This is a genomic window from Paenibacillus sp. FSL R7-0297, from assembly GCF_038009025.1.
Classification (GTDB): Bacteria; Bacillota; Bacilli; order Paenibacillales; family Paenibacillaceae; genus Paenibacillus_AQ.
In genome coordinates this window covers 1-57671 of sequence record NZ_JBBPAQ010000001.1, presented here as the reverse complement: position 1 = coordinate 57671, position 57671 = coordinate 1, and the positions used below count along the sequence as shown (strand labels likewise).

The following is a 57671-nucleotide window of genomic DNA, read 5'->3' as shown; positions in this document are numbered from 1 at the left end:
GCTACGGCGGTGGAATCCAATATGAATATGCTGCGTGTGTGGGGCGGCGGATTCTATGAAGAGGAGGCGTTCTACCGGCTGTGTGATGAGTACGGGCTGCTGGTCTGGCAGGACTTCATGTTCGCCTGCAGCATGTACCCGGGAGATGAGCCGTTCCTGAACAATATCCGCGAGGAAGCGGTATATAATGTCCGCAGATTGCGGAATCACCCTTCTATTGCTGTATGGTGCGGGAACAATGAGATTGATTCGGCCTGGTCGCAATTCGAGGAGAATATGGGCTGGGGCTGGAAGGAGAAGCTGAGTGCTGAAATCCGCCAGACCTTGTGGGCCGCGTATGAAGAAATCTTCCACAAGATTCTGCCTGACGCTGTTGCCGCCAATCATCCGGGTGTGGATTACTGGCCTTCCTCACCGCTGCGTGAGCTTACCCGCGGTCAGGATCAGCATGCTACGCGGATTATGGGCGAAGGCGATATTCACTACTGGGGAGTATGGCACGGAATCGAGCCATTTGAGAACTATAACCTTAAGGTTGGCCGCTTCATGAGTGAATATGGCTTCCAGTCCTTCCCGGAGCTGAGGTCGGTGCTCAGCTATGCAGAAGAAGCGGATATGGAGCTGGAGTCGAAGGTGATGCTGGCCCATCAAAAGAACGGACGGGGCAATCAGCTGATCAAAGAATACATGGATATGTACCTGCCGCAGCCTAAAGATTTCAGAGGGTTCCTATACATGAGCCAGGTGCTTCAGGCAGAAGCGATCCGCATCGCGATTGAGAGTCACCGCCGGAACAAGCCTTACTGCATGGGCACGCTGTACTGGCAGATGAATGACTGCTGGCCGGTAGCTTCCTGGGCGGGTATGGATTATTACGGGCGCTGGAAGGCACTGCAATATACTGTGCGCAAATCCTTCAAGGATATACTGCTGTCCATTGACGGCACAGACGGAGAAACCTTAAAGATCCACGCTGTCTCCGACCGGCGCCAGGCGCTGGACGGTGAGCTGGTGATCCGTCTTCAGGACTTCAGCGGCGCGCTGCTGCGGGAATGGTCGCAGCCGGTAACTGTGGCTGCGGATTCGGCAGCGGTGGTCTTCACGCTGCCGGTTGCTGAACTGCTGGCAGGCCGCGAGCCGGCTCAAGTGCTGCTGACGGCTTCCCTGCTGGAAGGCGGACAGGTGCTGGAGCGTGGGGAGCATTACTTCGCGGCAGCCAAGGATATCCCGCTTAGCAAGCCGGTGATTACGGTGACGGAAGTTCCAGGCAGCGCCAAGAGCTTCACGCTCAGCAGTGATGTGCTGGCTAGAGGTGTGCATCTGACCGTAGAAGAAGAGGGCATCTTCTCCGACAACTTCTTCGATCTGCTTCCGGGCGAGCCGAAGACGGTAGAGTTTGCGCTTAGCGGCGGTGCGGAGTCTGACTTCACGCCGGCGGCCCCGACGGGGCTGGTGGTCCGCTCGATGGCGGACTATATCTAAATTAAGAATTAGTTGCGATTAGAATGATTCGCTATCGTGCATCCTTCTATTTCCCGCTGAAACGGATTTCGTCCCTTGATGGGCGGAATCCGTTTTTACGAGGAAAGCGGGCAGGCTTGCGGACTGACAAGACCTTATTGTCTGAAATAAAGCATTATTTCCACGCTTGCGGACTCAGGAGACCTTAATTCCCGCTCAGGAGGCCATTTGGACGATGAAGCGGTGCAATAGGGGCTTTTGAGTCCGCGTGGAAGGAAAAAGTGGTATTTTCAGCAAAATAACGGCTCTCCAGTCCGCTTGGACTTGTCTAGTAAAGATCTAGAATTAAACAGGTTAACTGTAAACAGGCTTAACTTCATTTCACGGAAGCCGGGGCAGAAATGGGCTAATCATCCGCTCATAGATTGACAAGCTATATAACTATGAGCTGCATCGTTCGGGTTTGGCGTCACTTTCATGTTATATTCAGCTTTTTTCTTGCCGGAAAAGCTAGAATTATGTATAATAGCAATTATTATCGATGTGAATGTACGATATTCTGTTTTCGAAGGTGGTTTCATGGCAGAACTGGAAAACAGCGAGCAGAAGAAGAAGATGTGCCAGATCTACAATGAGATCTCCAAGGAATTGTTTGGCTTCGGTACGACCCTGCTCCGCGTTACTGTCGATCAGCGGGTCATTACCTTTCACGCCAAGCACCGCAGGTCTCCACGGTCGACCGCCCTGGAAGGGGAGGCGCCGGAGCTTAAGCAGGAAGTGGACTTCCGGATGTCGCTGCTGTTTAAGAAGAGATTCAAAGAACGGCTTGAAGCAGAGATGGGCTTAACGATTGAGGTTCTGCTGAGGGATTATGATGCACCAACCGGATGGGCTTTTACCAATATGATATTGGCCGGGGAATGAACCACGCCTGTCCATGAATCATGAATATCACGGATTTTTGCTTTTGATCTATCTTAAGCGAAGACCGTCCTTCTATAACGGGGTAGCTCTTTCCTTTGTTTATACAAAGAAAGGTGTTCTTGTTCCTACAAGAATGCTTTTCTTTTTTTTGTGAAAAAATAAGGAAAACCAAGTTTTTATTACCAACAGGAGGTGCTGCTGATCCGTTGTCTGCTGCCGATTGCTTAATGGAAGACTGACAGAACATGCCGTATGTATAGGATGACCGCTGGAATTGTACCGCATATTTAATTACATTTGGGAGGTTATTTACTAATGAATAAACTAATGACTACAGGCCTTGCTCTTGCTTTGACTTCTCTGCTTGCCGCTTGCGGCAACAACAATACCGCTGCGACAAACGGCGCCGGTACGGACAATGCAGTTACACCGGAAGCAACATCTGCGGGTGCGCCAACGGAATTAGTGGTCTCAACCTGGGGATTCTCGGAGGACTTCTTCAAGGAAGCCGTCTACGCTCCGTTTGAGCAAGAGCATAATGTCAAAATCGTCGTCGAGATCGGCAACAACGCCGAGCGTCTGAACAAAATCCGCCAGGGCAGCTCCGATGTGGATGTAGTCTACCTGTCTGATTATTATGCGCAGCAGGCTATCAATGAGGGACTGTTCGAAACGATTGACCGTAGCAATATTCCAAACATCGATAAGATCTATGATATCGCCAAAGCGCCGCTCGGTGAAGAATATGGTCCGGCATATACCGTTGGCCGGCTGGGAATTGCCTATAACCCGGCACTTGTTGAAGGAGAAGTCGGTTCATGGGCAGATATGTGGAGTAAGTTCGACAAGAACCTGGCGCTGCCGGCGATTACTGCCACAGCGGGTCCAATGATTGTGGATGCGGCATCGCTCGTGTCGGGCGGTACCGAGTTCAATGAAGATGGAGCTTTCACGAAGCTGAAGGAGCTGGACAGCAATGTGGTCAAATATTACTCCCAGACTTCGGAGTATGTAAATATGTTCGGCCAGGAGGAAATTGCCGGCGGTCCGATTATGGAAATGTACTTCAAGGATCTCCAGGCAGCCGTGCCGGATGCCAAGTTCGTAGCACCGTCTGAAGGTGCTTATGCCGTAATGAATACGCTCAACGTGGTCAAAGGCAGTGACAACAAGGAGCTTGCTGAAGAGTTCATCAACTGGCAGCTGAGCCAGGAAGTGCAGGAGAAATCGGCCAAAGCCAAAGTCGATTCCCCGGTGAATACAGAAGTTGTGCTGACGGATGAAGAAGCGGTAGGCGTAACGTACGGTGCAGAGGTAATCAGCAAGCTGCGCAAGCTGGACATGTCCTTCGTGAACGAGCATATCTCCGTGTGGACTGACCGCTTCAACCGTGAGATTGGCGGCTAAGGATGACAGGGCGTAAAAAAGTCATTCTCGATGTAGACACAGGGGTGGATGACGCGCTGGCAATTATGCTGGCCGTCACGAGCGGACAGCTCGACATTCTGGGGATCACCACAGTCAGCGGCAATGTCTCGCTGGATCAGGCGACCCTGAATACCTGCAAAATTCTGGAGCTGCTCGGCGTATCCGGGCAGATTCCGGTCTTTCGCGGAGCGGACAAACCGCTTGTCCGTGATACCGTGTTCGAACACCGTGTGCACGGCTCGGACGGCATCGGCGGTGCACTGCGCGACATGACGGTAACGAAGCAGGCGGAAGCAGAGCGGGCGGAGGACTTCATCATCCGCCAGGTGCTGGCGCATTCCGGTGAGGTCACGCTGATTATGACCGCGCCGCTGACCAATCTGGCGCGCGCGCTGCACAAATGTCCGGAGCTTACGCAGCATGCCGCCGAAGTGATTGTGATGGGTGGTGTGGTGCAGGGCTTCGGCAACATCACGCCGACCGCGGAATACAACATGTATGTCGATCCGGAGGCGGCCAAGCTGGTGCTGGCTGCGGGCTTCCCGCAGCTGACGCTGGTCGGGCTGGATGTAACCCGCCGGGCGCTGCTTAGCGCGGAGGATATCGCGAAGCTGCGTATTCCGGCGGTTCGCGAATATGTGGAGCAGAGTACGGCGGACTACCGTACGCGCTATTTTGAACGTAACGGTGTGCAGGCCTGTGCGCTGCATGATCCGCTGGCGGTAGGTGTGGCGCTGAACCGGGAGTTTGTTAATGTGCAGAAGTATTACGTGGACGTGGAAACCCGCAGCGAGCTATGCGACGGGCAGACGGTCTGCGATTTCCAGAACAGGCTGAACAAGCCGGCCAATGCCGGTGTCTGTCTGGAGGTGGACGCGCCGGCTTTTCTGGAGTACTTCATTAATAGCTTGAATCAAGAACCGAAGAAGGACGGGAGTCATGAGAATGAATAAAAGAGTGCTGCTTCTCCTGCTGCCGGGCCTCTTATTCCTGGCGGCCTTCATGCTGGTCCCGATCACGCTGACCATTGCCTCCACCTTTGTGCAGGACGGAAAGCTGACGCTGGAAGGGTATTTGTATTTTTTCCGCGACGGGTACTTTAACCGCATCCTGCTGACTACGCTCCGGGTAAGTGTAGTGACTACGCTGGTCTGCATGGTGCTCGGGTATCCGGCGGCTTATTATATCTCGCGGGCCAGCGCGCGTAAGAAGAGCCTTCTGCTTGCGCTGTCGATTTTTCCGCTGCTGACCAGTCCCGTTGTGCGCTCGTTCAGCTGGATGATTATTCTCGGCAAAAAAGGGCTGATCAACTCGTTCCTGGTGAACACCGGATTGATCGCGAAGCCGCTCGACATTCTGTATACGCCGACCGCGATGATGATCGGGCTGGTGCATCTGTTCCTGCCGCTGATTATTATTACGCTGCTCGGCGTGATGGAGAATCTGGACCATGAGCTGGTCCGGGCGGCGCGCAGTCTGGGTGCTTCCCCGTTTGCCGCGTTCCGCAAAATCACCTTCCCGCTGACCGTGCCGGGACTGATCATCGGCGGGATTCTGGTCTTCGTCGGCAGTCTCACGGCGTATACCACGCCGGCGCTGCTCGGCGGTAAGGAACGGGTGGTCTCCACCTTCCTGTATCAGAACGCGATGACGCTGAATGACTGGCAGGCGGCTTCGGTGATCGCGGTAATTATGATCGTTATTACATTTGTGGTGGTTGGGCTGATGAATGCCTGGGCTAACCGCCTGAATCCGAAGGGGTGAGAATATGAAGGAAGGTAACCGCATGCTGTCCCTGTACACGCTGCTGGTCTTTATTTTTCTGCTGGGTCCGCTCGTGATCATCTCCATTACTTCCTTTGAGCCGGGCACGGTCCTGAAATTCCCCCCGGAGGGCTTTTCGCTGAAGTGGTACAAGAACATCTTTGAGGTCAGCGCCTTCATGGAGACCTTCAGGACTTCCATTGTCATCTCGCTGCTCGGCAATCTGCTGGCGCTCCTGCTGGGTGTGCCTGCGGCTTACGCGCTGAGCCGTTACCGGTTCCGCGGGCGGGACACGCTGAATGCGGTATTCCTGTCGCCGGTGCTGATTCCCGGGATTGTGCTGGGCTTCACACTGCTGCGTTATCTGATTGTGGTGTATAATCTGCCGATTGTGGCGGGGCTGCTGATCGGACATACGGTGATTATGCTGCCTTTTATTATCCGGGTGATTGCTTCGAGTCTGGAGAATTTCGATTTCGCGGTAGAAGAGGCGGCGCAGAGCCTGGGGGCGACCCGAGTATACACTTTCTTCAAAGTCGTGCTGCCCAACATCCGCTCAGGAATTCTGGCGGCTATTCTGATCGCATTCCTGGAGTCGTTCAATAATGTGGATATTTCCGTGTTCATGACAGGCCCGGGGATCAGTACCCTGCCGATTCAAATGCTGACCTATGTGCAAAATTACTTCGATCCCACGATTGCCGCGATTTCGGTCATTCTGATGGTGCTCACGGCAGCGCTGATGTTCATCATCGAGCGGCTGATGGGCTTCGCCTATTTCACCAAACGATAACCTATTCAATGATAATGGGGGCCTAGAGCAATGTCACTACTCAGTCTTGAACATGTATCGGTTGCTTATGACAACCGTTTGATCTTAGAGGATTTCAACCTGTCGCTGCAAAAAGGCCAGCTGCTCTCCCTGCTCGGACCCAGCGGCTGCGGCAAAACAACCACACTGCGGCTGATCGCCGGCTTCCTGAATGCCGAGGCAGGGAATTTCATGTTCTCCGGCAAGGATTATACCAAGGTTCCGGTGGAGAAACGGAATTTCGGCTTCGTGTTCCAGAGCTATGCGCTGTTCCCGCATCTGTCGGTGTTTGACAATGTGGCGTTCGGCCTGCGGCTGCGCAAGCTGAAGGAAGCGGAGGTTAAGAAGCGGGTGAACAGGATGCTGGAGACGGTCAGTTTGGGCGGTTTTGAGAAAAGACTGCCGGGCGCCCTGTCCGGCGGCCAGCGCCAGCGGGTAGCGATTGCCCGGGCGCTTGTCATCGAGCCGGATCTGCTGCTGTTCGATGAGCCGCTGAGCAATCTCGATGCCAACCTGCGGGTCAACATGCGGGTGGAGATCCGCCGTATCCAGCAGGAGCTGGGCATCACCACCGTCTACGTCTCCCATGACCAGGAGGAATGCTTCTCGATCTCCGATCAGGTCGCCGTTATGAATAACGGCAAGATCGAGCAGCTGGATCATCCGGCGAACATCTTCAAATATCCGGCCAGTGAATTTGTGGCCCGGTTTATCGGGTTCGGGAACTTTATTGCTTTTGACGGACGGAATGATGAAGGTTCGGATATTGAGCTGAGCCGTGGTGAGCTGAAATTCCAGGCGGCTAAGCGGCCGGGCGGCGAGGGAAATACCGGGCTGCTGGGTGCGATTCGCCCTGACGATCTGCAGTTGCTTGGCGGCGGCGTGGCGGATACGGGCACAGGCATGGAGGGGAATGTTTTGACCGGTAAAGTGCAGGTCAGCACGTATCTCGGCCGCAGCTACCAGTATCAGGTAGAGACTGAGCTTGGGGTATTCACGGTCAATCAGGAGATGGAGCAGCCGTTCATTCAGGGACAGCAGGTCACGGTTTATTTTCCAAAAGAGAAGCTGGTGCTGGTGCAGTAGCGCGTCATAAGGAGCATACACGATGAATACAGATCAACTTATACTGAACGCTAAGGTCTACAACAGTTACTATAAAAGATTCGAGACGGCGAATGTGGCCGTTAAGGAAGGACGTTTTCTCTACGTAGGTCCTCTTGGTGCAGAGACGTTTGTGGCTGCCGAGATCATTGATGCTAAGGGGCAGTATCTGGTGCCCGGCCTCATCGATATTCATCTGCATATTGAGAGCACGATGATTACACCGGAGACGTTCTCCTACGGTATTCTGCAGCACGGGGTAACCACGATTGTTCCCGAGCCGCATGAGATGGCCAATGTGTTCGGGGTAGAGGGCGTCCATGAGATGATCCGGGCCAGCCGGGATTGCCAGGTGGACATGTTCTATGCGATTCCGAGCTCGGTGCCGGCAACTCCGCTGGAGACTACGGGAGGCTCCATTGAGATCTCTGATATCGACGAGCTGATGGAGACGCAGCGGATGATCTGCCTGGGCGAGGTCATGAACTTTGTGGATGTGATCCGTGATCCTGAGGGGAAAAGCAACCGCATCCTCCAGCATGTCCGCAGCCGCTATCCGGGCCTGGTCATTGAAGGGCATACGCCGAAGCTGCTGGACCTCGATCTGCACCGCCTGATCTATGCGGGGATTGATTCCGATCATACCCACCAGAGTATCGAGGGGCTGACCGCACGGATCGCAGCCGGAATGTTCATCGAGATCCAGGAGAAATCGATGACACCTGAAGTCGTGGAGTATCTGATCGGTCATCCGGTCAGTGAGCATTTCTGCTTCGTGACGGATGATGTCATGACCGATTCGCTGGTGCAGACCGGCCATCTGGATCACCTGGTCCGCAAAGCCATCGCCATGGGCATGACGCCGGAGGACGCAGTCTATGCGGCTACGTTCACCCCGGCGCGGCGGATGAAGCTGGATGACCGCGGCGTAATCGCACCGAACAAAACCGCCGATTACCTCCTGCTGTCCGATCTGGACAGCTTCGCGATTGAGGCGGTGTACAAGCGGGGCTTGCAGGTCTTTGACCGCAAGCGCCCGCAGGCACAGGTCATGAGTGAGCCGCAGTTCCCGGCTCACTTCTATAAGAGTGTGCAGCTGGAGCCGCTGGCGGAGGCTGACTTCACGGTGCCTGCTGCGCTACCGGACGGCCGCTATGGCGCCCGCGTCATGATGGTCAACAACGTGTCCACGTTTACCGAGGAGAAGCATGTGGAGGCCGGAGTGAAGGACGGCCTCCTGCAGTGGGAGGAGACCGGCTGCGGTCTCATCGCGACCTTTGAGCGGTACGGCAAGAACGGCAACCGTGCCTATGGCCTGATCGGCGGAGACACGATCAAGCGCGGCGCGATCGCGACTACGTATTCGCACGATAACCACAATCTGCTGGTTGTCGGACATAACGCGGAGGACATGGTATTGGCCGCCAATACAGTGATTGCCGAGCAGGGCGGCTTCTGCGTCGCCTGCGGCGGCGAGGTGCTCGCGCTGCTGGCGCTGCCGGTCGGCGGCATCCTGACCGAAGCGCCGCTGGCCGAGACTGCGGAGCAGGTGCTGGCGCTGCGCACGGCGATGGAATCGCTGGGCTACAATCACTACAACCCGATTATGTCCATCAGCACCCATTCGCTGCCGGTCAGCCCGGCGCTGAAGATCACGGACCACGGCCTGATTGATGTCGGAGCCGGCAAGGTCGTGCCGCTGCTATTCCCGCTTGGGGACGAGTAAGGGGAGCTGGGGATTGCAGCGGGATTAGGCGTAAGAGTTGGCAGAGGGGCTAGCGGGGGAGCTGGCGGAAGAGCTGGAGGAGAAGGGTGTCCCGATGGGATGCCCTTCTTTGTTATTCAGCAGTACCTCTGTATTCACCGCCTGAAGTGGGCTGTATGGAAGAATGGAAGGGATAAATCCCACTAAATCTGCTAGAAGTGGGCTGTATGGAAGAATGAAAGGGATAAATCCCACTAAATCTGCTAGAAGTGGGCTGTATGGAGGAATGAAAGGGATAAATCCCACTAAATCCGCTAGAAGTGGGCTGTATGGAGGAATGAAAGGGATAAATCCCACTAAATCCGCTAGAAGTGGGTTGTATGGAAGAATGAAAGGGATAAATCCCACTAAATCCGCTAGAAGTGGGTTGTATGGAAGAATGAAAGGGATAAATCCCTTTGAATCCGCGGGAAGTGGGCTGGAGAGAGGAATGAAGTTCGCCGGAAGTGGGCGTCAGGCGGGAACGAGGTGGATTAGTGCCCCTGAATCCGCCAAAAGTGGGCCTTAGTGGGATCATTAGTAGAGTGAAGCGGACTGAGATTCCGTTAACTTGTGACTTCGAGCTCAAAACGTGGCATATGCGGACGCATAGCGGAATCTCAGTCCGATTGGCCAGTGATTTCGCCTGATCTGACCAAATAACGGAATCTCATTCCTCTTACTAGTCAAGGAGTGGAAAAGCCTTAGCAAGTCCCGCCAAATCCCGCCAAGGCCCCGCTCTCGCAAGTCGCAAGTCCCGCCAAACCCCGCCGTCCCGCCAAGCCCCAGCCAACTCCGCTAAGCACCGCCGTCCCGCCAAGCCCCAGCCAACTCCGCTAAGCACCGCCAACTCTGCCAAGCCCCAGCCAACTCCGCTAAGCACCGCCAACTCCGCCAAGCCCCAGCCAACTCCGCTAAGCACCGCCAACTCCGCCAAGCCCCAGCCAACTCCGCTAAGCATCATCAACTCCGCCAAGCACTGCCAACTCCCGCCAAGCCCCTGCCAAGTCCCAGCTCCAGCCAACTCCCGCCAAGCCCCAACCTTATTGTTCGGCGAAAGGTGTTGTCCCTAAACACACATAGCAGGAGCAAGTTTAAGCGCCCATTCGTAGCAAGCGAGGTTTTTACTGTAACCAATATTGTATATAATGGAAGCAATGTTTGATTTCGGAGGAGGTGCTTGGAGTGACGGAGACGGAACGGTTGAACGGGCCGGAGAATGTGGAGCAGCCGGGAGAGCGGGGAGGGCCTGGAAGGCGGGGGAAGCCGGAAAAGCGGAAGAAGCTTACGCTGGGCCGGGTCTTCCTGATTATTTTCCTATTGGGGCTTGCGGTTTATCACGTAGGTACGATTGTACAGATGTTCACCTCTTTCGAGGCAAGGGTGTCCAGCCGCATCAGCCTGCAGGATATCACCTCGATAGAAATTACCCGGTCTTTGCCGGAAACGGCTGATGACGTCGTGGTCACGGTGACCGATCCGGCAGAAATCGCGGGGATCATGAATGCTTTTGCCGGCGTGAAGTTAAGAAGCTCTTATGCTTCCCATGATTTCACCAGAAGCTACTGGATTCATATCGATGTGAACAAATACTACCGATTCTCGATTAGAGTGGATGACGCCAAGTATATCTCAATCGGTGACTCCTCCCGGCGAGACAAGTACAGCAGCGGATCTTTTAAAATCATCAACGATTATGACATCGGGTCGATCGACCGCCTGTTTCCGTGAGAATCCGCCGCTTCCGGTTGACTTGCGTAGGACCCGCCCCTATGATGATAAATAATATGTAACATTAGGCTCGTACACAGAGGAGAGAAACAGCATGGCTATGGAGATTGAACGCAAATTCCTGCTGCCGGAATACCCGGAGCGGCTTATTGAAGAAGGACAGCTGAAGGTGCTCACCCGGCACAGCATTGACCAGACGTATTTAGCGATTGAGGACGGGCAGGAGCTGCGGGTACGCAAAATTACCGACCTGGATACGGGCGAAGTTTCTTACACACATACGTTCAAGGATGGCAAAGGCATCAGCCGCCAGGAGATCGAATATTCCATTTCGGCAGGCTTATATAATCAGATGATCGAGGCTGTGAAAGCTGTAGCACTGGTCAAAACCCGCATCACAGGCGTATGGAACGGCACGACGGTGGAGATTGATCTCTACACTCAGCTGGAGCTTACGGTGCTGGAGGTTGAATTCGATTCGCTGGAGGAAGCGGAGAGCTTCATCGCCCCGGAATGGTTCGGCCAGGATGTCAGCACAGAGAAGAAGTACAGCAACAAAACCGTCTGGAAGCAGCTGCAGAACAAATAGTGTCCATAGGCATAATGCGGTGAATAGGATACGGGCGAAACTTCGCTTTATTTTAAAAAATAACGCCAATAATTAACGGACTTTAACGCGTAAACGTGTTACTATGTAAAGTAAAATTAAGCACCATATAAGCTGAACTTAAGAATGATGGCGAGTATTGTTATATGGTCAGTTAATATCAGCAGGTTAAATAAAGAGGGGTTCAGGAGGATGAGGCGGATATGGAGTATGTAAGTACAAGAGGCAAGGTGGAAGCAAGAGGCTTTATTGACACGGTTCTGATGGGGCTGGCGGATGATGGCGGGTTGATGGTGCCTTTTCAGATTCCTACGGTTTCCCCTGAAAAGCTTGAAGAATGGAGAAGCCTCAGCTTCCAGGAGCTGTTCCTTGAGATTTTCTCCTACTATACCAATGACGAAATTCCCTATGATGACTTGAAAGAAATGGTCTACACCAGCTACGGCAATTTCCGCGCTCCGGAAGTCACGCCGCTGCACAAAGTAAACGACTCCCTGTATGTGCTGGAGCTGTTCCACGGGCCTACGTTTGCCTTCAAGGATGTGGCGCTGCAGTTCATGGGTGAGCTGTATTCCTATATTGCCAAGGTACGGGGCGAAATTATTCATATTCTCGGCGCAACCTCGGGCGATACCGGAGCGGCTGCAATCCAGGGCGTACGCGGTAAAGAAGGCATCAAAATCTGTATTCTTCATCCGCACGGCAAGGTCAGCAAGGTACAGGAGCTGCAAATGACGACCGTGGATGACAGCAACGTGCTGAACCTGTCCGTGGAGGGTAACTTCGACGATTGCCAGAAGATCATCAAGGAGCTGTTCGCCGACCTCGACTTCAAGGGACGGTATCACCTGCGGGCGATCAACTCGATCAACTTCGTGCGTATTCTGGCGCAGACGGTCTATTATTTCTATGCCTATCTGCAGCTTCCGGAGAGTGACAAGAAGAAGGTGAATATCAGCGTGCCTTCGGGGAACTTCGGCAATATTTTCTCAGGCTTCCTGGCGCAGAAAATGGGGCTGCCGATCAACAAGCTGATTATCGCCACCAATGAGAACAACATTCTCGAACGGTTCGTGTTAACCGGCGAATACAAACCGGGCAGCTTCACGGGCACCTACAGCCCGTCAATGGATATCCAGGTAGCAAGCAACTTCGAGCGTTATCTGTATTATTTGCTCGGTGAGGATACAGTGAAGCTGTCCGGATATATGGCTGCGTTGCAGAGTGAGGGGGCCATCACGGTTGACGGCGAACTGTTTGCCCGGGTGCAGGCCGACTTCTCGGCGCTGGGTGTCAAGAATGCGGAATGCCTTGCGACGATCAGCAAATACGAGCAGGAATCCGGCTATCTGCTGGACCCTCATACGGCCTGCGGGGTTGCGGCTTACGAGAAATTCAGCGCCCCTGGTGAGACAAGCATCGCCTTCGCGACAGCGCATCCGGCCAAGTTCGACGAGGCGATTGCCCTGACCGGCATCAAGCAGGAATTCCCGGCACAGATTGCTGCCCTGTTCGAGCTACCGCAGCATCAGGTTGTGGTCGATCATGATAAGGCGGAGATTGTGCGCCAGCTGCAGGCTTTTTACGGTTAAAAAGGTTCGGGGGTCTATACAGGTCCCCGCTCTCTGAATAGGAATAGTACAGCCCCCGCTCTCCTTCTGGAGCGGGGGCTGTTTATGTTCTGTGCTTAGTGTCTTGTAACGAATAGTGCTAGCCGCCGCGCTGCATCAATGCTGCGGCTAGTCTCGGGGAGACTCTATATAGTTATGAAATCCGGCCAGGCAGCTTCCTGGCTGAGTAAGAGCGTGGGCGTGTGTATGAGTAAGAGGAGGGGGATGGGTAAGAGTGTGCGTGTGTATGAGTAAGGGTAAGCGCATCGCCCATCAAGCCAGAGTTAGCAGCAGCTCCTCGCCACCCGGCCAATATACCGGGCCTTCCCTTACCGCAAAGGCAGCGCCTCCTGCTGCGCTTGCTGCTCCCGGGCCTTCTCGCAGAAATCGGCGATTTTGTAGGAAACGTAGTAGGCGAGCATTTTCTCAGAATCGCTGAAGCCGGTCTCCAGCAGTCTGCTGATCTGGTCGAGCTTGTACCGGAGGGTATTCCGGTGAATGTACAGCTCTTCGGAAGCGAGCTGCATATTGCGGTTATGCTTGAGATAGATGTAGAAGGTGTGGTACAGGCTGGACTGATGGGCGGCATCGTATTCCTTCAGCTTCCGGAGCTCCGGATGGCGGTAGCGCTGCTCCCCGCCTGACAGCACCTCTGCAGGCAGCAGCTCGTAGAGCTGGACATCGGCATAATAGGTCAATTGGCGTTCCGGGCAGAGAATCCGGCCGATCCGGATAGCGCTCTGCGCCTGAAGATAGTGCAGTCTGCACTGATTGAGACTGGAGAATATGCTGCTGATTCCCAGACTGACTCCGGTCTGGCCGAGGAATTCCTGCAGCGGCCCGAAGGCGAGCTCCCGGGAGAGGCTGCCGTTATGAATCAGCACAATCCGTCCCTCATAATAGGCGCAGGGACTGCCGGGAAATAAAAGTTGCAAGCGCTCTCTTAAATAGTCATCATAACGCCCCGAATCGACGTATCCGGTCAGATCGAACAGCAGCACAAGCAGGTCCTTCCCGAGCCTTAAGTCAGCTGACTGCAGCCGCTCCTGAAGGGTATTGCTGTCCTGCAGCTGCAGCTCCAGCAGCCCGCAGATGATATCCTCTACTTTTATATTCTTGGCGTTCCGGTAGTAGCTGCTCTTGCCCATTTCTTCGGCAAGCACGGTGGCGGTGAGGGACAGCAGTTCACTGTCTATGGGCCGAAAGGGATGTTTGCAGCCCAGGAGCAGCACATTGCCGATTGGTTTGCCGCCTACTTTTATTTTGGAGATCAGCTTGGTGTTGGAGGTTTCTTCACAGGCCACTTCGTAGGAAGCATCGCTCTGCTTGCCCCGCCGGACACTCTCCATTCTGTTCACAGCCGCAATGAAATCATAAGAGCAGTACCCCTTGCGGATGTTCTCGCTCCAGATGTAATCATCGATATCCTCACGCCCGGAATGGGCGACAATTCTGAAGCTTGCGTCAAAAACAATCACGGGATTGTGCAGCAGTCCTGCAGCTGTCTGTACAATGCCGGCAAGGCCGGCCCCAGAGATGTATGCCGTGAATAAGGCTGCGGTGAAATGCTCGGTTTCGAGTCTGTCACGCTGCGGTTCATTTAAGGAAATATCCATTGGTATCGCCCCCTTATTATCATAGTGCACTGTGCACTATAAAGAAGTGATTTTTGGCGCTTGTAAATATATTCACAAAGTCTCGGCGGACTTACACTAAGGGTGGAGGTGCTGAGCAGATGAAATACGAGAAACTGTTTGCAGCAGGAAGAATAGGACGCCTTGAGCTTAGAAACCGGATTGTGATGCCTGCTATGGGCACATCACTGGCTGCGGCCAGCGGCGAAGCCTCGGATGAGATGATTGCTTACTATGAAGAACGTGCTGCAGGGGGCTGCGGTCTGATTATTACGGAGATTACCCGCGTGGACAATGAGACGGGAGTGGGCACACCCAATCAGCTGAACGCAAGCGACCTGCTGTATGTTCCCCGCCTGGAAAAGCTGGCCCGGGCTGTACACCGCCATGACAGCCGGATATTCCTACAACTCCAGCATCCGGGCCGGCAGAATCATGGCCGACTAATCGGCGGCAAGCAGATTGTCGCCCCGAGTGCAGTCATGTCCTCAGCCATCGGTGAAATGCCCCGGGAGCTGGCGACAGAGGAAGTGGAAGTGCTGGTGGGCAAATTCGTCTTCGGGGCGTACATTGCCCAGCTGGCAGGAATCGACGGGGTTGAAATTCACGGCGCCCACGGCTATCTGATCGGTCAATTTCTCAGCCCGCTGACCAATCTGCGGACCGACAAATACGGCGGAGCACTGGAAGGCCGGATGCGGTTCCTGTGCGAGATTGTGCAGGGGATCAAGAAGACCTGCGGAGCAGGCTTCCCGGTCTCTGTGCGGATTGACGGGGATGAATTCGTGCCGGGCGGGATTACGCTCGAAGAAGCGCTGCTTACCGCGCAGCAGCTGGAGAAGCTCGGTGTGGACTGCATTAATGTAAGTGCTGGCACTTATGAGTCGTCGAATACGATTATCGAGCCGATCTCCTATCCGCAGGGCTGGAAGAAGCATCTTGCCGCCGCAATGAAGCAGGCCGTGCAGATTCCGGTCATCGCCTGTGATGTGATCCGCAAACCGGATTTTGCCGAGAGTCTGCTGGAAGAAGGCAATACCGATTTCGTGGCGCTTGGCAGAGCATTGCTGGCTGATCCGCAGTGGGGCAATAAGGCGGCGGAAGGCCGGGAAGCAGAGATCAGAACCTGTATCTCCTGTCTGTATTGCATCCAGGAAGTGATGGAGTGCAAGGTGATCAAGTGTGCGGTCAATGCCAGGGCAGGCCGGGAGCTGGAATTCCCTGAGCCGCAGCAGAACGGAGACGGCAGAGTCGTGGCCGTGGTCGGCGGCGGACCGGCAGGCATGGAGGCAGCGCGGGTTCTGGCGCAGCGGAAGTTCAAGCCTGTGCTGTTCGAGGCGCGCGATGTGCTGGGCGGCAGTGTGGAGCTGGGCAGCCGTCCGCCGCTGAAGGAGAAGCTGAACTGGTTCCTGGACAGCATGGAGCATCAGCTGGAACAGCTGCATGTGGATGTGCGGCTGTCAGAGAAGCCAACGCTGGAGGAGCTGCAGGCGCTTGACCCGTACGCGGTATTCGTAGCTGCCGGGGCCCGGCCAATTGTTCCGGCAATCCCCGGAGTGACTGGTGAGCATGTCAGCACAGTGGTGGATGTGCTCAGCGGGGCGGCAGTAATCAGGGATAAGCGGGCTGTGGTAATTGGATCAGGAATGACAGGTCTGGAGACGGCGGAATATCTGGCTGAACAGGGGAATCAGGTCACTGTGGTGGAGATGCAGCCAAGGGTCGGACCCGATGCCTATCTGCCGAACCTGATCGATATCGTCACCCGGCTGAAGAAGAACGGTGTACAGCTGCTGGCCTCAACGAAGCTGGTGGAGGTGCGGGAGGGTGCTGTAGTGCTGGAGAATGTATCAACGGGTGATATTTCCGTTCAGGATACCGATGCCGTAGTTCTGTCCATCGGTGTTAAGCCGGAACGCGGTTTCGTGGATGAGCTTAAGCGGGCGATGCCGCAGGTGAAGGTGCTTGGCGACGCCGCGAAGCCGGGCAGAATTGGCCAGGCCATTCAGTCCGGCTTCGAGACCGCTTATGTGCTGAAGTAATACCAATTCGAGGAGGGATCATGTATGGGGAGTTTTGTGAAAAGCCTGGCCGATATCCGGCAGTACGGAGGCAAGCCGACGACCTTTTATGATGCGGAGATGCTGACGGTCTACTGGGAGACGAAGAAGGAGATTATTGAACGGCTGCTGCCGAAGCCGCTGAAGCCTGCGGGCCGGCCGCTGGTGAATGCCTTTATAGCCGATTACCCGGCAACGAATTTCTGTCCGCCTTACCGTGAAGCCGGATTGTTCGTGCTGGCCGATTACAACGGGGAGCTGGGCAACTATTGCCTGTCGATGCCGATCACCAGCGACATTGGCATGGCGATGGGCCGTGAGGTGTGCGGGCTGCCGAAGAAGATGGCGGATGTCCGCATGCAGGTAGAAGGTGACTCCATCAGCGGCTCGATCGGCCGGCAGGGGATTGATTTTTTCAGCATACACGCTCAAATGGGTGAAGTCTTCAATGATCCTGAAGCTGAAGGGATTCTGGAGCAATTCTACGGCAAGGACATCCCGCTGTACAATATCAAATATTCCAATGCGGTGGACGGAAACGGGTTCGACCTTATGCCAATCCTCGTGACCCAGCGTCTGGTCAGCGACGTCAAGGTGTATAAAGCTGCGGAAGCATCGGTTATGTTCCAGGAATCCCCGCATGATCCGTGGAGTGAGCTTGAAGTCGTTAAGATGCTGGGAGCCGTCTATACCGTCAGTACCAATGTGCTGGAGAAGGGTAAGGTGCTGGAACCGCTCCATCCGATGGAGTTCCTGCCCTACTGCTATCTCCGCTGGGACTGGTGGGAGAACAAGCTGCAGCCTGAGACTGCGGAGAGCTCTTTATAAAAGGAAACATTGGTGCAGGTACAAAGACGGAGACATTCATGGTTATAGCCTAATCTGACAAATTTGAGGAGGATTATGATGATCAACCTTTTTGATTTAACAGGCAAGACAGCCATTATTGCCGGTGCGTCCAGCGGAATCGGTGTGCAGTTCGCTGACATGCTGGCTGATCAGGGTGCGGATGTGGCCATACTGGCCAGACGATACGACAAGCTGTCAGCAGTGGCCGAAGAGCTTCGCGCCAAATATCCGGAGCGGCGGATTATCCCTGTTGAATGTGATGTTAGAAAAGAAGATGAGATTATCGCCGCAGTCTCTAAGGTGATGGAGACTTTTGGCCAAATTGATATTCTGGTGAACAACGCCGGTGTGGTGGACTCTGTGCCGATTGATGCGCTGGAGGAAGAAGCCTGGGACCGCGTTCTCGATACGGATCTGAAGGGTGTCTTCCTGATGTCGAAGCATGTCATCCGCCACATGAAGGAACGCAAATACGGCAAAATCATCAATACCGCCTCCATGCTGGGCCTCACGGCATCGGCTTCGATTCCTACCCATTCCTACAATGCGGCCAAAGGCGGAGTGATCCACCTGACCCGGGGTGTGGCGGCTACGTATGCCAAGCACGGCATTACTGTGAATGCGATCGGCCCCAGCCTGTTCCATAGCGAGATGACGGAGAACACATTGTTCACCGAGCAGGCGCTGCGGATGTACAACGCGGTCTGTCCGATGGGCCGGCCCGGCAATCCGGGGGAGCTGAACGGGGCGGTGCTGTATTTTGCCTCGGATGCCTCCAGCTACACTACCGGTCAGACTCTGTTTGTAGACGGCGGCTGGACGATTGTATAGAAGCTGCATCGTATAGAAGCTGTATAAAAGATTGCATAAACACTGCATAAACATTGCATATTAGACGAAGCGCCTGCATTTATGCAGGTGCTTTTTTTCACAAGCGGAATCTAGCGGAATTTGTCGGAAATTACGGCTGAAAAGTGGACATACCTACCACGGAATGAGAAAATAGCAGTTATAGATCAGTATGACATGCTGAAACCCTTCTGCTGTCCTGAGTAAGGATGGGATAGGCTCGGTGGTAAATAGAAGGATATTTAATTGTGTTCGGATATATAGTCTTATATTTATAAAAAAGGACGGGATCATTCATGACAATTCGTTTCGGGGTCGTAGGCACTAACTGGATTACTGACCGCTTCGTTCAAGCCGGACTGGAGAATGAGGAATTTATCCTCACAGCCGTGTATTCCCGTACAGAGGAGAAGGGACGGGCTTTTGCCGCAAAATATGCAGGAGCTTCGATCTATACGGATCTGGAGGAGATGGTATCCGGCGCAGAGGTGGACGCGGTCTATATCGCCAGCCCCAATTCGATGCATGCGGAGCAGTCCTTAATCTGTCTGAACCATGGCAAGCATGTCATTTGCGAGAAGCCGGCTGCCTCTAACAGCACAGAGCTGAAGGCAATGATTAACGCGGCGCGCAGCAATGATGTGCTGCTGATGGAAGCGATGAAATCAACCTTTATGCCGAATTTTGGCGTAATCCGGGATAATTTATATAAGCTGGGTCAAGTGCGGCGATATTTCGCCGGTTATTGTCAATACTCATCGAGATACGATGCTTACCGCCAGGGCACGGTGCTGAACGCCTTCAATCCGGAATATTCGAACGGCTCGCTGATGGACCTGGGCATCTATTGCCTGTATCCCATGGTGGCGTTGTTCGGCAAGCCGGACTCGGTGAAGGCAGTGGGCATGATGCTCTCCTCCGGAGTGGACGGCGAAGGCAGTATGGTAATGCGTTATCCGGATATGGATGCCGTGGTCATGCATTCCAAGATCGCCGACTCTTATCTGCCGGCTGAGATTCAGGGTGAGAACGGGACGATGGTCATCGACAAGATCAACCAGCCCTATCAGGTCAAAATCCATTACCGTGACGGCACCATCGAAGAGCTTACGCTGCCGCAGGTGTTCGAGCCGATGTATTATGAGATTCAGGAGTTCATTCATCTCTTGAAGAGCGGCCAGCGGGAGAGCGGAACTAACAGTCATGCCAATTCATTGGCGGTTGCCGAGCTGATGGAGGAAGCAAGAAGCCAGATCGGCCTGCGCTACGCCTCGGATCTATAGCTGTACGGGCATGTACGGCCTGAATTAGGATGTACGACTGGAAAAGGGGAGCGGAACTTGAAGACTTTCAAAAAGGTATACATCGAGATTACAAGCGTCTGCAACCTGGCCTGCAGCTTCTGTCCGCCAACCGAGCGGCAGAAGAATTTCATGAAGCTGGAGACGTTCAATACCATACTCGATGAGATTAAACCGCATAGCAATCATATCTACCTGCATGTCAAAGGCGAGCCGCTGCTCCATCCGAAGCTCGGCGAGCTGCTGGATGCAGCGCATGCCAAAGGCTTCAAGGTCAACATCACGACCAACGGCACGCTGATCCATAAGGCGGGGCCGAAGCTGCTGGGCAAGCCGGCATTGCGGCAGATGAACTTCTCGCTGCACAGCTTCGACGGCCATGCGGGCTCCGAGAACCGCGAAGGTTATGTGTCGGAGATTATCAGTTTCGTCCGGGAGATCTCTGCCCAGGGCGTCATTGTCTCGTTCCGGCTGTGGAACCTGACGGAGGACAACCGGACGAATCTGGAGAAAAGCCGCAACCGCGAGACGCTCGCTCTGCTGGAGGAGGCCTTCGGGCTCGACTTCCGGATCGAAGAGAAGGTTGTCCCCGGCAGCGGGGTGAAGATTGCCCCGCGTGTCTATCTGAACCAGGACCACGAGTTCAGATGGCCGGCTCTGCACGAGCCGGAGGACGACGGCAAGGGCTTCTGCCATGCGCTGCGCAGCCAGGCGGCGGTGCTGGTGGACGGCACGGTTGTGCCGTGCTGCCTCGATGGCGAAGGGGTAATCAACCTTGGCAACATTCACGAGAAGCCGTTCTCCGAGATTGTTGAGGGTGAGCGGGCGAACAACCTGTTCTATGGCTTCTCCCGCCGGGAGGCAGTCGAGGAGCTGTGCCGCAAATGCGGGTACCGGCAGCGGTTCGGAACTTAGCGGGTTAGCGGGTGCTGGTGAATACAGGAAGCTGCCGCAGGGGAAGTTAAGCTTATTTCTGAATATCATTACAGGCCGGACAATGCGAAAAGAGGGAACGGATGCCTACTATACTTGTTGCAGACGACGATGCGAACATCCGCGAACTCGTCTGCCTATTTCTGCGTAATGATGGATACACAACAGCTGAAGCCGCGGACGGCAAGGAAGCACTGGAGGTCTATGCCAGAGAGCATGTCGATCTTGTCGTGCTCGATATTATGATGCCGGTGATGGACGGCTGGACGTTATGCAAGGAGCTTAGAAAAGCCGATCCCGATCTTCCGCTGCTGATGCTGACGGCCAGAGGCGAGACATGGGAGAAGGTGAAGGGGTTCGAGCTGGGCACGGATGATTATCTGACCAAGCCGTTCGATCCGCTGGAGCTGACGGTCCGCGTCAGGGCGCTGCTCAAACGGTACCGGATTGGCAGCGCACAGATGATCCGGATCGGCAACACTACCCTTGACCGACAGACTTACAAGGTGATCAGCGGGACGGAATCGCTGTCGCTGCCGCTCAAGGAGTTCGAACTGCTGTACAAGCTTGCCGGGACACCCGGACAAGTCTATACGCGTGAGCAGCTGATCGATCAGATCTGGGGAATAGATTATCCCGGGGATGACCGGACGGTAGATGTGCATATCAAGCGGCTGCGGGAGCGGTTTGCGGCTACACCTGATTTTCGCATAGAGACTGTGCGCGGGCTGGGCTACCGGCTTGAGGTTACCGAATGATCAAATCCTTATATACCCGGGTTGTCCTTACCTTCCTGGTCTCCGTAATCGGAGGGACGGTTATTTCCTTTTTTGTGGCTACATGGCTGTTCAGAGATAAATTAAACGAGAATCTGCAGCTCCCCCTGCTGCGCTTCGGACAGGATATTGTCCGGATCTATGACGCCTTCCCGCTGAGTGAGGCAGATGCGTTCGTACACGGAATGCAACAACTTGAATCCTACCATATCCGGATTTATGAACAGACGGGCCAGTTTCAGTCTTTCGGGGAGCTTAACGGAAATAAGCCGGCTAGAGTGACTATGGAGCAAGTGAGGCAAGTATTGGCCGGGGACATTGTTCAAGTCAATCCGAGCAGGGTATCCACTATTCTTCTGGGGCTGCCGCTCCCAACGGATGCAGGAACGAAAGCGCTGTTTGTAGAATCCACCGGTCCCCCGTCCACCCCTTTTTTGCTGAAATGGCTTCTGAACTTTTCGCTCTATTCGCTAGGATCAGGAAGTCTTGTGATTCTGGTGGCTGCTATGTTCCTCGTCCGGCCGATCAAAAAGCTGACCACTGCAACCCGCCGGATCGCAGCCGGAGATTTCAATGTGAAGCTGAATATTAAGCAGAAGGGTGAGCTTGGTGCTTTGGCGCGCAGCTTCGAAGAGATGATGCGTGATCTGCAGCAGCTGGAGCAGATGCGCAGGGAATTCGTCACCAATGTATCGCATGAAGTTCAGTCACCGCTGACCTCCATATCCGGGTATGCGCTGGCGCTTAAGCAGATGAATATCCCGGAGGGCGAGCGGAACCGTTATCTGGATATTATCATCAGCGAAGCGGAGCGGATGTCCAAGATGAGCGACAGTCTGCTGAAGCTCAGTCTGCTTGAATCGCAGTCACAGCAGCTCCAGCTCACCACGTTCAGCCTGGATGAACAAATCAGACGGGTAATCGTGGCACTCCAGCCGCAATGGTCGGCCCGCAGTATTAGCTTCGAGCTTCATCTGAAGGCCGTCCGGTTGACGGCTGACCATGATCAATTCAATCAGGTGTGGACGAATCTGCTGGGGAACAGCATCAAATTCTCCAGGGATGGCGGCGTGATCAGCGTCAGCCTCAGACAAGACAGCAAGAATGTAACGATAAGGATTTCAGACACGGGCATTGGGATCTCGCCAGAGGATCAGAAGCGGATCTTCGAACGATTCTTCAAGGCCGACCGTTCCCGCAGCCGTCAGTATAACGGAAGCGGTATGGGACTGGCCATCGTTAAGCAAATCGTCTTGCTCCATCAAGGCGATATCCGGGTGGAGAGTGAGCCGGGGCGGGGTGCGAGCTTCATTGTCACCCTGCCGGTCGCTGCACCGGCGGATTAGTCTCTTCTGCTGCGGCATACAGCTCAAGGCTCCTGCTTGGGCAGAGAGCCGCAGCATTTTTCCAATTGCAGCTGTTCATATTCCGTTCATATTGCCGTCACGGGGAGTACATCTTCATTGTGTAAGCTTACCTTATTGGTTCGTAAGGATCTTATCAAACGATGAGGACAGGTGCATGTATAATGAAAAAATGGCTTAGGGTTACGCTTAAATCTATTGCGGCAATAATGATCGCCATAGTGCTTTTCTTAGCCGTTGTGTTTGTAGTGAATATCATCAGCAGCAAATCGGAGCTGGGGAAAATTGAGTCTTACGGCCAGCTGGTGCCTGTAGACGGCAAAAAGATGAATGTACTGATTCAAGGGACGGGCGAGGAAACTGTGGTGTTGCTGCCTGGTTATGGCACGGGCGCTCCGGCACTGGATTTCAAACCGCTGATCGATGAGTTGTCTCCGTTCTACACGGTGGTGGCGGTTGAGCCGTTCGGCTATGGATTAAGTGATAGAACCGATAAGGAACGGACTAACGATAATATTGCAAGTGAAATTCATGAGGCATTGCAGCAGCTGGGTATTAACCGTTATACGCTGATGGGGCATTCCATTGCCGGTATATACGGGCTGGATTATGTGAACAAGTATACAGATGAAGTGACTGCTTTTGTAGGAATCGACAGCAGTGTGCCGACACAAGGGGGCATGGATGCTGAAATGCCAGTCGGAATGTTCAAATTCCTCGACAAATCAGGTCTGATGAGATTGCTCAAGAAAGTAGGCGGTGATCCCTATGCCGGCCTGCCGTTTGATGATCATATCAAGCAGCAGATGAACATGATCTCGAATAAAAACTCCAGCAACGACACTACCATGAATGAAATGAAACATTTCAATGATAACTTTACAGCGGCTCAGGCTTTGACATTCCCTAAAGAGCTCCCGCTGCTCCTCTTCATACAAGCCAATAATACTGATGTTGAGGGCTGGCAGACGCTGCATGAAGGGCAGTTGAAGGATTCTGCGCATGGCAAACTGATCCCGCTTGAAGGGGAGCATTACTTACACCATACCCTGTCTAAAGAGATCGTTCAGGATTACAAAGCGTTCATGGAACAGGTTAAATAATAGAAGCTTTGCGCTATATTCTGGTAAACAGAAACAGCGGCAGCCCGGGACAAGGGGTCCTGGGTTGCCGCTTTTTTGTGGCTTCAATATCATGAAAAGTCTGAAGCCCATGCTCCTGTAACAATTGGTGTAATTCCACCAGCTTATTAATCAATCCCTCTGCAACACGTACGATATTGCCCCTTGAGAAAATATACTTGGTGAAAGTAGCTTGTTCTGTACCCCAAATGACTGTTTCTTTCTTATACAAAACATCAATATAAAATCCTCCGCAACCAAAAATACCACACGAGCAGGTATACATAGGGATTCTCCCTTGACGGGTAAGGGATTCGAAGAACTCAGTGACTACAAATACTTCACCCTCGTCTTCATTTAGCCTTAGTCCATTTACATATAGAGATATAGTTGAAGTAACTACCGGAGCTAATACCCGTTTCTGCTTAGAGATATTCGTATATTTCTTGGATATATCAACCAACATTTCAAAATTCAGGGTGTCTAGACTGTTATCCTCAGAAGCAGCCATATATCATTACCACCTTTAGTTGGAGGTCTGAGCGGACTGAGATTCCCTTATTTCACCAAAAAAACTCATAATAAGGCTGAAACGGACTCAGTCCGAATTACCCGCAATTTGCCGAGATCTTCCTCAATAGGGGAATCTCAGTCCGCTCCAGAGCTGGATGAGCCATGAGGACCCGCCGAAGTTCCAGTTGAGGAATGGTAAGCTCCATACGCAGCCGCTAAGCAGCAACCGTGGACGGGGGGAATCATGTCCTGGTTTGCTGCTGTTATTTTTGAACCCATAACTGCATGATTAATGTTCGCTGGTGTTCATTAGACTTTGCAGACGCGCAGCTGTTTCGGCAGTAGCTGTATAAATCATGATCTTCAGATCCGGATGGCCCTGAGGCTGCAGGGTCACATGTTCAAACTCCAGCTCTCCGATGCCCGGCGCATTCCACTGTTTGTGGCAGTCCGTTACAACCTGAACATCATGCAGCGGCCATTTCTCGCGGAACAGCGGGCTGCTCTGCATAAATTCTCCGATAAGCTCCTTGAGCCTCGGGTCATTAGGGAAATGTGCGTAATCGGCACGAAAGCGTGCAACGAGGACCTCTGCTTTACTCTCCCAGTCCTCCAGATTCAATCTCCGCTTCCCGGTCGTCAACAGCAGTCTCATCCAGTTGGGACGCTCCTGCTTACCCTCTGAGAATGAAGGGAAGCCGAACACTAACTCCGCTGCCTGATTCCATAACAGCAAATCCCAGCTTCTCCCGATTACGAAGGCCGGATTGGGCTCCAGGGCCTTGATCATCCGTTCCAGGCCTGTATTCAGTTGCTGATCTTCTACGGCCTGCTGCTGCACCGGTCTGGCAAGAAGATGAAGATGGTGACGTTCGTCTTCAGTTAGTCGCAGCGCCTCTGCTATGTTATTCAGTACATCCTCTGAAGGATTGATACTTCTTCCCTGCTCCAGAGAGGTGTACCATGAGGTTCCGATGTGGGCAAGCTGGGCCACTTCTTCCCGGCGGAGCCCCGGAGTCCGCCGTCTTCCATAAGAGACTAACCCGGCTTCTTCAAGAGTCAGACGTTCCCGGCGCGAACGCAGAAATTCACCTAACGGCAGTCTGGAAGAAATCTCTTCCATGCTGAACTCCTCCTTATCCTGACAGTGGTAGTCCTACGATAAACGCAGGAAGGATGCTACTGCCGCATTCTATTATACTGCCAGTATAGCATCTATACACTTAGGAGGATTTGAACAATGAACATCTTTGTCACAGGAGCCACCGGTAAAGTAGGAAGCCGTTTTGTTCCGCGTCTGCTGCAGCGCGGTCATCACGTTAAGCTGTTGATTAGGGATGCTGCCAAGGCAGATTGGCTTAAGCAGCTGGGGGCTGAGATTGTAGAAGGCGAGCTTCTGCAGCCGGACCATTATGTGGAGGCTCTCCGGGGGATTGATGTTGTGTTTCATCTGGCAGCTCAGTTCCGCGGGGTAGACGAGAACACCACCTGGATATCCAATTTCGATGGCAGCATCGCTCTGGCCAAGGCAGTACTGGAGGCAGGGGTGCCAAGGTTTGTTTTTGCGAGCACCAATAATGTCTATGGCTCCGGAAGTAACGCGGGACCCAGTCAGGAGGATGACGAGCTGAAGCCGGCGTTTGCTTATCCGCAGTCCAAAGCCAAGGCTGAGGCAGCGCTGCTGCAGCTTCATCATGAACATGGATTAGGCTTGCGCATTGTAAGGCTGCCTTTTGTCTATGGTGAGCGGGACCCGCATATCACAGAATTTCTCCCGCTCGTAGGCAACTGGAATCCGGCGAAAAGAATGCATATGGCGCACCATGCAGATGTGGGTCAGGCCCTGCTGCTCGCAGCCTCCGCAGATGGGATAGATGGCCGGATCTACAACGTCGGCGACGATGCACCGATCTCCATTGCGGAGCTGCTGAAGCTGCATCATTTGGAAATTCCCCCGGCAGCCCAGCAGCAGGAATTCAATCCATGGGAGGGAGTCATCGATACCACCCGGATCAGGGATGAACTACATTACCGGCCGATTTTCCCGTCCTTCTATACGGCGAGGGATGCAGGTGCACTTTAAATTGGATTTATCTTCTCCCGGCAATCTGGTATACAATATACAATAGTAATGCATTTTCTTGACCGCAGGCTTCTCTTCAGAAGCTTGCGGTTTGTTGTATGAACAGTTTTTCATGATTCAACCGCAGCCAGCAGGGCTATTGTATAGAGATCGTTATTACATAGGGAGGCAGGCAAATGCTGAAATCATTGCAGGCTATTGAAACATACCGTGAAGAAGGAAGACTCCCCGGTGAAGGATGTCTGTGGCTGGAATATATCGCTCAGGCCGAGCAGACGATTGTGAACCTCGAACGGGTGGAATCGCTGGGGGAACTGGAGCAGCAGAGTCCGGTGCTGGATTATGTAGAGCGGAGCCTGCGTGTACTGGACAGTCTGCCGCTATCCTACTGGATCAGGGAATTGGCTGAAGAGACGCTGATCTGGTCGGAGACTGCCAAGGGGGGTACGATCCGGCAGCGCAGGAGCTGGCAGAAGGACGGCATTAATATATTTGTGCATAATATCGGTTCGGCACAGCTGTACTGGCGTTGTGGAGAGGATGACCGGGAGGACGCTGCCTCTGCGGATAAGCGGCTGATCGTGCACCGGCTGATCGAAACCCACGGGCTGATCGGGCAGCAGATCCGCGGCGAGGTTCCGCCTTCGGTCAATCTTCCATTATCCGGACTGGTGGAGCAGGGGCTGCTGACCGCAGATGAGCTGGAGCGGCTGCTGTTCGCGCTGAATCACTGCATAATCTCAGCTGTAGCCCCGGAGCTGTGGCAGGAGGTTCGTCCTCAGGTGATGGAGCTGATTGCCGTAATCTCCTCGGGTAATCTGCATGCTGAAGTGCCGATGAAGGAGCGTCTGCGGAGAATGCGCTCCGGATCTATCGCGCAGGGTGAGGATTATGAGACGGAGTGGAGCAGTCTTGTGCAGGAGGGCTTCAATCCTGCTGTACTGGAGCCGCTGCAGCCTGTCACCTTCTGGTATGTGGAATCTGCACTGCAGACCTTCTCGCTGGAGCAGTTCCTCAAAGTAGTAAGCCTCTCGGCTAGCAGTGATTTGTCCGCTCTCCACCATATCAGCTTCGAAGCGGTGATGAACAGCATTTATTATGACTACAAGGGCAGCAAGAAGATCAACGTGTACAAGAAAAGGATCATTGAGAAATACTTGTCTGAGCTGGATTGGACAGAGATCTATAGCGGGGAGCAGCCTTCGGTCAATCCGCATCTGTTGCACCGGCTGCTGCGGAAGGAGCATTTGCCTGATACGCTGTTCTTCCATTTCGAATTCTCCCCGGCGGCTGAGAAGCTGATTGAATTCTGCACCGAGGCCGAGAAGTCGGCGCTGTATGAACGGGCGGTGCTGCTGCTGTTCGACCTGTTCGATCTGCGCCGGGATGCGTTCGACCGCTTCCATAACGAGGATACGTACTTAAGCCAGATGAATGATACGGCGGATTATAAGGCGGTCATTCTGGATTACGTCACCGGCCGCAAGGTGCTGGACATCGGGCCGGGCGGCGGGGTGCTGCTGGATCTGATTGAGCAGCGGATGCCGGATGTGATTCCGGTCGGCATCGATATCTCCAGCAATGTTATTGAAGCATTGCGGCAGCGCAAGCAGCGGGAAGACCGCCGCTGGGAGGTGCTGCAGGGCGATGCGCTGAACCTGAAGGATTACGTGGAGGCGGGCACGGTCGACACGGTGATTTTCTCCTCCATCCTGCATGAGCTGTATTCTTATGTGCCGCTGGATGGGAAGAAGTTCAATCACGGGACGGTTGCTGCAGCGCTAACCAGCGCCTTCGGTGTGCTGGCGGACGGCGGAGTCATTATTGTCCGCGACGGTATTATGAGTGAGCCGGAGGATCAGCAGCGAAGAGTGCGGTTTCTGGAGGATGACGGAATGGCGTGGCTGGAGCGGTATGCGAAGGATTTTGCCGGCCGGAGTATCCGGTATGAGCAGCTTGGCGGTCAGGAGGTCCTTATGCCGGTGAATGATGCGATGGAATTCCTGTACACGTATACGTGGGGGGAAGAAGCCTACATCCATGAAGTACAGGAGCAGTTTGGATACTTCACCCCTTCGCAGTATGCTGCGTTCATTGAGCAGACGCTTGGTGATCAGGCGAAGATTGAAGTCTTCCGCCATTACCTGCAGGAAGGGTATACGGAGGCGCTGCAGGATCGGGTCGTGGTGATGGATGAGAGCGGGCAGGCGGTCGCACTGCCGGACAGCACCTGCTTCATTGTAATCCGTAAGGCAGGCTGAAGCCGGGCTTGAGTGGAACATAAAAAGGGGCATTACCGCAGCCGTGTCCGGCCTGGTAATGCCCTTTTTTCAATCGGTATTTGCCGGCATATAATGGGAAAGCATCGCGTTGCGGACCATACTAGAAGAGAATGATCCTGTCCGGCTACTTAAGCGTGATGATCAGGGTGCTGATTTTACCGCCCTGCACCGTGAACTCATGTCTGAACAGCTGCGGAGCGGGAACGCGATTCTTGTTAAATTCCCCTTCCATCTCTGCTGTCACAGCGATGGCTTCTCCGGATTCTTCGATTTCCATGATCGTGTAGCGGACCTTGGCAGAGAACAGCTCTGCTTCCCCCCAAGCCTGTATAGCCTCCCTGCCCGCAATCTCTTTACCGTTATCCTTAACGCTGGCGCCGGGAGTGAACAAATCAATAAAGGCTTCAGGCTGATAGTGGTTGATGGCATTGTAATACTCCTGTACCTCACTCGGCAAGGTAACATGTTGATTCATGGATATCTGCCTCCTGTAAGTAGAGTAGCGGAAGCGGCATGGCTCCACCCTTACACGTAACTTAAACGTATCCGGGCATCCGTAAGCAGATTGGAGGGTGAATAGAGAGATGAGCGATCCTATCGAACCCGCTGACCTCACGTCCCCACGCGATACGTATAGATATTCTCGAAGAATAATTTTTTGAAATCATCCGCTTTGATGAAAAAATGCAACAAACCGGACAAGTCCCATTCCATCCCGATCTGATCATCAGAATCAGCCTGGAATAATAGAATCTCATCGCTGGGATGACCTCCGTATTGCAGTGCTGTCATATGGCCCAGGAAACGGAATCCGATTCCACGGTCGTAAGTAATCAGTAATTTCGGTCTGAATTCCAGGGAATAGCGGTTCAAGTCCGTTTCGTTGTTCATCAGATGGTTGGCTTCCAGATAATCTGAATCGGGAATCGTTAATTCAAGCTTTTTTTCGAGCAGCGCGGATCTGAATATTTGATCTTCCGATAATGTCATCGGTGGCTCCATTCGAACCAATTCTGTAGTTTCAGGGGAGTAATATACAACATTATTATTCTTCTTGTCTGAATCATAGTCATCGCTGTTATACCACACCTCATAATCATACACGTAGAAAAAGTAGAGAATTCCGGTAGCCGGATACCCCGGGTTAACCAAATTCATAGGGAACTCTTCAAGATTGATTTGAGCGACAAACGACATGGGATGGTTCTTCCACGAAGGCCATTGAAAGGAAGAGGGCATATCAGGATGTCCCCCGATTTTGCTGGCGCCAAGCTTGATTTCCGTTTCATCTGTCATTTTAGGAACCATGTAGAATCCGGGCAGAATGTGATGTTTCAATGTATCCCAATACTTATCAAGACCTGCTTCTCCCAGCATCAAGCGGATCTCACCAATGGAAGGGTCTGTGATTTGATCAGATGCCAGCGGGTGCTTGTATATGGAGGTATCATTGCTGCCTGCTGCATCACCTGTTATTAAGAAGCGGAGCAGTAGTATAAACGCTATTATTATCTTAAATGTATTCAAAGTTTCTCCCGCCCTTTTAAATTGCTATTCTACACGGGCCGGTTAAATTTGTCAGTTCGAAATTATTCCATTGATCTTACGGATAAAGCTGGCCCTGACCGGCTCCCGGCATAGCATCCTTGCGGAATTCGGAAGGCGAGCAGTTCATCGCTTTGCGGAAGACTTTGATGAAGTAGCTGACGTTGTCGAAGCCGGTATCCATGGCGATATCGGAGATTTTGCGGTCACTCTGCTGCAGCAGGTTGGCAGCCTGTCGGATCCGGTAGGAGTTGATGTAATCGACGGGCGTCTTGCGGGTCATGCTTTTGAAGAACCGGCAGAACTGCCCCTCACTCATCGGAATCAGCTCTGACAGATCGCGGGTGCGGATCGGCTCCTGATAATTGTCCTGGATATAGAGGATGACTTTCTTCAGCCGGTCGATCTTCGTGGTATCCGCGCCTGCCGACTGGCTGTAGTTCACCGAACGTCCCGGCGGCGCAATCTGAGAGAGCATGATGAGCAAAGTTCCTTTCATAAAGGATTCGAATCCGGGCATTTTATTATCATATGCCTCCATCATCCGCTCCAGGTGCAGCAGAAGCTCCCCTTGCCAAGGTACGGAGGAGGTGATGTGACGCGGAAAGCTCTGGCGTTTCTCCTGAAGCGGCAGAATTACAGTCTGCTGTATCGTATCATATTGGGCGCTGGCCAGGAGATCGGGGTGAAAGACAAGTGCACAGAACCGGCAGGGAGTGTCCTTAACCGCGTAGGCGGCATGAATATCACCGGATTTAATAAACACGGCTTCGCCGGGGCGGAGCGTGAAATAATCCGTATCCACCTGAAAGAGAATCTCGCCTTCAAGCAGCAGGAAGAACTCCGCTTCCTCATGCCAGTGGGTATCCAGGACAGGGGCTCCGGCCGGGAGCTCTATCCAATAGGCGGCCAAGGGAAACATAACATCCCCGTGTTCACGGTCTTCTTTGAGCAATCGCTGCGATGTGCGGTCCATTATAGCCCTCCTTGAGAGAAGAATATCAAAATAGTGTTATAAATAAGCTATATTTTATTAGTTTTGTGATTTTGTTATCGTTATAATGCAACTATAAACACCAAATTGAAGGGTGGCAAGTGCACACATGAAATTTACAGACGGCCTTTGGCTGGTTCGCGACGGAATTACAATCAATGGTGCAGTTCAGAACTATGCGGTGGAAAAAACTGCAGAAGGTCTGACAGCAATTACGCAGACAACTCCGATTACAGGACGTTCGGCAACACTGAACTCTACACTGCTCACCGTAAAATTCCATTCCCCGCTTCCGGGTGTGGTTGGGATTAAGATTATTCATAATGACGGCGTTATCGACCGTGGTCCTTCCTTTGAATTGACTAAGGGAACAGGCGATCATGTTCAAATCGAAGAAACCGAAGCACAGACCGTGCTGATCAGCGGCGGACTCCGCGTGGTCATCAACAAGGGAACTCACTGGTCGGTAGACTTCTACCGCGGCGACGAGCGCATTACAGGCAGCGGTTACAAATCGATGGCCTATATCACGGATCAGGACGGTAACACGTTCATGCGCGAAGAGCTGGATATCGGTATCGGCGAATTCGTGTATGGTCTGGGCGAACGCTTCACTGCTTTTGTGAAGAACGGCCAGGTGGTTGACCTCTGGAACAAGGATGGCGGTACAAGCTCCGAGCAGGCCTACAAGAACGTTCCGTTCTATGTAACCAGCAAAGGCTACGGCGTATTCGTGAACCAGCCTGAACTGGTTTCGTATGAAATCGCCTCAGAGAAAGTGAAAAAAGCCCAATTCAGCGTAGCTGGAGAGAGCCTGGAATACTTCGTCATTGAAGGGCCGACCATCAAAGAGGTTATTACTAAATATACTTCACTGACCGGCAAGCCTGCGCTGCCACCGGCATGGACCTTCGGTCTGTGGCTGACCACTTCGTTCACTACAGATTACGATGAAGCTACGGTTAACTCCTTCGTAGAAGGAATGGCAGAGCGCGATCTGCCGCTGCATGTGTTCCATTTCGACTGCTTCTGGATGCGCGAATACCAGTGGACCGATTTCCAGTGGGATTCCCGTGTGTTCCCGGACCCTGTGGGTATGCTGAAGCGCCTGCATGACAAGGGGCTTAAGATCTGCGTTTGGATCAACTCTTATATCGGACAGCGTTCACCGCTGTTTGAAGAAGGCAAGAAGAACGGCTATCTGCTCAAAAAAGCTAACGGCGACGTATACCAAACCGACCTTTGGCAGGCAGGCATGGGACTCGTGGACTTCACGAACCCTGCGGCTTGTGAATGGTATGCAGGTTACCTGCGCGGCCTGGTGGACATGGGCGTAGACAGCTTCAAGACCGACTTCGGCGAGCGTATTCCTACGGATGTTGTCTACTTCGACGGCTCCGATCCGCACAAAATGCATAACTATTACACTCAGTTGTATAACAAGGTTGTCTTTGAAGTACTGGAAGAGAAGCTTGGCAAGAATGAAGCGGCAGTCTTCGCACGTTCGGCAACCGCCGGCGGGCAGCAGTTCCCGGTTCACTGGGGCGGCGACTGCTACGCTGACTACGAGTCCATGGCAGAAAGCCTGCGCGGCGGCCTGTCGCTAGGCCTGTCCGGCTTCGGCTTCTGGAGCCATGACATCGGCGGCTTCGAGAATACCGCTCCGGCGCATGTCTTCAAGCGCTGGCTGGCCTTCGGCCTGCTCTCCAGCCACAGCCGTCTGCACGGCAGCACCTCGTACCGTGTGCCTTGGGCTTACGACGACGAAGCCGTGGATGTTACCCGCTTCTTCACCAAGCTTAAATGCAGCCTGATGCCATACCTGTATGATGTAGCCGGACAGGCGCATGAACAGGGCTGGGCTTCGATGCGTGCGATGGTGATGGAATTCCCGGAAGATCCGACCTGCGAAGTGCTGGACCGCCAGTACATGCTGGGGGATTCCCTGCTGGTGGCTCCGATCTTCCAGGAGAACGGCGAAGTGAAATACTATCTGCCAGCCGGCCGCTGGACACACCTCTTGAACGGCGAAACCGTGGAGGGCGGATCATGGCGCAAAGAGAAGCATGATTTCTTCAGCCTTCCGTTATTCGTACGCCCGAACTCCCTGCTTGCCGTAGGCAGCGAAGACAGCCGTCCGGACTATGACTTCGCCGAAGGCGTGAAGTTTGGTCTGTACTCCCTTGAGGATGGCAAGGCAACAACTGCAACTGTACGCGATATCAACGGCGCTCCTGAGCTGAAGGTAGAAGCTGCACGCAGCGGCAACACCGTAACTGTAACTGCTGAAGGCAGCGGCAAAGCATTCACATTTGCTGTGAAGGATCTTGGCGCTATCGCTTCCGTAGAAGGTGCGGAGCAGGCAGATGAAACTACAGTGAAGGTAAACGCCGGAGCTAAATCCGTATCGTTCACCATTACGCTGAAATAAGCTTATACCGCCTCATATTCAAGCTCTCTGATGACGGGGGACATTCGTCCCCGGTGTATCAGGGAGTTTTTTGAGGATTGAACAACGGTTACGGTATTTGAGGCTATTGGAACTTCTCAAGCTGTTCTTGCCGCGCAAATCCTGCACGAAATACAACATTTTCCTCATATTATCAATCCTAATCCAGAATTGTTGTATAAAAGGCAGCATTTCGCCTTCTCCCGGCTGCTTTGCGGGGGAATTCATGTATTTCGTACAACAAATTCTCTCAAATTTCCTATTATTCAGGCATAGAAGTAGTATGTACAACATTATCGCCTTTTCCATTCATTACAGGTGTGCTGTGAACTGGATAATCCAATTTCTGTAAGAAACGATAGGAGAATAGAATGCTATGAACAATAAAGTGAATACAGGAGTGCTAAGCCAGCCGGAATTCACTTCAGCCACAGCGCTGTCCGCAGCCGCCAATCATATTATGAACTCGCCGGAGCCGTTCACCCATACATACCGGACCTATATCCGCCTGCGGGAGAATGGAAGCCTGACGCTGAAGTTCTGGCACAGCAATGCTGTGGATTCGACATGGGACATGGGGGCGGAGTCTACAGCGAGTGAACCGGGCGGGGAGTGGAGCATCGAAGCGGCATATATGGCTGATGGCGGAGCCGATCCGGATGGCACTGTCGTGCCTGGCTCGCAGGTTCCGTTTACCTTCGCAGGCGAGGCCTCCCGGCTGGTGAAGCCGGGCGAGAAGTTCTGGAGCGATGAAGCCCTGCTGGAGCTGCCGGAAGGGCACTATCTGGCCTTTACCTGGACCCTTAAGGCGGATGCCGGCAAGTCGGTTCCCTTCAACGTGGAGGGTATGCTGGTCTCCGGCTACGACGCGCCGGGCAATCTGGCTGCGCAGGAAACCGCAGATGCTTTCAGCGTATCGGATAAGCAGCAGGTATTGCCAAGCTTCCTCGGGTATAAAAAGGAAGTAGCGAAGAAGCTGGTATTCCTCGGGGATTCGATTACACAGGGAGTGCGGACTGCCAAGGATGAATACGCCTTCTGGACGGCAAGAATAGCTGAAGGATTGGGGGCGGAGTACGGGCTGTGGAATATAGGCTCCGGCTGGGGCCGGGCCTATGATGTGGCCACGGATGGCGCCTGGCTGCACAAAGCCTTGCAGGGAGATGAGGTGCTGATTGTGCTTGGCGTTAACGATCTGGATATCGGGCAACGTTCGGCTGAGGAACTGCTGGAGGATCTTACGCATATCATCGCCAAGATCAAGTCAGCGCGCCAAGGCGCTTCCGTCATTCTCAGTACCGTGCCGCCGTTCAACTTCGAAGGTGACCGCGAAACGGCCTGGCGCAGTGTGAATGAAAGCATCCTTACGAACCCTCCGGCTGGTGTGAACCGTGTGTTCGACATCGCTGCGGTGCTGTCCGTGCCGGCTCCGGCAGATCACAGAATCAAGCCGGAGTATATGAGCGACGAGTTTGATCCGCATCCGAACGGCCATGCCGGTAAGGCGGTAGCGGAAGCGTTTTTGGCTTGGTACGCTTAAGAAGCATAAAGAACCCCTTGAACCCGCTAGGCATACTATGTAGTACATTAACAGAAGGGTAGTGTGCCTGTAGTGGGAATGCAAGCGGGAGTACAAGTGCAGCCAAAAGTGCTGTATCAGGCAGATCAGAATTATATTCAAAGTATGAAGTCGATCAGACATCACATGCACCATGTATGCAGACAACATGCAAACCAGATTGTCCAGGTGCAGACGATTGACGGTCAAGTCGTTACAGGGAGAATTCTCGGCTGTGACAGGGGATTGTTTTACCTGGGGGTACAGAATCATCATGGAGCAGGACGCGCCTTCTTCGGAAGCAGCGAAGAAGCCATCCTGACCCTGGTACTGTACGAATTGCTGGTTATAGTTTTATTGTCCTAACTTGAATTGGCTGTCTCATAAGCTGTTATAGGCTAATGGATGGGCGGTATTCAAGGCAAAGGCTATCCCAAGCGGCCATATGATGGCTTTTAGGATAGCCTCTTTTTTGCGTTCACCAGGTTAGAATGTTTTGAGAATAATCACCAGTAGAATATAGAGTACTAAAATTGTAGTGGTAGAAGTGAAAAGTCCGCTGACATTTGCGCAACCGCTCATCGCCTTACCTCCTTCGCAAGTTCATCTTTCAGAACCATGATATGCACTTTCGGCCATCATGGTATAGACAATTGACCAAGAGAACTGCAATGAGTTCTGGCATCCATTCTGTTATGGGGAAACTTGTACACGGTAATCCTTCGGTGAGCAGCCGACCTGTTTCTTGAATACCTTGCTGAAATATTTGACGTCGTGGAAGCCGACCATCTCCGAGATCTGCACCAGCTTCAGGTTTGGATTCTGCATGAGCAGCTTGGCTTTCTCGATCCGGACGTTGACGATATAGTCAGAGAAGTTGATGCCGTATTCCTGTTTGAACTTGCGCGAGACGTACTCGCGGCTGACATAGAATTTGCCGGCAACCTCCTGCAGGGAGAGATCGGACGGGTAGTTCTGCTCGATATACTTAATAATCTCCGTCATCGGATTCCGCTCTTTAATCTGTCTGGCCGAGAGTATCTGAGACAGGCGCTGCATCAGCGCGAAGGACCAGTCACGCCAGGCGAACAGGGAGAAGGAGTAGCCGCTTGGCAGCGGAGACGGGTGCTGGAGGTCCTCCTGCTCAAGCTCAGCCAGCACGCTGTCGGCCAGGCTTCCCAGTGCTTCCCGGACCAGCCGGGAGCGGAACAGCAGTGCGTCCGCTTTCCATGAGTTCAGCATCTGCGGGGTAACCACACCGCGGCGGCTGAGTTCATGGGTCCAATGCTGTGCAGCCGCGGACATTGTTTCGGGAGTGCCGCTGATTACAGCCATCCGCCAATCGTCCTGGACATCAGCGAAATTCAGCGGCGCTTCGGCATCGGCACTGCTGCGCACCTGGCTGCCTGCCGGGAAGCCGCCTTCTCCTGCAACCGGAGCAAAGTGACAATAATCCTCATGTCTTAGCAGATTCCTCCGGAGCAGGGCTTCGGCGGCTTCTGTGCGCTGCGCCGGCAGCTGTCCGGGGAAGTGGCCTGCGGTGCTGATGCCGAAATGCATACGGAACTGCAGGGTATGGTAGATTCCCTGATTGATCCGGCTGATCAGCTCGACTACAGATTCCCGGCCATCCCAGAGAATGATGGCAATCTCCGGGGGGCCGCCCCAATACCGGAAGGCGATTCCGTTATTCTGCTGCTGCAGAAATTCATTACAGATGTTCACAATGGCGTAGTACAGCAGTTCGCTGTCCCCCCCGAACCGTTTGAGCAGCGGATTGTTGCCGCTGTCCGTCTGCACAAGAATCAGCCGCGAGGTCTTGGCACTCTGCGGCATGATGCCGTCCCCAATAAGCCTGCGCAGCGAGGCTTCGGCATTAACCTTATCGTCAATCAATGCGGAGAGCAGCTTCTCTCCGTAGATTGGCTTAATCTCATTCAGCCGGAGGCTCTGACGCTGGCGGTGGCTGCGCTCCGCTTCTTCGGAACGCCAGGCGGCAACCGCCTTGGACACCGCGTTGTTAATCATATCTGCTTCAATCGGCTTAAGAATATAATCTATTCCGCCGTGGCGTACGGTCTGGCGTACGAAATCGAAATCATTATGCCCGCTGACGACAATGAATTTGGTGTTGCCGGCGAATTCATCTACCCAGGTCATCAGCTCAACACCGTTCCCCGATTCCATCATCATATCCATAACCACCAGCGCCGGCTTCTCCTTGCGGATCAGCTGGATGGCTTCATTGCCGTTCCCCGCTTCGAGAATCTCATCAATCTGATGGGCATCCCAGTCCACCAGCAGCCGGACCGCCTTCCGGACTCTTGCTTCATCATCCACTATAAGCGCCTTCATATCCGTTCACTCTCCACTAATATATCAATTTCCAGCCGGATGATTACCCCGCCGGCCTTAAGATTATCCACTGTCAGCATGGCATTATCCCCACACACCAGCCGCAGCCGTGCCAGCACATTCACGAGGCCGATGCCGGCGCCGGGCGCATCGCGTTTGCTGTAACCGTCCTTGTTGTCTGTATGACTCAGATTAACAGGCTCAACGGCTCTGGGCTGCTCCAGCTCCTTGCGCAGCGCCTCCAGCCGGGTGGCCGGAATGGTCAGACCGTTGTTTTGAATGCTGATTTCCATCCGTCCGGAGGTAAGGGGGGCTGCGGTAATCTCGATGAATCCGTCCGTACGGTCCAGATTGAAACCGTGCTTGAAGTAATTCTCCACTATGGGCTGAAGGATCATCTTGGGCATCAGCGCCTGCAGCAGCGATTCTTCCATATCGTAGCGGAAACTGAACTTATTTTCAAAACGTTCCTTCTGCAGCTCAATATAAGCTTTGACATGCTCCAGCTCATTTTGGATCGTCACAATCTTCTCATCATTGTACATGCTGTAGCGCATCATCTTGGCCAGTGCCGAGAGCAGCCCGTAGATCTGCGGCACCTTCAGCTCCAGAGCGAGTGTACCGATAATCTGAAGAGTGTTGTTCATGAAATGCGGATTGATCTGCGATTGCAGTGCCCTCAGCTCATTGGTTTTGTTCGACAGCTCCAGCCTGTACTCCCGCAGAATCAGATTGTTAATCGTATCCATCATGCTGCGGAAATGCTCCGTGACCACTCCGATCTCATCCTTGCCCGCCGGCCGGATATCAATCTCCAGATTGCCGGTCTGCACCTGGTTCATATACCGGGTCAGCTGCTTGATCGGCGCGGTAATCCGGAAGGAGACCAGAACGGTCAGGATAATGATCGTGATGAGCAGCAGCACCAGCAGCAGCATATTGATCCGGGCCGCTTCAAGCGCTTCACGGAACAGATAGGAGACAGGGATCTGCTTCACCAGAGTCCAGTGGAGACCCGCGCCTTCGATTCTCTGATATATAAAGACGGCGCCGCTCTCTTCGAAATAACCCTGCGAGTCACTCTTATCCGCAATCTGGCTGTTATACCAGTCCGCATTCAGCGGTTTGCCAAGCGTGGTGCTGTCATTACTGTATACGAGCGTGCCACTGTCATCCACCAGATAGAGGTTCTCCTGATCCTGCTCGTACAGCTGGTCCATAATATCGGCAAGTGCGCTCAGCCTGACATCAATCGATAAGAATCCTAGCGCTTCTGTAGATGGGATGCGTTCAATTCTGCGGTGCAGCGTAAAGACCGGCTCCGGAACGAACTGTATGATAGGCAGCTTCAGCCCGTAGGCGTTACTGATATGAGTGCCCTGTACTTTAACCGGGGAGCTTCCCGTAAGGTTGGATTCCTGGTAAGGCATATTCCCCAGCCACCGCTTGGGTGTTGTATTATCGGTTATCAATGTAGCCTTGCCGTCTTTGACGCCGTATAAGTACACCTGTGAGATGTTGGGCTGGGAAGTAGAGATGTAACTGAGCGAATTATAAATTGCAATATCAGAAGACAGATCATCATAACCGGCTTCAAGCAGGCGGTAAAAATCGGAGTCGGCGTATACGCTCAGCGACAGCCGGTTGATCTCCTGAATGAGGCTGCTGATATTTTTGTAGCCCTGGTACAGCAGATTCTTATTCTCATCGACAGCCCGGGTTCTTAATGAGTTTGTTGTATAAGAGTAGTTAATGAACATTGTAGCCATAATACAGATTAGTGTGGGCAGGAGTAAAAAAACAATCAGTTTGGTGCGGATACTGTTCCACTTCATGGGGCCTTGTCACATCCGATCAATATTTTACACCCTAAAGATCACCTGCGTAGGTGTAAGGAGTTCTGCAAAAAACAGATAATATGTTTAGATCATAAACAAGTAAGTGAGCAAAAGAAAGGGGGGCCATTAAATGCGCGGCAATAAGTTGTCCCAATTTGGTCAACAGCTATTTTTCGTTGGCCCGGCGTTATTGTTCTTTACCTTGATTACTATTATCCCGTTTCTGATGGGGATGTACTACTCCTTCACAGACTGGAACGGCGTATCAGGTAATGTAAGCTGGGTGGGCGTTCAGAACTTTAAATCGATTTTTACGAATGATCCCGACTTCTGGTCATCCTTCTGGTTTACCGTGAGATTCACTGTACTGGGAGTAATATTGACCAATGTGGTGGGCTTTTTCCTGGCCTATCTGCTGACCAAACCTTTAAAAACACGCAATATGCTCCGGACCATTTTCTTCATGCCGAATGTGATCGGGGGATTGCTGCTTGGTTTCATATGGCAGTTCATTTTCATTAAAGGGTTCGCCACAATGGGCGATGTTACAGGCTGGTCCTTCTTCAATCTTCCTTGGCTTGGGGATGCAACCACCGGCTTCTGGGCAATTGTCATGGTATTCATTTGGCAGTCCTCCGGTTACCTGATGGTTATCTACATTGCTTCACTCAGCAACGTGTCCAAAGAAGTGCTCGAAGCTGCTGAGATTGACGGCGCATCCCGGATGCAGGTGCTTCGCAACATTATCGTGCCGCTGATTATGCCTGCGGTGACGATCGGCTTGTTCCTGGCCATTTCCTGGTCCTTCAAAATGTTCGACCTGAACCTGTCGCTGACTAAAGGCGGACCGTTCAAATCGACTGAATCCGTAGCCATGAACATCTATAATGAAGCCTTCCTGAACAACCGTTACGGTCTGGGTACGGCAAAAGCGTTGTTATTCTTCGTCATTGTAGCGCTGATCACTGTCATTCAGGTTCGTCTTACGAAGAGCAAGGAGGTAGAAGCTTAATGAACGCTAAAACTAAAGGCAGATGGAACATTGGAATTGAAGTAATTATGATTCTTCTGGCGCTTCTATTCCTCTCTCCTTTCTATTTCCTGCTGGCGAACTCGGTGAAATCCTTCGGTGAGATTCTGAGCGATGCGGCAAGCTGGCCGCAGACCTTCATGTGGTCAAACTATGCTAACGCCTGGAAGCTGGCCCGTTTCTCCGAGGCCTTCCGCAATTCGCTGATCGTCACAATCATTAGTGTGATTCTGATCTCCCTGTTCAGCGCAATGGCCGCTTACCGCATGGTACGTGCCAATACCCGGTTTAACCAGGTTCTGTTGCTGCTGTTCGTAGCGGCAATGGTCGTTCCGTTCCAGACGATCATGATTCCGATCTTGAAGGTCGTAAACATCATTGGGGTCAACAACTCGTTCGCGGGTCTGATTATTTCCAACCTGGGACTTAGCATTCCGATGGCAATCTTCCTGTTCCACGGCTTCATCAAATCGGTGCCGCTGGAAATTGAAGAAGCGGCAACCGTGGATGGCTGCAATCCGATCTCGGCTTTCTTCCGGATTGTGCTACCTCTGCTGAAGCCCATGCTGATGACCATTATCGTGCTGAATGCACTGGGCATCTGGAATGACTATCTGCTTCCATCGCTGATTCTTCAGGCACCTGAATTGCGTACCATTCCGCTTGCTACCTTCTCGTTCTTCGGCCAGTATACGAAGCAATGGGATATGGCACTTCCGGCGCTGACTATCGGGGTTGCCCCGATTGTAATCTTCTATCTGTTCATGCAGCGTTACATTGTTGAGGGAATAGCGGCCGGCTCGGTGAAGGGTTAATCACCGGGCTCCCGTTCCACATATTAAGCAGTTAAATTAGTCAAGGGGGAAATACAAATGATGAAGAAACGGTCTGCAGTGATGCTGTCCAGCGTAATGCTGATGTCTGTCGTGCTTGCGGCATGCGGTGGCAACAACACTAACAATAATGCTTCGAATGGTGCTTCGAATGGAAGCGCTGGCAACACTTCCGGCGCTGTGAAAACGGTTAAGATTTTCCAGTTCAAGACCGAAATCGTGGAAGGCCTGAATGAACTGAAGGTTGAATTCGAGAAAGAATACCCTAACATCAAGCTGGACATTCAAACGGTTGGCGGCGGCGCAGACTATGGGGCAGCCCTGAAGACGAAATTCGCTTCCGGCGATGCTCCTGACATTTTCTCGAACGGCGGTTACGCTGAAATGGCACTGTGGGCTGACAAGCTCGAGGATCTGTCCGATCAGCCTTGGGTGAAGGATCTGATTCCTTTGGCTGCTGAGCCAATGACTAAAGATGGCAAAACCTATGGTATGCCGATGAACCTTGAAGGTATTGGTTATGTCTACAACAAGGATCTGTTCGCCAAAGCCGGTATCACTGAAACGCCAAAAACAATCACTGAGCTTGAAGAAGCAGCAAAAAAATTGCAGGCGATCGATGTTATTCCTTTCGGAAACGCATACCAGGAATGGTGGCTGCTGGGTATCCAGGGCATCAGCGTAGCATTTGCACAGCAGGATAATGTGGATGAATTCATCAACGGCCTGAACGCCGGAACTTCCACCATCGTGGGCAACGAGAAATTCAAGGATTGGAGCAACCTGCTTAACCTGACTGTGAAATACGGACAGAAGAATCCTTTGACTACAGATGCTAATACTCACCTGGCTATGTTCGCCAATGGCGAAACCGCTATGATGCAGGAAGGCAACTGGGCACAGACTCTGGTTGACAACATCACCCCTGGCATGAACATCGGTATGTTCCCTATGCCAATCAACGACGATCCTGCGATGAACGATAAGCTGTCTGTAGGGGTTCCTGCCAACCTAGTCGTGAATAAGGATTCCGGATCTAAGGAAGAAGCTAAGACCTTCCTGAACTGGCTTGTAACTTCCGACATGGGTAAAGAGTATCTCGTTCAAAAGTGGAAATTCATCCCTGCCCTGTCCACCATTCCGGCAACACCTGAAGATATCGGTCTTCTGGGTGCGGATGTATGGAACTATGTTCAAGAGGGTAAAGTCTACGGACTTCAGGCTTCGAAATTCCCTGATGGTGTAACTCAAGAATTTGCAAGTTCCATTCAAGAGCTAATCGCCGGTAAAGTGGACGAAGCAGGCTGGGAAAAGAGCATGCAGGCAGCTTGGGATAAGCTGAAGAAATAATCAGTACCTGCAAAGCAAGTACAACGAGTAATTGTAATGTGGTGCTAAACAGAGAGTCCTTATAAGGACCTAACCCGGATAAAGTGGATTGCCAGGACGCTCCCGCCTATCTCAGCATATGAGGTGAGGCGGGGGCGTTCTTTTGGTTGTCCGGAAACTGGCGGTCTGATATATACTCGAATGGAGAAGATTTCTGTACATGAATGATGAGGAGGAGTGATGGGGCTTATGGAACTTAACAGCTATACTAACGTGCAGATCGGCGTGGATTATTATCCGGAGCATTGGGACGAGTCCATGTGGGAGACAGATATCAAGTTGATGAAGGAAACCGGGGTAAAGGTGGTGCGGGTCGCGGAATTTGCCTGGAGCCGGCTTGAGCCGGTAGAGGGGACCTTTGATTTCGCCTGGCTGGACCGGGCGCTGGATCTGTTCCACGCCTACGGAATTCAGATTGTGATCGGGACGCCGACAGCGACACCGCCGCGCTGGCTGACTTCTGCCTACCCGGATGTGCTGCCTGTGTTCGCAGATGGAGGTGTATTCCATCCGGGAGTACGCGGCCACCGCTGTTACAACAGCGCATCGCTGCGGAAGTATGGCCGCCGGATTATTGAGGCGCTGGCCCGTCATTACAGCGGTCATCCTGCCGTTATCGGCTGGCAGACGGACAATGAATTCAGTATGCTGGATTGCCATTGTGACAGCTGCAACCTGGCGTTCCGCAAGTGGGTTCAGGAGAAGTACAGCACACTCGCGCAGGTTAACGCAGAGTGGGGAACTGTGGTCTGGAGCGGAGAGTACAGCAGCTGGGACGAGCTGACGGTGCCTTACGGCGGCTCACCATTCCAGAATCCCTCGCTGCTGCTGGATTTCCAGCGGTTCCAATGGGATGCGGTGATCGCTTTCCAGAAGATGCAGACGGAAGTGCTGCGCGAGATCTGCCCGAAGCACTTCATCACCCACAACTTCCATAGTTATCCTCAGCGGCTGGACATGCACGGGCTGGCTGAGGATCTTGATGTGGCTGCCTTCGATTATTATCCGAACCCTTCGCCGAAGAAGCAGACGACGGCTCCCTACAGCGGCGCGCTATCCCTGGATCTGACCCGCGGCATCAAACGCCGCAATTTCTGGATCATGGAGCAGCTGAGCGGCCCGCCGGGCTGCTGGTTCCCAATGTGGCGGACTCCTAACCCGGGGTTTATCCGCGCTTATGCCTGGCAGGCGATTGCCAGAGGCGCAGATACCGTGGTGCATTTCCGCTGGAGAAGCTCCGTAGCCGGGGCAGAACAGTTCTGGCATGGGCTGATCGACCACAGCAATGTGCCCGGGCGGAGATTTGCCGAGTTCGCGCAGCTATGCAGTGAGGTGAACGGTTTGGCTCCGCTGCTGACGGGGACTAAGGTTATCAGCCAGGCGGCTATCCTGTATTCGCATGAGCAGCTGGCTGCGCTGCGCATCCAGCCTCAGGCTGAAGGATTGGACTACTACGATAACATTAAGCAGTACCACCGGGCGCTGACGAAGCTTGGTATCGGGTGCGATGTCATCGACTGGCGGCAGCCGCTTGAGGGTTACAAGCTGGTGATTGTCCCGAGCCTGTACCTGCATGATGAGGAAGCTGCACAACTGCTGGAGACTTTTGCCGAAGGTGGCGGAATCGTGATCCTTACCCATCGCAGCGGTGTGAAGAATATGAACAACATCTGTGTAATGCAGCCACTGCCAGGGCTCTTCTCCCGTGCAGCGGGTGTAACGGTGGAGGAATATGATCCGATCGGAGGCGAAGTTCATTCGCTTCGCAGCGCTGAGGGCCTTCTGTATGAATGCAGCCAGTGGTGCGACATTCTGCGGCCGGCGGGAGCCGAGCCGGTCGCCTGGTATGAAGACGATTTCTTTGCCGGAGCTCCTGCGGTCACCGTAAACCGCTTCGGAGCGGGCCAGGTTTATTATATCGGAACACATGCCGGGGAGAACTACTGGCTGAAGCTTTTGAGTGATATCGCGCAAGACGTTGGGCTTGAGCTGTTCCCGGAATTACCGGAGGGTGTACAGGCATTCAAGCGCACAGGAGAGAGAGGGGGACTGCTGTTTCTGCTGAATCTTAGCCGGACGCCTCAGACTGTAGGGCTAGACAAGCTTTACCGCAGCGCTTTTACCGGTGCCCTGATGACTGGCCCGGTAGAGCTTGCGGCGTATGGTGTAGAGATTCTGGAGACTGAAGGCTGAAGCTTGGCAGGGAGCTGAACCTCAGGCGGAAGGATGACGTCTCTTATCCAGCATGCGCGAGAGGAAGGGAATGACCACGGCTCTATGTTGTGGAGGGTTCAATCCTGCAGGATGGTCCTTCTGCGGGGTTTGAAGCTCTTCTTGCCGTAGCATGTCCAGCAGGTCATAGACCGTTGTGATTTGATCCGAAGTTATAGCTAATTCTTTACCCTCAGGGTTACCGGGGACCTTGAAATTCCATTGTTTGTTTCCCATGGTTATCGCTCCTATTCGTGTGTGCCATTCGGCTGAGGCAGCATGCTTCTTTTATATTTCCATCATAATCTGCGCAGCGGATCATGTATAATGAAGGGAAATGATGGTGGCCATCACTGCAGCTGATGGGTGATCCGAGGGAGAGATGCGGTATGGATATGGGTCTTCTTAAAGTATTTCTGGCGGTTGCTGAAGAAGGTAGTATCTCTAAAGCAGCCCAAAGCCTGAACTATGTGCAGTCGAATGTGACAACCAGAATTCAGCAATTGGAGCAGGAGCTGAAGACTCCGCTCTTTTACCGGCATAGCCGGGGGATCACGCTGACCTCAGCGGGACAGACGTTCATGGAATATACGGTCAGGATTCTTAAGCTGCTGGACGAAGCCAAGCAGGCGGTTCTGGATTCGCCGGTTCCCAAAGGCTCGATTACGGTCGGCTCGGATACGACGGCTGCCGTCCGGCTGCCTGCCATCCTGTCCACTTACCGGGTCTGTTACCCTGATGTTGAAGTTCATCTGCAGGTCGGGCGGGCGAAGGAGCTAATTGATTCTGTCCTGCAGCATACCGTGCACGGAGCCTTTCTGGACGGACCGGTGGAGCATCCGGAGATTGTCCAGGAGCTGCTCATCCATGAACGGATCGGCCTTGTGATTCCGGATACGATGGAGTATCAGGGCATCCGGTCCATTCATGACAAGACGCTGCTGATCCTGAATGCGGAATGCTTGTACAGGATGAAGCTGGAGCAATGGCTCGCGGAAGTAGGCTGCCGGCTTGGGAAGGTGATGGAGTTCGGGACGATGGAAGGACTCCTCGGCTGCGTGAAGGCGGGAATTGGCTATGCGGTCTTACCTCTATCCTATTTCACCAGGATGAATGTAACGGAAGGCATCCGCATTTATCCGTTTCCGGAGAAGTATGCAGAGGTTCCGACGGTGTTCATCCGGCGGCGTGACCTCTATATGACGAGCGCTTTCCGGGAGTTTATAGAAGAGCTTAAGGCAGGGCTGCCTGAAGCGGTGAGCGGGGCAGATAGGACGGAGGACAGCGGCAGTGCTGTGAATTAACAGTTATAAAATCAAACAGCGGCACCCCAGCTGGCTTAGCTGGGGTGCCGCTGTTTAATGCAGCTTCCTGAACTGCTCCGGCGTAATCGCCGACTGCTTGCGGAAGGTGGCGACGAAATGGCTGACGTCGCGGAAGCCGACGCGCTGGGAGATGGATTTTACCGTAAGGTGGGGCTGGGTCACAAGCAGTTCCTTGCTCTTGCGGATACGCAGCCGGACGAAATAGGCATAAGGGGAGAGTCCGAAGGTCTGCAGAAACAGGCTGTTCAGATATCGCCCGGATACATCAAGATGTGCCGCGAGATCATAGAGTCCGACATCCGGGTCTCCGTAATGGCCGTCCATCCATTTCAGCAGCGGCTGCAGCTTATCCACATTGCGGGAGATTGCCGTATTATTATGCAGCTGCCCATATTTGTTCAGCGTTAGCAGGAACCGGTAGGCGTCCGTAGATTCACCCAGGTTGAACATGTCTCCGGAAGCATCATGGCGGTCAAGCATCTCCTTCAGCATATAGCGGAGCGGAGATTCATTCTCCCAGCGGTAGAGAAGATTGGTATTCATCGCGAGTGAATCCAGAATATGCCGGGCTGAAGTCCCGCCGAAGGTGAGATAATAGGTGCACCATACTTCGGAAGAGAGGGATTCATAGCCGTGTGGAACACCGGGCATAAGCAGAATGCCGCTGCCTTCAGTGAGTGTGATTCTTTTATTATCGATATGGATGATGCCCTCACCGTTCTCCGTCTGCAGCCAATGGTAAGTATGATAGCCTTGAGGACGGGTTACTTTTTCCTGATTCGGGTTATAGCCCATACTGTCGAGGGTAATCGGAAGCTGCTGCCCGCTCTCCTGGGCAAACACGATTCTTCGCACGGCACTCTCAGACATAATTGTCAACTCCTGTAGTTCCATATTATTATATATGAGTTCGTTTATTTTATATATAAAGCGGAACCGATAGTGATTAGAATAAGAATATACTTATATTATAAAGGATGTGCAAAGTGTGATCAACGAGAAATTATCTAAGATTTGGTACGGTGGAGATTATAACCCGGAGCAATGGGATGCCCCGGTATGGGCAGAGGATGAACGGATGTTCAAGCTGGCAGGAATCGATGTCGCTACCATTAATGTGTTCAACTGGGCAGCGCTTCAGCCGTCCGAAGAGACGTACGATTTCAGCGGTCTGGATGAATTGATTGACCGTCTATATAAGAATGGAACTTATGTATGTCTGGCTACCGGAACCGGAGCGCATCCGGCCTGGATGGCTCACCGTTATCCTGAGGTTACCCGGGTCGATGTCCAGGGCAGGAAGCGTAAATTTGGCGGACGGCACAACTCCAATCCGAACAGTGCGGTATACCGCAAATATTCGACACTTCTGGCCGGCAAGCTGGCAGAGCGCTACAAGGATCATCCGGGACTGGTGGCATGGCATATCTCCAATGAATATGGCGGATATGATTACTCCGAGCAGTCTGAAGTTGCCTTCCGCAACTGGCTGAAGGAACGTTACGGAACGCTTGACGGACTGAACAAAGCTTGGAATACCCGCTTCTGGGGTCATACCTTCTATGACTGGGAGGAAATCGTGGTGCCGAACGAGCTCAGCGAAGAGTGGAACGGCAACCGGACCAACTTCCAGGGGATATCGCTGGACTACCGGAGATTCATGTCGTACAGCCTGCTGGAATGCTATAAGCTTGAGTACAATGCCATCAAGGAGCATAGTACCAATATTCCCATTACGACCAACATGATGGGCTTCTACCCGGAGCTTGACTACTTCGAATGGGCTAAATATATAGACGTTATCTCCTGGGACAATTATCCGGCTCTGGATACACCGGTCAGCCATACAGCGATGACGCATGACCTCATGCGCGGCCTGAAGAACGGCCAGCCGTTCATGCTGATGGAGCAGACGCCAAGCCAGCAGAACTGGATGCCGTACAACTCGCTGAAACGTCCGGGCGTGATGCGCCTGTGGAGCTATCAGGCGGTGGCGCGCGGCGCGGACACGGTGCTGTTCTTCCAGCTGCGCCGGTCTATCGGTGCGTGCGAGAAGTATCATGGTGCGGTCATTGAGCATGTGGGACATGAGCATACCCGGGTATTCCGTGAATGTGCTGAGCTTGGACGGGAGCTGGAACAGCTGGGCGATGAGCTGTTGGATGCACGCAGTGCAGCACAGATCGGTATTATCTATGACTGGGAGAACCGCTGGGCGCTTGATCTCTCTAGCGGCCCGTCGGTGGCGCTAGATTATGTGAACGAGGTTCACAAATATTATGATGCGCTGTATCAGCAGAATATAGAAGCGGATCTGATTGGCGTAGAAGAGGACCTAACGAAGTACAAGGTTGTAATTGCACCGGTCCTGTATATGATCAAGCCAGGATTTGCGGCGAAGGTTGAAGCTTTCGTTCAAGCGGGCGGAACGTTCATTACAACCTATTTCAGCGGTATCGTTAACGAGAACGATCTGGTTACCGTTGGAGGCTACCCTGGAGAGCTGCGCAAGGTTCTGGGAATCTGGGCTGAAGAGATTGATGCCCTGCTGCCGGATATGCGCAATGAAATCGTGATGAATCAGGAATGGGGTCAGCTTAACCGTTCCTATTCCTGCGGTCTGCTCTGCGATCTGATTCATTCCGAAGGTGCGGAGGTGCTTGCCCAGTACGGCACTGACTTCTATCAGGGGATGCCCGCTCTGACCGTTAACCGCTTTGGCGAAGGCAAAGCCTATTATGTAGCCACCAGTCCCGATGGTGCGTTCCTGCGCGCATTCCTGGCTACGGTAAGCGCAGAGAACGGTATTGCTCCACTGGTAAGTGCACCGGAAGGCATCGAGTCCGTTCAGCGTGTGAAGGATGGCGTATCCTACCTGTTCCTGCTCAACCATTCCGCAGAGGAGCTTAGTGCAGATATCGGCACTGATGAACGGACAGACCTGCTATCAGGCAAGAAATGCAGCGGTTCCACTGTAGTGCCAGGCCGCGGAGTGCTAATTTTGTCGGATAAACAATAAACAGTAAACAGTAAATATAATACCTGGTTATGAAAAGCCGCCGCCCGTAATTACAGGGCGGCGGCTTTTGTGTTCTTTTTATTGGGTTAAGGAGCCGAAGTCCGTAAATTTCAGCTCAACGGTGATATGGATAGGCGTCCGGCTGAATACATCATCCCAGTGATCCTTCACCTTGTTCCACATCGCTGGTTCCTGGATACTGAGTCTGGTGCCGAAACCGGCGACATCGGTCTTATATTCGGACTGCAGCTTCTGAATCAGCGACTGCATCATCTGCTCCAGCCGCTTTTTAAACAGCTCTTCTGCTTTTTTTGAATGCTGTAAGTCCGAGGGGGATTTCTCTACATCCCACGTTTCAATCAGCCTTCCTTCCGTAGTGATTTTAACCTCGAAGGCCAGGGCGTCACCGTCTTTTTTGGTATTAATCTTACTTTTCATTGCTTTTAATTCGTAAGTCATTGGTTCTTTGTTCCAATCGTAGGTTTTGATCGTGCCGCTGTCACCCTCATTGGTCAGCCAGGAGAGACATTCGGTATCCTCCTGATTCAGCGCTCCTACCCAGTGTCCGCTATCCCCTTTAATAATGCCCGCACCGGAGAACTCAAGTTCGTCATTCGCCTTCACCAGATTCTGCAGCGCATAACTTCGTTTGGAGTGCATCAGGGCATCCAGTTTGGTTAAAATAACCGGGCTCAGCACCTTGCTTGTCCGGATCTGGTTACGGATCATACCTCTGATGTGAAATGAAGGAATCTCATTTTTTTGCATGGAGGCAAGGGTCTCCGCTGCACGGCCTTGACTTAAGAACACCATCGTACTGGGGCGGATATCATTGTCGCGAAGCAGGAAGTCCATTAATTGATTCATATTCTGCTGCTTGAGCAGCTCGGTCGATAGCACAATAACCTTGAGGTGATGCCCTATAATCGGATGGTCCCGGCGAATAGAGAACTGGCGGAAGATCTCCAGAACAGAATCTCCGGTTCCCGCTAAGTTAAAATATTGAGAATCAGTATTGTTGCCCTGTTGCTCCTTACCTCCTACAGAATTAACTGGAACAACCTGCACTGTGGCCGTAAGCCTGTTCTGTTTGTAATAAGTTGCACCCTGCTCTTGAAGTACCTTTTCTGTATCGGTGAGTTCACCTATATCCAGGGCCATGCCGGTGTATAACGCCAGATCTTCAATCTCCTTACTGCTCCAGCAGGAGGTCTGTGTAGCCAGAAGGATTAGGCTGCACATTAAGAGGATAAGCCTTCTTCTATACATGTTGTTTCAACCCTTTCACACGGATGAGCCAGATAACTGAGAGCAGTACGGGCACCAGCAGAAACAGGACGGTTCCCATCTTCCCGATAGCATCCCCGACTGCGAACAGATCTGATAACGTTTTAGGCAGCATTGCCGAAATGAAGATAACCGGAATCAAAGCATAAAGAATGGAGTGGAATTTAAGCCGGAAGATCTGCGAAATGCCGAGTGTGGCCTGGAAAAAGAAGCTGCTGAAATTGCAGAACATCTGCATCAGCCAGATGACCATGAACGGAAATTCCATGCGTTCGAAGATGAAGCCCGAAACTTCGAAGCTGCGCATCAGATCAATTGTAGGCCAGGTGCTGGTAACGGCGGAATCCACAGAGATACCGCCAATAACCATGACCACGGTCAGCAAATAGATAACGAGCAGGACTGAAAGGCCTCCAAGCATCGCTTTGACTGCCTGCTTTGGGTTCTGCATGAACGCTACGAGTGTCAGCGTAACCTCACAGCCGGTGAATATAAGCACAGTAGATTTCAGGCCGCTGAACACAGGGGCCAGTCCATTGCCGAGCACAGGGCGCAGATTATTGATATCAAACATCCGGAAGCTGAGTGCATAGGAAATGAACAGAGTCATAAGGCTGATTGGAAACACAATCTGAAAGACGCGGGCAATGGAATTGATGCCCCCGTACACCAGGTATGTACTGAGCCAGATTATCGGAAGAAGAATTGCCCAGATCGGGGTGCCTTCCAGCAGGAAGAACATAGTCACTTCAGCAACTGTACGGATTTCAAAGCCGGCAATAATGATGAAATAGAGGATCAGCAGCAGGCATAAGGCTCCGCCGATCACCCGGCCTGAAACTTGTCCGGCATATTGGAACACCGTTTTGCCCGGGAATTGCTGACTGATCTTCACCATCAGGAGTACTACCAGCATTACGATGGCTCCGCCGAGCAGGACGGACAGCCAGGAGTCCGGGGTCTTGACACTTTCGCTTACGCTGCGTGGCAGTGTAAGAATACCTGCACCCAGCAAAGTGTTGCTCAAGAAAACGGCCGCTTGTGTAGACGTGATTTTATCATCGGTGCGTATGAACATTAGGCAATCCTCCTTCCGTGTAGGCGCAGTTATGACTTTCGTTTATTCTGCCGGGTTTTCATCATCACAGGTCTGCGTTTCATCAGAGCCAGCGGGGCACGCAGGAACAGGTCCTTCCAGTCGCTCAGCCGGTAAGGGGATACTGGTGTGAGATACGGTACGCCGAAGCTTTTGAGCTTAGTGAGATGGCTGCAGATCAGCAGAAAGAACAGGATGGTCCCGTACATCCCGAGCATTGCCGCGAACATCATACCGACGAAGCGCAGCAGCCGCAGTGTGATTCCCGCACTGTACATTGGAATAGCGAAAGATGAAATGGCAGTCACGGCAACAACGATGACCAGAAATGGGCTGACTATGCCTGCCTGTACTGCGGCATCGCCGATGATCAAGCCGCCAACGATACCCATGGCTGGACCAATCGGCTTCGGTAGGCGGATGCCGGCTTCCCGCAGAATCTCGATAGCAACCTCCAGAATCAGTACTTCGATCAGGGAAGGAAAGGGGACACCTTGCCTGGTCTTGATGATGGAGATCGCCAGCTCTGTGGGAATCAGTCCCGGATGAAAGGAGATGAACGAGATGTACAGGGAAGGAGCCAGCAGTGCCAGGAATGCAGCGGCAAAACGCAGCAGCCGCAGACTGGTGCCGGGAAGCCAGCGCTCATAATAATCCTCCGGTGATTGCAGCAGCATACTGAAGGTCACCGGCACGATCAGAGCAAAGGGTGTTCCGTCAAGGAGGATGCCGATCCGTCCTTCGAGCAACGCGCTAATGACCCTGTCCGGCCGTTCTGTATTTTGGGCTTGCTGGAAGGGACTAAGGTAGTTGTCTTCAATCAGCTGCTCGATATAGCCGGATTCGGCCAGGAAATCGATATCTATTTTGTGGATACGGTTCTTAACCTCCTCCAGCAGCTCTGGATTGACGATATCCTTCATGTAGGCCAGAACGATATCCCTCTGAATGGTATTGCCTATCCGGTACGTCTTCATCTCGAGCTGCTCACTGAATCCCTGACGACGGAGCATGGAGGTATTCTCGCTTAACACCTCGGAGAAGCCCAGCCGGGGGCCTCTCAGCAGGGCCTCGGAGACTGGCTCTGCAATTGCACGGTTAGCTCCTCCGGGAAGCTCAATAAGGAGCCCGCAGGGCAGTCCTTCAATCAGCAGGGCACTGTGGCCGAAGAGGACGGATTTATTGAAGCTCCGTACACTGTCTGCTTCATTTAACTGGCTGAAGGGCAGCAGCTGGTTGGCAAGCTCTGCAGAGGACACCGGTCCGCGGGGTATCTCGTACATCAGAAACTGCATAATCCGCATATTAAGAATCCTGTCATTCTGCATGCCGTCTACGTAGATCAGCGCTCCCCGGCCTCCGCCATTCGCAATCATAAATTCCCGGATATGCAGGTCGCTGTTGGCACCGATAGCATTCTTCACCGCGAGCAGGTCGGTAGTGTAGTTGCCGCTGAAGGGGATTGCAGACGGTGTGCCGGCTTTTGCCCCGGCTGCAGACAGTGCTTGTGACCGGGGAACGGTCTTGGTGCCGTAGCCAGTCTGTCCCCGTCCGCTCCCTACGAGCAGGTACAAAGCTTTGTACAAGTATCCGAGGACAAGCGGAACGAGCAGTGCAACACCCGCTTGACCAAAGATTGCCCAGTCGGGTATATAGGATACAATGGTAGCAAGCAATCTGATCAACCCCCAGCCGCAGAAATTAAGAATCCGTGTTAATGAAGTTTTCCAAAGATTGCTTAGATTTAGTCATTTTCTCTAAAAAATATAAAATAAAAACCGGATGCACTCTTGTGGATACGCATCCGGTTTTTATTTATAGGTCTTATACAGATAAGAATTTAATGGAATGACGGGCGCCGCCTCTCCGCCAGGTAACGGACGCCATACAGTCCGTATGAATCTGGAGATGGCTGCCGGACTGCTCTGGGTATGGGCTGCCGGCCAACCTGAAAGCAAGCTTAAAGTTAGGCAGAGCTTTCCCGTAAGTTTCGCTTGGTGAAATGTTATATAATGCATAATAGAGTGGATTTGACAGGGAACAGGAATGAAGCGTTCAGGAAAGAGGCTGCACATGAAAACCTTACTGGTAACAGGCTACCGTGCGCATGAGCTCGGGATTTACGACAGTAAACATCAGGGTATTCCTTATATCAAAAAAGCGCTCGCCAACCGGCTCGCTCCGCTGATAGAGGAGGGGGTGGAGTGGGTTATTACTCCCGGCCAATACGGCGTCGATCTATGGGCTTGCGAGGTGGTGCTTGAGCTGAAACGGCAATACCCCGGACTGAAGCTGGGGATCATTACAGCCCATGCTGCGCCGGAAGAGAAGTGGAAGGAAGAGAAGCAGAATGAATACCGCCGTATTATTGCCGGAGCAGACTACTACGGAGCTGTGAGTAATGCACCCTATGACGGTAGCTGGCAGTTCAGGGCGAGAGACGATCTGCTGTTCCGCAAAAGCGACGGGATTCTGCTGTTCTACGATGAGGATGCTGCGGAAGGCAGTGCGAAATTCACCAAGGAACGGGCAATGAAGCTGCACGCTGAAGGTGATTATGAACTCTATCTGATGCATGCAGAGGAGATTCAGAACATTGCGGACGAAGAGAGCCAGCGCGATTACGAATGAGGAGGAGAGAGTCATGAACCAGGAAACCGCATTTACCGAGGATGTCTGTTATGTTATTCTGCTGAGCCCGACTGCACAGGACCGCAGAGATATGGATATCATCCGGGCGCATGTCAGACATCTGCAGGAGCTGGAGCGCAGTGGACAGCTGGTGCTGTGCGGTCCCTTCAGTGACAGTCCCGGCGGGATGGTCATTATCCGCGCAGCTTCACGCGAAGCAGCGGCAGACATCGCCGAGCAGGACCCGTACGTAACGTCGGGTATCCGCAGCTATGAACTACGCACCTGGGGCCTGTCCCATGAAGGCAACAGGCACATGGGCATAGCCACCGATTAGCGGCTTACAGCTTGCAGGGACTATGAAGGAATTTAGATGAAGCTCTGCAGTGAAGGCGCCTTACGGACCTTGTAATTCTGCTCGTAGGCATAAGCCAGACGGATGAGCACCGGCTCTTCATAGGCCCGTGCCGAGAAGGTTACGCCAAAAGGGGCGCCGGCCGATGTGTAGCCGGACGGTACTACAATGGACGGGTAACCGGCTCTTGACGTGATTCGTGCGCCGAAGTCAGCCGGGAATAAGAGGGCATCCAGCTGATGCTCCCGCATAGTGGCATCGATACCCATTTCCTTGCAGAGCCGCAGATCCGTCGCACGGTCGCGCAGATACTGCGGCTCGGTGAGGGTGCCGGAGGTGGTATATTCGGCATCCAGCAGGGTGGCTTGCCCGAACTTCAGTGTTTCTACCGGATGGGCATGATTGAAATCAATGATATCCTTCAGGGTTCGCATGGGAGCACCCGGGCCCAGTTTTGCCAAATAGGCGTTAAGTGAGGTTTTGAACTCATTCAGCACCACAGAGGAATAGCTGATCTCCCGTGCAGTTGTAATCTCTGCCGGATCAATAATGGTCGCCCCGAGCTCGCGCATTCTGTCCACTGAGGCATTGAACAGCGCGAGCTGTTCGTCTGTAAGCTCCTCGAAATAATAATCCCGCGGAATCCCGATGCGCGCACCCTTCAGGCCGTCTGCATCAAGGAAGACCGTGTAATCCGCGTGCAGTCTGCCTGTATTCGTACCCATTGAGGCATCACTGTTGTCCTGTCCAAGCAGGGCATTCAGCAGAAGTACAGCATCGCGGACGGTTCTCGCCATAGGTCCGGCGGTATCCTGCGTATTGGAGAGCGGAAGAATGCCAGAGCGGCTGATCATTCCCACAGTAGGCTTAATGCCGATGACCGATCCAAGGTTGCCGGGATTGAGGATCGAGCCCGAGGTTTCCGTTCCTACGGACACGGAGCAGAAATTGCAGGCAACCGCCACTGCAGATCCGGCGCTGGAGCCGCCTGTCGGCGTGGAGATATTGTAAGGGTTAAGCACCTGACCGCCCCGGGAGCTGAAGCCTGAGGGCATGCCGTTCGTCATGAAATTGGCGAATTCCGTCATATTGGCCTTGCCCATAATAATCGCCCCGGCTTCGCGCAGCCTGGTAACAATGAAGGCATCCTCCTGGGCAAAAGAATCCGCCAAAGCCAGCGAACCCGCACTGGTATGCATTTTATCCCCTGTGTTGATATTGTCCTTCAGCAATACCGGTATACCGTGCAGCGGTCCCCGGGGCCCCTGAAGCTGTCGTTCCACGTCCAGGGATTCAGCGATGAACAGCGCATCCGGATTAATCTCCAGCACGGAATTGATCGTCAGGCCGTTTTTGTCATGATCTGCAATGCGTTCAAGATACATAAGGACTAATTGTCTGGAAGTGATTTCTCCGGAATCCAGAGCGGCCTGAATCTCCGGTAGGGTAGCCTCTACGATTTCAAAACTCATGCGGGTTCACGCTTCTTTCCCTCTAGGTTTTAGGTTTTCTCCTTCATCTAACCATAGTTTTCCCTGTCTTCATAGTGTTGTTTTTGCTGTCCGGGTTACTCTTACAGTTCATGTTAGTTCTTAAAGAAATGTTAGAGGCGTATCTCCCGTGGTTAATAGTTGACATGCACTAACACATCTTGCCAATAACGATTAGGAGGATTACAACTTGAGAAAATGGACTGCATTATTCATGGGGGTTATTCTGTCTGCTGCCTTAACCGCATGCGGCAACAATGATACGGCTCAGCCGGCTGCTGATGCTTCTGAAGCCCCGGCAGCAGCTGCCGGTACTGCCGCCACTACAGCCCCAGCCGAACAGACAACCGCCGGCGTTCCGGCTCTGGAGGAACTGCTGCAGAAGACGGCTGCTGCACAATCGGAATTGAAGAGCTTCGCCATGAACTCGCAAATTCAGCAGAATATGGTGATGAAGCAGGGCGAAACCAATCAGGAACAGGCCATTGAGATGGCAGTGAACGCTGAATACACTAAAGATCCGCTGGAAATGCATCAGGAGATCGTTATGACTCTGGCAGGCCAGGGAGAACAGAAGATGGAGCAGTACGTAACCGCAGACGGTTTCTTCTCGCTGACGAACGGGCAGTGGGTTAAAATGCCGGCTGCGATGACTGAGCAGTTGACCGCTACTATGCAGCAGTCTGCAAATCCTGAGAAGCAGCTGGAGCAGTTCAACCAAATTGCTGACCAGACGAAAATCACCGAGGAAGGTGACAATTATCTGATAACAGCAGAAGTATCGGGCGAAGAAGTGAAGAATCTGGCGAAGAGCTATTTGAACCAGAGCGGAAGTGTAGACAGCCAGATGACTGCGATGATGGAGCAGATGAATATCAAGAGCATGAACATCGCTTACACCGTGGACAAGAAGACTTATTTCCCGACTTCATCGGATGTTAATCTGGTCATGGATATGAGCAGCGGTGAACAGACCGTCTCGATGGATATGAAGATGAAGGCGACCATTAGCGATCATAACAAAATCACGGAGATCAAGGTTCCGCAGGAAGCTCTGGAGGCGCAAGAGGTTCAAATGCCGGCAACCCAGTAACCGGCCCCAACTAAAGAGCATGCCAAACAGGAGGACCCGTAGACCGGGTCCTCCTGTTTGGTCAGGGCAATGCTGATTACAGGCTGATGAGCTATTGAAACGCCGCGGACTTGATGCTTACTTAGACGAAAAGAAGGACAGCCATATTAATGGGCTTAATTGTTGTATGAAAGAGTCAATTTCATAATTCAGTTTGCTGAATAGTTAGACTCGGCCCCAAATCT

General features: G+C 52.9%; 48 protein-coding genes (1 of these 48 running past the window's edge). 33 read left to right on the top strand and 15 right to left on the bottom strand.

The features are described from left to right. The 11 genes from MKZ24_RS00240 to thrC form a co-directional block, all read left to right on the top strand. Positions 1–1482 carry the 3' portion of a beta-mannosidase gene (locus tag MKZ24_RS00240; RefSeq protein WP_340780920.1) on the top strand. It extends 1053 nt beyond the left edge of the window, so 1482 of the gene's 2535 nt are visible here — the last part of the coding sequence; its start codon lies off the left edge, out of view; it ends in the stop codon at positions 1480–1482. Between the two features lie 558 nt (positions 1483–2040). Beyond that, the gene (locus tag MKZ24_RS00235) at positions 2041–2385 is read left to right on the top strand and encodes a hypothetical protein (protein WP_039310202.1); all 345 of its coding nucleotides are present in this window, start codon (positions 2041–2043) and stop codon (positions 2383–2385) included. 315 nt (positions 2386–2700) lie between these two features. After that, complete coding sequence (locus MKZ24_RS00230) at positions 2701–3792, top strand: ABC transporter substrate-binding protein (protein WP_340780918.1); 1092 nt, start codon at positions 2701–2703, stop codon at positions 3790–3792. A 2-nt stretch (positions 3793–3794) separates the two neighbouring features. After that, positions 3795–4766, top strand: coding sequence for a nucleoside hydrolase (locus MKZ24_RS00225; RefSeq protein ID WP_340780916.1), 972 nt, complete (start codon positions 3795–3797; stop codon positions 4764–4766). Continuing rightward, a complete protein-coding gene (locus MKZ24_RS00220) occupies positions 4759–5577 on the top strand; it encodes an ABC transporter permease (RefSeq protein ID WP_039310210.1) in 819 nt (272 codons plus the stop codon). The genes MKZ24_RS00225 and MKZ24_RS00220 overlap by 8 nt, the downstream gene beginning before the upstream one ends. Before the next feature lie 4 nt (positions 5578–5581). Next, positions 5582–6370, top strand: a complete 789-nt coding sequence (locus MKZ24_RS00215) for an ABC transporter permease (RefSeq protein WP_039310212.1) — start codon at positions 5582–5584, stop codon at positions 6368–6370. Between the two features lie 30 nt (positions 6371–6400). After that, a complete protein-coding gene (locus tag MKZ24_RS00210) occupies positions 6401–7474 on the top strand; it encodes an ABC transporter ATP-binding protein (protein ID WP_336102350.1) in 1074 nt (357 codons plus the stop codon). A 22-nt stretch (positions 7475–7496) separates the two neighbouring features. Further along, complete coding sequence (locus MKZ24_RS00205; protein ID WP_340780908.1) at positions 7497–9218, top strand: adenine deaminase; 1722 nt, start codon at positions 7497–7499, stop codon at positions 9216–9218. A 1203-nt stretch (positions 9219–10421) separates the two neighbouring features. Beyond that, on the top strand, positions 10422–10967 hold the full coding sequence (locus MKZ24_RS00200; protein WP_042133741.1) for a hypothetical protein: 546 nt from the start codon (positions 10422–10424) through the stop codon (positions 10965–10967). Positions 10968–11061: 94 nt separating this feature from the next. Further along, on the top strand, positions 11062–11556 hold the full coding sequence (locus MKZ24_RS00195; protein ID WP_042133743.1) for a CYTH domain-containing protein: 495 nt from the start codon (positions 11062–11064) through the stop codon (positions 11554–11556). A 221-nt stretch (positions 11557–11777) separates the two neighbouring features. After that, entirely contained in the window at positions 11778–13166 is a 1389-nt protein-coding gene (gene thrC, locus MKZ24_RS00190; protein ID WP_340780906.1) for a threonine synthase, read from the top strand. 347 nt (positions 13167–13513) lie between these two features. On the opposite strand, the gene MKZ24_RS00185 is transcribed toward thrC, so the two are convergent. Next, positions 13514–14800, bottom strand: a complete 1287-nt coding sequence (locus tag MKZ24_RS00185; protein ID WP_076247244.1) for a PucR family transcriptional regulator — start codon at positions 14798–14800, stop codon at positions 13514–13516. A 119-nt stretch (positions 14801–14919) separates the two neighbouring features. Here MKZ24_RS00185 and MKZ24_RS00180 point away from each other — a divergent pair, with 119 nt between their 5' ends. The 8 genes from MKZ24_RS00180 to MKZ24_RS00145 all read left to right on the top strand — a co-directional run bounded on the left by MKZ24_RS00180 (position 14920) and on the right by MKZ24_RS00145 (position 24053). Next, entirely contained in the window at positions 14920–16860 is a 1941-nt protein-coding gene (locus tag MKZ24_RS00180) for an NAD(P)/FAD-dependent oxidoreductase (RefSeq protein WP_340780905.1), read from the top strand. Between the two features lie 24 nt (positions 16861–16884). Then, positions 16885–17706: an acetoacetate decarboxylase family protein gene (locus tag MKZ24_RS00175; protein ID WP_340780904.1), complete on the top strand. Its 822-nt coding sequence runs from the start codon at positions 16885–16887 to the stop codon at positions 17704–17706. Between the two features lie 75 nt (positions 17707–17781). Next, the gene (locus MKZ24_RS00170; RefSeq protein ID WP_336102344.1) at positions 17782–18558 is read left to right on the top strand and encodes an SDR family NAD(P)-dependent oxidoreductase; all 777 of its coding nucleotides are present in this window, start codon (positions 17782–17784) and stop codon (positions 18556–18558) included. Between the two features lie 314 nt (positions 18559–18872). Then, entirely contained in the window at positions 18873–19859 is a 987-nt protein-coding gene (locus tag MKZ24_RS00165) for a Gfo/Idh/MocA family protein (protein ID WP_042133752.1), read from the top strand. A gap of 57 nt (positions 19860–19916) precedes the next feature. Next, on the top strand, positions 19917–20792 hold the full coding sequence (locus tag MKZ24_RS00160) for a radical SAM/SPASM domain-containing protein (RefSeq protein WP_042133754.1): 876 nt from the start codon (positions 19917–19919) through the stop codon (positions 20790–20792). 101 nt (positions 20793–20893) lie between these two features. Further along, complete coding sequence (locus tag MKZ24_RS00155) at positions 20894–21568, top strand: response regulator transcription factor (protein ID WP_340780900.1); 675 nt, start codon at positions 20894–20896, stop codon at positions 21566–21568. After that, on the top strand, positions 21565–22932 hold the full coding sequence (locus MKZ24_RS00150) for a sensor histidine kinase (protein ID WP_340780899.1): 1368 nt from the start codon (positions 21565–21567) through the stop codon (positions 22930–22932). Before MKZ24_RS00155 ends, MKZ24_RS00150 begins: the two co-directional genes overlap by 4 nt. 182 nt (positions 22933–23114) lie before the next feature. Then, positions 23115–24053: an alpha/beta fold hydrolase gene (locus MKZ24_RS00145; protein ID WP_442950500.1), complete on the top strand. Its 939-nt coding sequence runs from the start codon at positions 23115–23117 to the stop codon at positions 24051–24053. A gap of 13 nt (positions 24054–24066) precedes the next feature. Here MKZ24_RS00145 and MKZ24_RS00140 read toward each other — a convergent pair whose 3' ends face one another. Then, positions 24067–24582 carry a hypothetical protein gene (locus tag MKZ24_RS00140; RefSeq protein WP_052415980.1) on the bottom strand — a complete coding sequence of 172 codons (516 nt, stop codon included), beginning with the start codon at positions 24580–24582 and terminating at the stop codon, positions 24067–24069. 291 nt (positions 24583–24873) lie between these two features. Next, complete coding sequence (locus MKZ24_RS00135; protein ID WP_340780898.1) at positions 24874–25707, bottom strand: helix-turn-helix transcriptional regulator; 834 nt, start codon at positions 25705–25707, stop codon at positions 24874–24876. 117 nt (positions 25708–25824) lie between these two features. Here MKZ24_RS00135 and MKZ24_RS00130 point away from each other — a divergent pair, with 117 nt between their 5' ends. After that, on the top strand, positions 25825–26667 hold the full coding sequence (locus MKZ24_RS00130) for an NAD-dependent epimerase/dehydratase family protein (RefSeq protein WP_042232707.1): 843 nt from the start codon (positions 25825–25827) through the stop codon (positions 26665–26667). Positions 26668–26843: 176 nt separating this feature from the next. Further along, positions 26844–28928 (top strand): class I SAM-dependent methyltransferase, encoded by a 2085-nt coding sequence (locus tag MKZ24_RS00125; protein ID WP_042232708.1) that lies wholly within the window; start codon positions 26844–26846, stop codon positions 28926–28928. Positions 28929–29073: 145 nt separating this feature from the next. On the opposite strand, the gene MKZ24_RS00120 is transcribed toward MKZ24_RS00125, so the two are convergent. From MKZ24_RS00120 to MKZ24_RS00110, 3 genes are all read right to left on the bottom strand, one after another. Then, complete coding sequence (locus MKZ24_RS00120) at positions 29074–29424, bottom strand: nuclear transport factor 2 family protein (RefSeq protein WP_042232710.1); 351 nt, start codon at positions 29422–29424, stop codon at positions 29074–29076. 137 nt (positions 29425–29561) lie between these two features. Beyond that, positions 29562–30476 carry a YwqG family protein gene (locus MKZ24_RS00115; protein WP_340780895.1) on the bottom strand — a complete coding sequence of 305 codons (915 nt, stop codon included), beginning with the start codon at positions 30474–30476 and terminating at the stop codon, positions 29562–29564. A gap of 76 nt (positions 30477–30552) precedes the next feature. Then, complete coding sequence (locus MKZ24_RS00110; RefSeq protein ID WP_340780893.1) at positions 30553–31470, bottom strand: AraC family transcriptional regulator; 918 nt, start codon at positions 31468–31470, stop codon at positions 30553–30555. Positions 31471–31597: 127 nt separating this feature from the next. On the opposite strand from MKZ24_RS00110, the gene yicI reads away from it, so the two are divergent. From yicI to MKZ24_RS00095, 3 genes are all read left to right on the top strand, one after another. Next, the gene (gene yicI / locus MKZ24_RS00105) at positions 31598–33919 is read left to right on the top strand and encodes an alpha-xylosidase (protein WP_340780892.1); all 2322 of its coding nucleotides are present in this window, start codon (positions 31598–31600) and stop codon (positions 33917–33919) included. Between the two features lie 394 nt (positions 33920–34313). After that, the gene (locus MKZ24_RS00100; protein ID WP_340780891.1) at positions 34314–35477 is read left to right on the top strand and encodes an SGNH/GDSL hydrolase family protein; all 1164 of its coding nucleotides are present in this window, start codon (positions 34314–34316) and stop codon (positions 35475–35477) included. A gap of 96 nt (positions 35478–35573) precedes the next feature. Beyond that, positions 35574–35861 (top strand): hypothetical protein, encoded by a 288-nt coding sequence (locus MKZ24_RS00095; protein WP_231637770.1) that lies wholly within the window; start codon positions 35574–35576, stop codon positions 35859–35861. 120 nt (positions 35862–35981) lie between these two features. On the opposite strand, the gene MKZ24_RS00090 is transcribed toward MKZ24_RS00095, so the two are convergent. The 3 genes from MKZ24_RS00090 to MKZ24_RS00080 form a co-directional block, all read right to left on the bottom strand. Beyond that, positions 35982–36077, bottom strand: a complete 96-nt coding sequence (locus MKZ24_RS00090) for a YjcZ family sporulation protein (RefSeq protein WP_340780889.1) — start codon at positions 36075–36077, stop codon at positions 35982–35984. 111 nt (positions 36078–36188) lie between these two features. Beyond that, positions 36189–37850 carry a helix-turn-helix domain-containing protein gene (locus tag MKZ24_RS00085; protein ID WP_042232719.1) on the bottom strand — a complete coding sequence of 554 codons (1662 nt, stop codon included), beginning with the start codon at positions 37848–37850 and terminating at the stop codon, positions 36189–36191. Next, complete coding sequence (locus MKZ24_RS00080; RefSeq protein WP_042232721.1) at positions 37847–39685, bottom strand: cache domain-containing sensor histidine kinase; 1839 nt, start codon at positions 39683–39685, stop codon at positions 37847–37849. Before MKZ24_RS00080 ends, MKZ24_RS00085 begins: the two co-directional genes overlap by 4 nt. 133 nt (positions 39686–39818) lie before the next feature. On the opposite strand from MKZ24_RS00080, the gene MKZ24_RS00075 reads away from it, so the two are divergent. The 4 genes from MKZ24_RS00075 (at position 39819) to MKZ24_RS00060 (ending at position 45133) form a co-directional block, all read left to right on the top strand. Continuing rightward, positions 39819–40700 carry a carbohydrate ABC transporter permease gene (locus MKZ24_RS00075; RefSeq protein ID WP_042232723.1) on the top strand — a complete coding sequence of 294 codons (882 nt, stop codon included), beginning with the start codon at positions 39819–39821 and terminating at the stop codon, positions 40698–40700. Beyond that, the gene (locus MKZ24_RS00070) at positions 40700–41533 is read left to right on the top strand and encodes a carbohydrate ABC transporter permease (protein ID WP_042232725.1); all 834 of its coding nucleotides are present in this window, start codon (positions 40700–40702) and stop codon (positions 41531–41533) included. The genes MKZ24_RS00075 and MKZ24_RS00070 overlap by 1 nt, the downstream gene beginning before the upstream one ends. Before the next feature lie 57 nt (positions 41534–41590). Further along, complete coding sequence (locus MKZ24_RS00065; RefSeq protein ID WP_081956372.1) at positions 41591–42901, top strand: ABC transporter substrate-binding protein; 1311 nt, start codon at positions 41591–41593, stop codon at positions 42899–42901. A 228-nt stretch (positions 42902–43129) separates the two neighbouring features. Then, a complete protein-coding gene (locus tag MKZ24_RS00060) occupies positions 43130–45133 on the top strand; it encodes a beta-galactosidase (protein ID WP_340780888.1) in 2004 nt (667 codons plus the stop codon). 21 nt (positions 45134–45154) lie between these two features. On the opposite strand, the gene MKZ24_RS00055 is transcribed toward MKZ24_RS00060, so the two are convergent. Continuing rightward, entirely contained in the window at positions 45155–45388 is a 234-nt protein-coding gene (locus MKZ24_RS00055; protein ID WP_340780887.1) for a hypothetical protein, read from the bottom strand. 152 nt (positions 45389–45540) lie between these two features. Between MKZ24_RS00055 and MKZ24_RS00050 the strand changes: the two genes are divergently transcribed. After that, positions 45541–46455, top strand: a complete 915-nt coding sequence (locus MKZ24_RS00050; RefSeq protein WP_042232730.1) for a LysR family transcriptional regulator — start codon at positions 45541–45543, stop codon at positions 46453–46455. Positions 46456–46509: 54 nt separating this feature from the next. Here the strand turns inward: MKZ24_RS00050 and MKZ24_RS00045 are convergent, their stop codons facing one another. Beyond that, positions 46510–47346, bottom strand: coding sequence for an AraC family transcriptional regulator (locus MKZ24_RS00045; RefSeq protein WP_042232732.1), 837 nt, complete (start codon positions 47344–47346; stop codon positions 46510–46512). A gap of 118 nt (positions 47347–47464) precedes the next feature. On the opposite strand from MKZ24_RS00045, the gene MKZ24_RS00040 reads away from it, so the two are divergent. Continuing rightward, complete coding sequence (locus tag MKZ24_RS00040) at positions 47465–49495, top strand: beta-galactosidase (RefSeq protein WP_340780886.1); 2031 nt, start codon at positions 47465–47467, stop codon at positions 49493–49495. A gap of 78 nt (positions 49496–49573) precedes the next feature. Here MKZ24_RS00040 and MKZ24_RS00035 read toward each other — a convergent pair whose 3' ends face one another. Genes MKZ24_RS00035 through MKZ24_RS00025 form a run of 3 tightly spaced genes read right to left on the bottom strand, consistent with a single transcriptional unit; the run spans position 49574 to position 53554 of the window. Further along, positions 49574–50737, bottom strand: a complete 1164-nt coding sequence (locus MKZ24_RS00035; protein WP_340780885.1) for a Ger(x)C family spore germination protein — start codon at positions 50735–50737, stop codon at positions 49574–49576. Positions 50738–50756: 19 nt separating this feature from the next. Then, the gene (locus MKZ24_RS00030; RefSeq protein ID WP_340780884.1) at positions 50757–51860 is read right to left on the bottom strand and encodes a GerAB/ArcD/ProY family transporter; all 1104 of its coding nucleotides are present in this window, start codon (positions 51858–51860) and stop codon (positions 50757–50759) included. 29 nt (positions 51861–51889) lie between these two features. Next, positions 51890–53554: a spore germination protein gene (locus tag MKZ24_RS00025; RefSeq protein ID WP_042232740.1), complete on the bottom strand. Its 1665-nt coding sequence runs from the start codon at positions 53552–53554 to the stop codon at positions 51890–51892. Between the two features lie 397 nt (positions 53555–53951). On the opposite strand from MKZ24_RS00025, the gene MKZ24_RS00020 reads away from it, so the two are divergent. Together MKZ24_RS00020 and MKZ24_RS00015 are read left to right on the top strand one after the other, a co-directional pair. After that, entirely contained in the window at positions 53952–54509 is a 558-nt protein-coding gene (locus MKZ24_RS00020) for a DUF1273 domain-containing protein (protein ID WP_042232742.1), read from the top strand. 13 nt (positions 54510–54522) lie between these two features. Beyond that, positions 54523–54846, top strand: coding sequence for a YciI family protein (locus MKZ24_RS00015; protein WP_052415982.1), 324 nt, complete (start codon positions 54523–54525; stop codon positions 54844–54846). 32 nt (positions 54847–54878) lie between these two features. On the opposite strand, the gene MKZ24_RS00010 is transcribed toward MKZ24_RS00015, so the two are convergent. Then, positions 54879–56336 carry an amidase family protein gene (locus MKZ24_RS00010; protein ID WP_042232745.1) on the bottom strand — a complete coding sequence of 486 codons (1458 nt, stop codon included), beginning with the start codon at positions 56334–56336 and terminating at the stop codon, positions 54879–54881. A gap of 208 nt (positions 56337–56544) precedes the next feature. Between MKZ24_RS00010 and MKZ24_RS00005 the strand changes: the two genes are divergently transcribed. Further along, the gene (locus tag MKZ24_RS00005) at positions 56545–57447 is read left to right on the top strand and encodes a DUF6612 family protein (protein ID WP_340780883.1); all 903 of its coding nucleotides are present in this window, start codon (positions 56545–56547) and stop codon (positions 57445–57447) included. Positions 57448–57671: the final 224 nt, after the last annotated feature.

Excerpts from the sequence above, each read along its gene's own strand:
- MKZ24_RS00035 (WP_340780885.1), bottom strand. The coding sequence starts at position 50,737 with ATGTGCAGCCTAATCCTTCTGGCTACACAGACCTCCTGCTGGAGCAGT.
- MKZ24_RS00185 (WP_076247244.1), bottom strand. The coding sequence starts at position 14,800 with ATGGATATTTCCTTAAATGAACCGCAGCGTGACAGACTCGAAACCGAG.
- MKZ24_RS00120 (WP_042232710.1), bottom strand. The coding sequence starts at position 29,424 with ATGAATCAACATGTTACCTTGCCGAGTGAGGTACAGGAGTATTACAAT.
- MKZ24_RS00145 (WP_442950500.1), top strand. The coding sequence starts at position 23,115 with ATGAAAAAATGGCTTAGGGTTACGCTTAAATCTATTGCGGCAATAATG.
- MKZ24_RS00230 (WP_340780918.1), top strand. The coding sequence starts at position 2,701 with ATGAATAAACTAATGACTACAGGCCTTGCTCTTGCTTTGACTTCTCTG.
- MKZ24_RS00140 (WP_052415980.1), bottom strand. The coding sequence starts at position 24,582 with ATGGCTGCTTCTGAGGATAACAGTCTAGACACCCTGAATTTTGAAATG.
- MKZ24_RS00165 (WP_042133752.1), top strand. The coding sequence starts at position 18,873 with ATGACAATTCGTTTCGGGGTCGTAGGCACTAACTGGATTACTGACCGC.
- MKZ24_RS00235 (WP_039310202.1), top strand. The coding sequence starts at position 2,041 with ATGGCAGAACTGGAAAACAGCGAGCAGAAGAAGAAGATGTGCCAGATC.
- MKZ24_RS00155 (WP_340780900.1), top strand. The coding sequence starts at position 20,894 with ATGCCTACTATACTTGTTGCAGACGACGATGCGAACATCCGCGAACTC.
- MKZ24_RS00125 (WP_042232708.1), top strand. The coding sequence starts at position 26,844 with ATGCTGAAATCATTGCAGGCTATTGAAACATACCGTGAAGAAGGAAGA.
- MKZ24_RS00060 (WP_340780888.1), top strand. The coding sequence starts at position 43,130 with ATGGAACTTAACAGCTATACTAACGTGCAGATCGGCGTGGATTATTAT.
- MKZ24_RS00080 (WP_042232721.1), bottom strand. The coding sequence starts at position 39,685 with ATGAAGTGGAACAGTATCCGCACCAAACTGATTGTTTTTTTACTCCTG.
- MKZ24_RS00135 (WP_340780898.1), bottom strand. The coding sequence starts at position 25,707 with ATGGAAGAGATTTCTTCCAGACTGCCGTTAGGTGAATTTCTGCGTTCG.
- MKZ24_RS00050 (WP_042232730.1), top strand. The coding sequence starts at position 45,541 with ATGGATATGGGTCTTCTTAAAGTATTTCTGGCGGTTGCTGAAGAAGGT.
- MKZ24_RS00010 (WP_042232745.1), bottom strand. The coding sequence starts at position 56,336 with ATGAGTTTTGAAATCGTAGAGGCTACCCTACCGGAGATTCAGGCCGCT.
- MKZ24_RS00045 (WP_042232732.1), bottom strand. The coding sequence starts at position 47,346 with ATGTCTGAGAGTGCCGTGCGAAGAATCGTGTTTGCCCAGGAGAGCGGG.
- MKZ24_RS00015 (WP_052415982.1), top strand. The coding sequence starts at position 54,523 with ATGAACCAGGAAACCGCATTTACCGAGGATGTCTGTTATGTTATTCTG.
- MKZ24_RS00215 (WP_039310212.1), top strand. The coding sequence starts at position 5,582 with ATGAAGGAAGGTAACCGCATGCTGTCCCTGTACACGCTGCTGGTCTTT.
- MKZ24_RS00175 (WP_340780904.1), top strand. The coding sequence starts at position 16,885 with ATGGGGAGTTTTGTGAAAAGCCTGGCCGATATCCGGCAGTACGGAGGC.
- MKZ24_RS00065 (WP_081956372.1), top strand. The coding sequence starts at position 41,591 with ATGATGAAGAAACGGTCTGCAGTGATGCTGTCCAGCGTAATGCTGATG.
- MKZ24_RS00180 (WP_340780905.1), top strand. The coding sequence starts at position 14,920 with ATGAAATACGAGAAACTGTTTGCAGCAGGAAGAATAGGACGCCTTGAG.
- MKZ24_RS00205 (WP_340780908.1), top strand. The coding sequence starts at position 7,497 with ATGAATACAGATCAACTTATACTGAACGCTAAGGTCTACAACAGTTAC.
- MKZ24_RS00110 (WP_340780893.1), bottom strand. The coding sequence starts at position 31,470 with ATGGACCGCACATCGCAGCGATTGCTCAAAGAAGACCGTGAACACGGG.
- MKZ24_RS00210 (WP_336102350.1), top strand. The coding sequence starts at position 6,401 with ATGTCACTACTCAGTCTTGAACATGTATCGGTTGCTTATGACAACCGT.
- MKZ24_RS00070 (WP_042232725.1), top strand. The coding sequence starts at position 40,700 with ATGAACGCTAAAACTAAAGGCAGATGGAACATTGGAATTGAAGTAATT.
- MKZ24_RS00225 (WP_340780916.1), top strand. The coding sequence starts at position 3,795 with ATGACAGGGCGTAAAAAAGTCATTCTCGATGTAGACACAGGGGTGGAT.
- MKZ24_RS00220 (WP_039310210.1), top strand. The coding sequence starts at position 4,759 with ATGAATAAAAGAGTGCTGCTTCTCCTGCTGCCGGGCCTCTTATTCCTG.
- MKZ24_RS00170 (WP_336102344.1), top strand. The coding sequence starts at position 17,782 with ATGATGATCAACCTTTTTGATTTAACAGGCAAGACAGCCATTATTGCC.
- MKZ24_RS00100 (WP_340780891.1), top strand. The coding sequence starts at position 34,314 with ATGAACAATAAAGTGAATACAGGAGTGCTAAGCCAGCCGGAATTCACT.
- MKZ24_RS00085 (WP_042232719.1), bottom strand. The coding sequence starts at position 37,850 with ATGAAGGCGCTTATAGTGGATGATGAAGCAAGAGTCCGGAAGGCGGTC.
- MKZ24_RS00075 (WP_042232723.1), top strand. The coding sequence starts at position 39,819 with ATGCGCGGCAATAAGTTGTCCCAATTTGGTCAACAGCTATTTTTCGTT.
- MKZ24_RS00020 (WP_042232742.1), top strand. The coding sequence starts at position 53,952 with ATGAAAACCTTACTGGTAACAGGCTACCGTGCGCATGAGCTCGGGATT.
- MKZ24_RS00195 (WP_042133743.1), top strand. The coding sequence starts at position 11,062 with ATGGCTATGGAGATTGAACGCAAATTCCTGCTGCCGGAATACCCGGAG.
- MKZ24_RS00030 (WP_340780884.1), bottom strand. The coding sequence starts at position 51,860 with ATGTTCATACGCACCGATGATAAAATCACGTCTACACAAGCGGCCGTT.
- MKZ24_RS00055 (WP_340780887.1), bottom strand. The coding sequence starts at position 45,388 with ATGGGAAACAAACAATGGAATTTCAAGGTCCCCGGTAACCCTGAGGGT.
- MKZ24_RS00150 (WP_340780899.1), top strand. The coding sequence starts at position 21,565 with ATGATCAAATCCTTATATACCCGGGTTGTCCTTACCTTCCTGGTCTCC.
- yicI (WP_340780892.1), top strand. The coding sequence starts at position 31,598 with ATGAAATTTACAGACGGCCTTTGGCTGGTTCGCGACGGAATTACAATC.
- thrC (WP_340780906.1), top strand. The coding sequence starts at position 11,778 with ATGGAGTATGTAAGTACAAGAGGCAAGGTGGAAGCAAGAGGCTTTATT.
- MKZ24_RS00130 (WP_042232707.1), top strand. The coding sequence starts at position 25,825 with ATGAACATCTTTGTCACAGGAGCCACCGGTAAAGTAGGAAGCCGTTTT.
- MKZ24_RS00090 (WP_340780889.1), bottom strand. The coding sequence starts at position 36,077 with ATGAGCGGTTGCGCAAATGTCAGCGGACTTTTCACTTCTACCACTACA.